Here is a 57,671-nt window from a genome sequence, read left to right on the forward strand (position 1 = left end):
CTTGGCCAGCGGGAAGGCGAAGTCCGGCGGGAGGTTGACCACGTCGGGCAGGCCGCCGGACGCGGCCTGGCTGAGCACCTTGTCGGAGTAGCCCTCGCCGGGCTGGTCGAGCCACTCGACCTCGACGCCCGGGTACTTCTTCTTGAAGCCGTCGAGGACGCCCTGCATGTAGTCGGTGAACTTCGGCTTGAGCGCCCAGGTCTGGATCGAGACCTTGCCCTTGACCTCGCCGGTGGCGGCCGCACTCGCCACGCTGTCGCTGTTCTTGCTTTCGCTGGAGCCGAGTCCGCAGCCGGTGAGTGCGGCCGCGGTGATCGCCGTCGTGGTCAGTGCCGCCCAGATTCTTCGCATGAGGGTCTCCCGGTCCTGGGGGTGGGTGGGGGATCGTGCCGAGCTCGGGGGGTGGTTTTGGGTCACGGGGGTGGTGCCGAGTTCCAGAACCTGTCTTACTAAACCGGTCTAGCTATGCCAGGGACTATGCTCCCGCCTAAACTTGGATGTCAAGAGAGGAGTCGGGTTCTGTGCCCAGACCGACGATCGCCGACATCGCGCGCCAGGCCGGTGTCTCCAAGGGCGCGGTGTCCTTCGCGCTCAACGGCCGCCCCGGCGTGAGCGAGGCGACCAGGGCCCGGATCCTGCGGGTCGCCGAGGAGATGAACTGGCGCCCGCACAGCGCCGCCCGGGCCCTCGGCGGAGCCAGGGCCGACGCCGTCGGGCTGGTGATCGCCCGCCCCGCCCGCACCATCGGCGTCGAGCCGTTCTTCAGCCAACTGCTGTCCGGCCTCCAGGCGGTGCTCTCGGCCAGCTCCGTCGCGCTGCACCTGATGGTGGTCGAGGACACCGCCGCCGAGATCGAGGTCTACCGGCGCTGGGCCTCCGAGCACCGGGTCGACGGCTTCATCGTCGTCGACCTCCAGGTCCGCGACCCGCGGCTGCCGGTGCTGGACGAACTCGGCCTGCCCGCCGTCGTCCTGGGCGGGCCCGGCAAGGGCGCCGGTCCGCTGCGGATCTGGGCCGACGACCGGGAGGCGATGCTCTCCATCGTCGACTACCTGGCCGCCATCGGGCACCGCCGGATCGCCCACCTGGCCGGGCTGCCGCACTTCCAGCACACCCAGCGCCGGATCCGCGCGCTGCGCGACGCCTCCCGCCGGCTCGGGCTGGAGGAGGCCGTGTCGGTGCCCACCGACTTCAGCGACGCCGAGGGCGCCGCCGCCACCCGCGCCCTGCTCTCCCGGCCCCGGCGGCCCACCGCGATCGTCTACGACAGCGACGTGATGGCCGTCGCCGGGCTCGGCGTGGCCGGGGAGATGGGCGTCGCGGTGCCCGCCGAACTGTCCATCGTGTCCTTCGACGACTCCGTGCTGGCCCGGATCGTCCACCCGCCGCTGACCGCGCTCAGCCGGGACACCTTCGCGCTCGGCGAGCAGGTCGCCCGCAGCCTGCTGGCGGCCCTCGACGAGGCCGGCTCCGGGCGCGACCTGCAGATGCCCACACCGCGGCTGACCGTGCGCGAGTCCACCTCGCCGCCGGGGGCCGAGCCGCCCGACGGGGTGGTTGCTGCGCGAGTCGTTGACAGCGCTCCTGAACCGGTTTAGGTTCGCTGCGCCGAGCGGCCTCCGCCCGGCGCGCACCCAGGCCCGCACCCTCCGCAGGCCCGCACCCCCGGCGGGCCCGCCGCGCCGCGGCTGCGGCCGGCCGCAGCCGCGGCGCGGTCACCCCGCGTCCTCGCGCACCGCCACGCCCACATGCACCCGGCCCGTCCACGCCGACGGCCCGCCCCCACCCACCTCCGCTCGATCGGAGCCACCGCATGTCACGACGGATACCCCTGCTGCTCAGCGCCGCCCTCGCGGCCGCCGTGCTGGGCGCCGCCCCCGCCGCCCACGCCGGGCCGCAGACGCCCACCACCCCGGCCGCCGGCACCCCCGGCACCCAGCCCTACGCCTCGTACTGGTACCCCTCCACCATCCTCAACTGGGACCCGGCCACCGACCCGGACGCCCGCTTCAACCGCTCCCGCGTCCCGCTCCAGCCGCGCACCAGCGACCCCGCCCTCAAAGCCAACCCCAACGCCCGCACCGGCGAGGGGAAGATCGCCTCCCTGGTCTCCTTCGGGCCCACCTCCAACAACCCCTCCCAGGGCTCCGCCGACCCCAACTACTACGCCTTCGGCTACTGGCAGTACGTCGACAAGCTGGTCTTCTGGGGCGGCTCGGCCGGCGAGGGCCTGATCCTCGCCCCCAACCCGACCGTCATCGACGCCGCCCACCGCAACGGCGTCAAGGTCTACGGCACCGTCTTCTTCCCGCCCGCCGCCTACGGCGGCCAGCTCCAGTGGCTCCGCGACTTCGTCCAGAAGTCCGGCAGCACGTACCCCGTCGCCGACAAGCTCGCCCAGGCCGCCCAGTACTACGGCTTCGACGGCTGGTTCATCAACCAGGAGACCGGCGGCGGCGATTCGGCCCTCGCCACCGAGGTGCGCAACCTCATGCAGTACAGCAAGGCCAAGAGCGGCACCGAGTTCATGTGGTACGACGCCATGACCACCTCCGGCTCGGTCAACTGGCAGAACGCCCTCACCTCCGCCAACTCCCCGTTCCTCCAGGACGGTTCGAAGCGCACCTCGGACTCGATGTTCCTGAACTTCAACTGGAGCTCCGGCGGCCTGAACTCCTCCCGCGCGCTGGCCCGGCAACTCGGCCGCAGCGAGTACGACCTCTACTCCGGCATCGACACCGAGGCCAACGGCTACAACACCGGCGTCGACTGGAAGTCCCTCTTCCCGACCGGCCAGCCGCACACCACCTCGCTCGGCCTCTACCGGCCCGAATGGACCTGGAAGTCCGCCACCGACCGGGCCGACTTCTACGCCAAGGACGCCCGCTACTGGGTCGGCGCCAACAACGACCCGTCCAAGGCCAACCCCTCCGACAGCTGGCCCGGCCTGGCCGGCTACGTCGCCGAGTCCTCGCCGATCACCGCCAAGCCCTTCGTCACCAACTTCAACACCGGGCAGGGGGACTTCTACAACTCCGCCGGCACCCGGGTCGCCACCGGCGGCTGGAACAACCTGTCCCTCCAGGACGTCCCGCCGACCTACCGGTGGATGGTCGACTCCGGCGGCAGCAAGCTCACCCCGTCCGTCGACTTCACCGACGCCTACCAGGGCGGCTCCTCGCTGCGCCTCACCGGCACCCTGGACGCCGCCAACACCGTGCGGCTGTACGAGACCAAACTGCCCGTCGCCGCGAACACCAAGCTGGACCTGGTCGTCAAGACCCCGGCCGCCGGGCCCACCAAGCTCAAGGCCGCGATCTCCTTCACCGACGCGCCGAACAGCTTCACCACGATCGACGTCGGCGCCAACTCCGGCACCGGCTGGGAGCGGCACACCCTCGACCTCGCCCCGTACGCGGGCCGCACCATCGCCCAGCTCGCCCTCCGGGCCGACGGCTCCGACCCCGCCTACGACGTGCGGATCGGCCAGATCTCCGTCCACGACGGCGAAGCGGGCGCCCCGGCGGCGCCCAGCGGCCTCACCGTCCTCGGCGCGAGCGACGTGACGGCGGGCTCCAGCCAGTCGCTGCGGCTCTCCTGGACGGCCGCGCCCGGCGGCGACGTCCACCACTACGAGGTGTACCGGCGCAACGCCGACGGCAGCCGGACCTTCCTCGGCGCGACCCCCAACGACGCGTACTACGTCGGGCGGCTCGACCGGGCCGGCACCGAGGACGCCACCACCCTCGACGTCGAGGCCGTCTCCACCACCTACGGCCGCTCCACCGCCGCCTCCACCACCGTCGGCTGGACGGGCACGCCGCCCGCGACCGGCGGCAACCTGGCGCTCAACCGCCCGGCCACCGCCTCCGGCCAGTGCAACGCCGACGAAGGCCCGGCCAAGGCCGTCAACGGCAGCGTCAACGGCGGCACCGGCGACAAGTGGTGCAGCCTGAACAGCTCCAAGTGGCTTGAGGTGGACCTCGGTTCGGCCAAGCAGCTGTCGAAGTTCGTGGTCAAGCACGCGGGCGCGGGCGGCGAGAGCGCGGCCTTCAACACCCGCGACTTCTCGATCCAGGTCCGCTCGAACACCAGCGACCCCTGGACGACGGTCGCCGACGTCACCGGCAACACCGCGGGCACCACCACCCACCCGGTGACCACCACCGCCCGCTACGTCCGGCTGGTCGTCACCAAGCCCACCCAGAACACCGACCCGGCCGCCCGCATCTACGAGTTCGAGGCCTGGGGCCAGTAACCGGGCACGTCAGCAACTCCCGCCGGGCGCGCGGCACCCGACCCCGCGCCCGGCCCCCGTACCTGCACCGAAAGGACCCTCCCCGTGCCGGTCACCATCACCGCCGTCGAGAACACCGACCTCTTCACCGGCCCCGAGGAAGCCCCGCGCCAACTGCTGCGGGTCACCCTCGACGGCCCGGCCGCCCGGATCACCGTCAGCGGTCCGGGCGTGCGCGGCGAGGCGACCGGCACGGGGCTGGTCGAAGTCCCGTTGGAGCTCACCGGGGCCCCCGAGCCGGGCACCGAACTCCCCGTCACCGTCGAGGCGGAGGGCGCCTCCGTGGAGGCCCTGGTGGAGGTCGCCGAGCCCGGCTGGACGATGTTCCTGGTCTCGCACTTCCACTACGACCCGGTCTGGTGGAACACCCAGGCCGCCTACACCTCCCCCTGGGAACTGCTCTCCGCCGACGCCACCACCCGGCCGCTCTGGGAGCGCAACGGCTTCGCGCTCGTCGACGCGCACATGGACCTCGCGCTGCGGGACCCGGTGTACAAGTTCGTCCTCGCCGAAGTCGACTACCTCAAGCCGTACTTCGACCAGCACCCCGAGCGCCGCGAGACCCTGCGCACGCTGCTGGAGCGCGGCCAGGTCGAACTCGTCGGCGGCACCTACAACGAGCCCAACACCAACCTCACCGGCGCCGAGACCACCATCCGCAACCTCGTCTACGGCATCGGCTACCAGCGCGACATCCTCGGCGGAGACCCGCAGACCGCCTGGCAGCTCGACGTGTTCGGGCACGACCCGCAGTTCCCCGGCCACCTCGCCGCGGCCGGCCTCACCGGCAGCGCCTGGGCCCGCGGCCCCTTCCACCAGTGGGGCCCGATCCAGAAGAACTTCCGCGAGGCCAAGGACGACGCCCGGGTGATGCAGTTCCCGAGCGAGTTCGAGTGGATCGCCCCCTCCGGCGAGGGCGTGCTCACCCACTACATGCCGCACCACTACTCGGCCGGCTGGTGGATGGACTCCTCCCCGGACCTCGCCACCGCCGAACAGGCCGTCTACGAGCTGTACCGCAAGCTCAAGCCCGTCGGTGCGACCAGAAACCTGCTGCTGCCCGTCGGCACCGACTACACCCCGCCCAACAAGTGGGTCACCGAGATCCACCGCTCCTGGGCCGCCAAGTACCTCTGGCCGCGTTTCGTCTGCGCCACCCCGCGCGACTTCCTCGACGCCGTCCGGGCCGAACTCGCCGCCACCGGCCGCCGGCCCAGCCCGCAGACCCGCGACATGAACCCGGTCTACACCGGCAAGGACGTCTCGTACATCGACACCAAGCAGGCCCAGCGGGCCGGCGAGGTCGCCGCCGCCGACGCCGAGAAGCTCGCCACCCTCGCCGCCGTCCACGGCCTGGGGCAGTACCCCACCGCCGCCCTCGACAAGGTCTGGCGCCAACTCGCCTACGGCGCCCACCACGACGCCATCACCGGCTCCGAGTCCGACCAGGTCTACCTCGACCTGCTCGGCGGCTGGCGCGAGGCGCACGACCTCGCGGCCGCCGTCCGGGACGAGGCGCTGGACGCGCTGACCGCGCGGATCTCCACCGCCGGGGACGGCTCGGCCGCCGGCGCAGGGTCGGCCGTGGTCGTCACCAACACGCTCTCCTTCGACCGGACCGACCTGGTCGTCGTCCAACTGCCCCCGCAGACCGGGGCGGTACGGGTGCTCGACGACCGGGGCGAGCCCGTGCCGAGCACCGTCGACCGGGGAGCCCTGCGCTTCCTCGCCGCCGACGTCCCCGCGCTCGGCTGGCGCACCTGGCGGCTGGTGGAGGGCCCGGCGGCGGAGCCCTGGACGGCGGCCGAGGGCGTGGTGATCACCAACGACCGCTACCGGGTGAGCGCCGACCCGGTCCGTGGCGGCGGCCTGTCCTCCGTCCACGACCTCCTGCACGACCGGGAGTTGATCCAGGGCGGCCGGATCGGCAACGAGTTGCGGGTCTACGAGGAGTACCCGCAGCACCCCGACTTCGGCGAGGGCCCCTGGCACCTGGTGCCCAGCGGACCGGTGCGCGGCTCCGGCACGGCCCCGGCCGACGTGCGCCGCGAGACCGGCCCGCTCGGTGAGCGGCTGGTGATCGGCGGCACCGTCGACGGGATCCGCTACGAGCAGACCGTCACCCTGTGGCGCGGCCTCGACCGGGTCGACTGCCGGACCCGGGTCGTCGACTACTCCGGCGCCGACCGGCTGCTGCGGCTGCGCTTCCCCGTCGACCTGCCCGGCGCGCTGCCGGTCAGCGAGGTCGCCGGCGCCGTCGTCGGGCGCGGCTTCGCCCTGCCCGACGTCGACTGCGCCGAGGCGCCGTGGACCTTGGACAACCCGGCCAACACCTGGTTCGGCCTCGGTGCCACCGCGCGCGCCGTGCTGTCCGATCCCGCCGGATCGCCGCTGGGGGAGCGGGCGTTGGGCGTCGCCGAGGTGGTCGTGCCGAGCCTGGACGACGCCGCCGACGCCCGCCCGCTGGTGGTCGCCCTCGCCCGGGTCGGCGTCACCGCCACCACCTCCGGCGCCGACTGGGCCCGGTACGGCTGGCTGGACGTCGACTCCAACCTGCCCGACTTCCGGATCGTCCTCGGCGGGCCGGAGGAGAACGACGCCGCCCGGGAGTTGATCGAGCGGGCCGGCGAGGAGTACGCGAGCGTCCTCAAGACGCACGGCGCGGTCTGGGTGCCCGCGCTCACCCCGCTCGCCGAGGTCTGGCAGCCCGGCGCCGACCTGCGGGACCTGCGGGCACTGCCCGCGCTGGTCGTCACGGACGCCGCCGCGCTGGTCGCCGACCTCGCCGACGCCCGGATCGGCGCCGTCTGCCCGTCCGAGGTCGTGGACCAACTCGCCGACCACACCGTCGCGTTGCTCAGCTTCGGTCTGCCCGGCTTCGCGGTCGACAGCACCGGAGCCCTGCACCTCTCGCTGATGCGCTCCTGCACCGGCTGGCCCTCCGGCGTCTGGATCGACCCGCCCCGGCGCACCCTGCCCGACGGCGCCTCCTTCCAACTCCAGCACTGGACCCACGAGTTCAGTTACGCACTGGTCGGCGGCCCCGGCGACTGGCGGAGCCAGACCTTGCCCGCCCAGGGCCAGGAGTTCAACCACCCGCTCCACGCCCGGATCGCGCCGCTCCAGGACGGCCCGCTGCCGGCCACCCTCTCCTGGCTGCGGATCGAACCGCAGCGCGAAGTCCTGCTCGGCGCGCTCAAGCCCGCCGGCAACCCCATCGCGCACGGCTCGGCGGCACCGGTCGGCAGTGAACTCGCCGTCCGGCTGGTCGAGTCGACCGGTCTCGGGCGCACGGCAGAACTCGGCGGCGCACTCGGGCTGAGCCACCTGCGGCCCGCCGACCTGCTGGAACGCCCCCTCGGTGAGGCCACCGAACGCGTCGACCTCGCCGGCTCGCAGATCGCCACCCTGCTCGCCGCCCCCGGCGTCTCCGCCGAACCCGGTGGCCCGGTCCTCGGCCCGGTCGCCGAACCCGCGCAGCCCGTCCACGCCCGCTACTGGCTGCACAACCGGGGCCCGGCGCCGCTCGGCTACCTGCCGGTCTCCGTCGGCGTCTCGCCCGGCCTGCTGCGGACGGACGGCGAGGCGGTCGAACTCTCCGTCGCCCTGTCCTCGCAGCTGCGCGACGCGGCGGTCGAGGGCACGGCCGTCGTCCTGCCGCCCGAGGGCTGGCAGACCAGCCTCGGCAGCCGCCCCTACCGGCTGGAGCCCGGCGGTCACCTGCGCTTCCCGGTCACCCTCACCCCGCCCGCCGAAGCGCTGCCCGGCCTGCACTTCGCCGCCGTCCGGATCGCGCACGACGGCCAGGAGATCGAGGACGTCGTGACCATCGCCGTCGGCGACCTCCCCGACCTGCTGCCCGTCCCCGGCGACACCCCCGAGGACTGGACGATCGCCCAGGGCACCAAGGCCGCCGCCGGCCGCGACACCGGCCTGGACGTCGCCGTCTCCGAGGAGGCCCTGCGCGTCACCCCGGGCGGCCGCACCACCCTCGGCCTCACCCTCACCAACCGCACCCGCGGCGAGATCCGCGGCGAACTCCAACTCGTCTCCCCCTGGGGCACCTGGGAGGCCATCGCCGACCCGGTCCGCGGCTTCACCGTCCCGGCCGGATCGTCCTCGACCGTGGACTTCGAGATCGCCGCCCCCGAATCCACCGACCCCGGCGCGTACTGGGCGCTGGCCAAGGTCATGTGGTTCGGCCGCTGCCAGTACGCCCCGACCGTCGCCCTGGAGGTGGAGGCATGACCCTCGGTCTGCTCGACGGCCGGCCGCTCCCGCGTACCGCCCTCGACCACCGCCTGGCCGCCCTCCGCACCGGCCCGCGCTCCACCGCCCTGCCCCAGCCCGGAAGTTCGGAGGACCGCCAGCTCACCCGCTGGGTCGCCCAGGTGCTGCTGACCGAGGCGCTGTGCGAGGCGGTCGCCACCGAGCGCGACCTGCCCGTACGGTCCACCGGCCCGGCCCGGCTGGACCAGCAGGCCGCCGTCGAACTCGGCTCCATCACCGCCGCCGCCTACGAGGGCAGCGCGGCCGTCCGGGCCGTCTACGCGTCGGTCACCGCCGCCGTCGAACCCTCCGCCGACGACCTCGCCCACTACCGCACCCTGACCGCCCGCCCGCCGTCGGCCGTCTGGCACCTCGCCCTCCCCGACGGCGAACTCGACGCCGACCCCGACACCCTCCCGAGCGCCCTCGCCGAAGCCCTCCGCGAGGCCCCGCCCGGCACCTGGGTCACCGCCGGCCCCTGGACGGCCGCCCTCCGCTCCGTGCACACCGTCACCGAGGAGCACGACCCCGCCGCCGACCTCACCGAGGCCGCCCGACGCGCCGCCTTCGTCCGCTGGCTCGACCACGAGCGCGCCCGACGCCTCACCCTCGTCGAGGGATTGGAACACCCCGGCGATCCGGCCCAGCCCGACAACCACCACCGCCACTGAGGCACCACCGCTGCCGACCTCGCCGGGATCACCGGCGAGGTCGGCGGCGGCGCGGGCGGTCAGACGATCTTGCAGGGCGCGTACGCGGAGCCCAGCTCGACGGCCGCGCCCAGGCGGTGGTTTCCGTCCTGGATGCTGATGCCGCCCCCGTCGACCCGGATCTTGATCGGTTCGAGCGCGGCGCTGTTCCTCATGCCGGTGACGGCGGCGCTGAGCCGCTTCTCGTCGAGCCCGCCCGCCACGGTCTGCGCCCGACCGCTGGCCTGCTGCAGCAACGCGACGCTCACCTCGACCAGCTGGCCGGGACGCACGCCCTGCGCGGCGAAGTCCTGCAACTGGTTGATCTGCCCGCCCTCGAAGGTCCCGGCACCGGCCCGGACGTGGTAGCTGGAGTCCCGTTGCCGGTTGACGTGGCCGCTCAGGTCCGCCTGCGCCTGCTCGGGGCCGACCTCCATGTTGACGAGCTTGTAGTAGGTCTCCAGGCCGTCGTCGACCTTGATGTACCCGTAGCTGCCGTCCTCGTCGAAGATCACGCGTTCCTCGGAGCCCGCGAGCTGGTAGATCTTCTCGTAGTGCTCGTCGGTCAGCTTCTGGTCCAGGATGAGCCGCAGGCCCGGGTAGTCGGCGTCGACGTGGGTGTGCTCGCCCTCCTCCCCGGCGGGTTTCGCCGTGGGGCGCCGCTGCACCGAGGGCTCGGCGGCCTGCGTGCCGTGCGCGTGGGCCGCGTGCTCCGCTTCGGACTCCCGGGCGAGCGGCCGGGACAGCACCCGGGAGGCGTTCGCCTCGGCCTCGCGCTCGAACCGGTCCGAGGGGTCGCTGACCCGCAGCCCACTCCCGTTGTCGGTGCCCGCGACGGGGCCGCTGCGCTGCTGGATGACGTGGGTCAACTCGTGCGCGAGCGTGTGCTTGTCGCCCCCTCCGGCACCGAGCACGATGTGGCTGCCCGAGGTGTACGCGCGGGCGCCGATCCCCGCCGCCGACTCCCGGGCGGTCGCACCCGTGTGCAGCCGGACATCGGAGAAGTCCGCGCCCAGCCGCGTCTCCATCTCGGCCCGGAGCCCGTCGGCCATCGGCGTGCCGGGGCTCCGCAGCACCTCGTGGACGGCGGAGCGCTGCACGTCGGCCGCGGCGTGCTGTTCCTGTTCCTGCTCCAGCATCCGGCTCACCACGGTATTGCCCACGGCCCGCTGCATGGCGGTGAGCGCCGCCGGCGTCACCGCCCGGGCACCGGACGGCAGCCGGGCGGGAGCGGTGGGCCGACTGGTACGGCCCGGTCGTCGGTCGGCGGTAAACGCACTACCGGAGTCATGGGCACGCACAGGAAGGGCCCCTTCGAGGGATCGGCGACAGTCACTCCCAGTCTGTTCGACCCCGTACCTCCAGCGGAAGGTACGTCAGGGCAACGTCCGATGTCCCCCGGGGCCACATCCCTCGTCAGCGGCCCGGGCGCGGCCCGATGGCCCCGCTAGTGCTGCCGAAGGCCGGGGTCGTTGGGGTGGGGGGAGAGCGGGGTGACGGTGTCCTGGCGCCATACCCGCAGGGGCATGGTGGCGAGCGCTTGTTCCAACCGCTCCTCGTCGGGGGCGCTGAACAGGCCCCAGGTGCGCCATTCGCCGGGGGCGAGCGGCGGGCGCCAGAGCCGCAACAGGACGCCCTGGGCGGCGAGTTCGCCCGACCGCCGCGCCTCGCGGGCCCGCAGGTCGGCGATCGCCTCGTCGGTGGTTTTGTCCGGGACGGTGGTCACCATGTCGACCAGGAATTCCATCGGCGTCCTCTCGTACGGGTCTACCGGAGTATCGAGGGGCGCAGGCGCCGGGGGTGCGGAGCCACGCCGGTCACGGCCGGGCGTCGTGGCCGGCGCGCAGGCTGAGGACGGAGCCGGCCAGCAGCAGGCCGACCATGGTCAGCAGCGGGGCCGTCCAGGAGCCGGTGGCGCTGTGGAGGGCGGCGGTGAGGGCGGGGCCGGTGGCGGCGAGGAGGTAGCCGCAGGTCTGGGTCATGGTGGAGAGCGCGGCGACGTGGTCGTGGTCGGTGCCCCGGCGGGCGAAGAGCACGGCGGCCAGGGCCTGGCCGCCGCCCATGCCGATGCCGAGGATGCCGGCCCAGAGCGGAGCGCCGGTCGCGGGGGCGAGCACGACGCCGAGCAGGCCGAGGACGCAGACGGCCACCACGGCGAGCAGGTGCGGCCGCTGGTCGGCGCGGGCGGCGGCGAGGACGGGCGCGAGGAAGCCGCCGACGGCGAGGCCGAGGATGAGGACGGCCTGGTCGGTGCCGGCGGCGGTGCGGCTGAGGCCCGCGTCGACCAGGATCGAGGGCAGCCAGGCGAGGGTGGCGTAGAAGACCAGGGTCTGGATGCCGAAGAAGGCGGTGAGGCTCCAGGCGAGCGCGGTGCGGCCGACGGGCCGGCGGCGCACCGGCGCGGCGGCGGCCGGTATCCGCCGCTCCACCCGCAGCTGCGGCGCCATGCCCGCCGCCGCGAGGACGGCCGGGAGGACGGCGAGGCCGATCGCGGCCCGCCAGGACCACGCGTCGGCGACCGGCGCGACGAGGGCGGCGACCACGGCCGACCCGGCGCCCATCGCGAGGGCGTAGACGCCCATCATGGTGCCGATCCGCCGGGGCGCGAAGCGGGCCCGGACGAACACCGGGATCAGCACGTTGACGACCGCCACCGCGATGCCCACCAGCACCGTCCCCGCGTAGAGCCCGGGCAGGCCCGCCGTGCGCAGCAGCGCGCCCACGACGAGCAGCACGCTCGCCCAGAACAGCCCGCGCTCCTCGCCGATCCGCCGCCGGGCGAGGGCGCCTAGCGGTGCGAACAGGCCCATGCAGAGCGGGGGCAGCAGCCCGAGCACGGTGACGGTGCCCTGGCCCCAGCCGGCGACCGGCGCGAGCGGTCCGACCTGCCCGAACGCGACCCGGGTGTTGAGGCTGAGCAGGACGAAGCCGACGACGAGCAGCGCGCCGGAGGCGGGGGCGGCGCGGCCGGGTGAGGCTTGGTCGGGGGCGGAGCTGGGGGCGGAGGCGGTGCTGAGCGGCATGAGCGGCGAACCCTTCGCTGCGGCAGGAAGTTAGGCTTGCCTAAGCTTCCGCGCTCAAGTGTGCTTGAGCGCAACCCGCCGGCCGTGAACCGTGAAGGAGACGACACGTGGAGCAGCTCCACTCGATCACCGAGGTGGCGAAGGCCTTCGGCCTCTCCGTTGCCGCCCTGCGCTACTACGAGGACTGCGGCCTGATCACCCCCGCCGCCCGCCGCGGCCGGGTGCGCCAGTACGACCGGGCGGCCCTGGAACGCCTCGCCCTGGTCCAGCTCTGGCACGTGGACGGCATGATCCCGCTCGCCGGGACGGCCGCCGTGATGGCGAGCGAGCAGGCGGGGGAGCGGAAGGCACTGCTGGCGGCGCAGCGGGACGAGATGGCGGCCCGCGCCCGCCGCCTGGAGCGCGCCGCGGCCGTCCTGACCCACATGCTCGACTGCCACCGCGACCGCCCGCTGGACTGCCCGGTCACCCACGCGCACATCGACGCCCGCGTCGCCGCCGCCCTCGCCGGCGAGGAGCTGGCCGACGACTTCCTCCCGCCCGCGACCGGGATCGGTTGAACAGGACCTACCCCAGCACCGCCGGCGTCGGCCCGTCGGGCCGGACGGTGATGCTGTAGGCGGAGCCGGTCGGGACGGAGCGGAACCGCACGGTGTGGGCGGGCAGCAGGAGTTCGAGCAGCGCGGTGGTCTCGCGGAGGGCGAACTGGGTCCCGAGGCAGGCGCGGGCGCCGAGGCCGAAGGGGAGATACGCGCCGAGCTGGGTGGGGCGGGTGCCGGTGGCGGTGAAGCGGGCGGGGTCGAAGCGTTCGGGGTCGGGCCACAGGGCCGGGTCGCGGTGGGTGAGGTAGGGGCAGACCAGGACGTCGGTGCCGGCGGCGATGCGGTGGCCGTCGATCACGTCGTCCTCGACGGCGTGCCGGGGGAGCAGCCAGGCCGGGGGGTAGAGCCGCAGGGCCTCGCCGACCAGGGCCTGCGGGTCCGCGCCGCGCGCCTCGGGGTGGCGGTCGAGGAGGAGGAAGAGCCAGGTCAGGGTGGTGGCGGTGGTCTCGTGCCCGGCGACGAGCAGGGTGACGAGTTCGTCGCGGATCAACCGGTCGGTGTACTCGGGGTGTTGGGCCGCGGCGTCGAGCAGGACCCGCAGCACGCCGGGCTCCTCGGCGTCGGTCGCCGAGCGTGCCGCGTCGATGGCGGCCAGCGCGACGGCGTCGATCCGGGCGAGGTCGGCGGCGACGGCGTCCCGGGCGTCCCCGGCGTCCGTGGGCAGGGTCGGCATGGCTGCCACCACCCGTTCCACGGAACGGAGTTCACGGTCGGTACGGTCGTCCAGCGGCAGCCCGGTGAGGGACCGCCAGACGGTGTCGAGGGCGAATCCGCGCATCTCCTCGCCGAGGTCGAAGGTCTCGCCGGTGCGCGCGTACCCCTCCCAGCGGTCGGCCGTCCGGCGGGCGGCGGCGGCGATCCGCTGCTCGTAGCGGCGCATCCCGGTGCCGGTGAACTGGGACTGCAGCAGCCGCCGTTGGCGTTTCCAGGCGGCTCCGGTGGCGGAGAGCACGCCGTCGCCGACCAGCATCCGCGCGCGGTGCGAGCGCTTGACGTAGCGGTCGGGGTGGCGGCCGAGCACGTGCTGTACGGCGGCCGGGTCGGTGACCAGCACGGTGGGCGTGGGGCCGAGCCGGAAGGCGGCGATGCCGCCGAGGCCGCGCTGCGCCCGGGCGAGCAGGTCGACGAGGTCGGCCTCCTCGCTGCGCCACTGCTCGACGGCCTCGGCGGCCAGCTCCGGTACGGGGCGGGTGTCGGTGGTCACCGGGAGTCTCCTCGGGGGTCGGCCGTCGTGGGCGGGCGGCCCGCCCCGCGGCAGACTGTACGGCAGTCGGGTGGCGGTCCGGTTACGCCCGGTGACCCGGGGGGTGCGTCCGGCACACAGCTGCGCCGCGATCCGTCCCCCTCGACGGACCGCGGCGCAGCGGCTTACGGGGTGTCAGGCGGGTGCCCTACGGGTCACACGGCCTGCCACAGGGCGGGGACGATGGGCGGCTCCCAGCCGACCTGGGCGGTGTGGCCCTGGAGGCAGCGGTAGCTGACCCCGTTGTAGGTCACGACGTCGCCCGCCTGGTAGGTGGTGCCGGGCGTCCAGGTGCCGCCGGGGTTGGTCGGGCCGTTGCCCACGACCAGCGAGAAGCTGGTGCTGTGGGTGGCGGAGCCGGTGCCGGTGAGCGTGATGCTGTAGGTGCCGGCCGCCGTGTTCGCGGCGGTCGCGATGGTCAGTGAGGCCGAGGCGCCGGACTGCACCGAGGACGGGCTGAAGGAGACCGTCACACCCGCCGGGGCGCCGGAGGCGGTCAGGTTGACCGTCTGGGCGGAGCCGGAGGTGGTGGCGGTGGAGACCGTCGCGGTGGCCGAGTCGCCGGGGTTGACGGTGGCGGTGGCCGGGTTCACCGCGAGGGAGAAGTCGTTGGCGGGGGTGGTGCCGCCGACGGAGGTCTTCCAGATGGTGTAGGCCACGCCGTCGGCGCTGCGGTTCAGCGCGGTCGGGTCGATGTTGCTGGTGGTGTCGCAGGACTGGTGGTAGCAGGAGTCGTACGAACGGCCCGCGCTGCCGCCCCACTTGGCCGCCTGGCCGGAGGTCTTGACGGCGTCGGCGCCGGCCGCGTAGCCGGAGGTGGGGATGCCGGCCTGCTGGAAGGAGTAGTCGTCCGAGCGGCCCTGGCCCTCGACGTTCTCCTCCGGCTGGAGGTTGAGGGAGTCCCAGTAGGCCTTCATCGGGGCGGAGGCGGCGGAGGTGATGTTGTTGATGAAGTAGCCGGCGTTGGGCGAGCCGACCATGTCGAAGTTGTAGTAGGACTTGATCGCGGAGCGCTGGGTGGAGCTGAGCTGGCCGACGTAGGACTGCGAGCCCTGGAGGCCCTGCTCCTCACCGGTCCACCAGGCGAACCGGACGTGCCGGGTCAGGGTGGGGTTCTGCTGGGCGAGGACGAGGGCGTTCTCCAGCAGGGTGGCCGAGCCGGAGCCGTTGTCGTTGATGCCGGGACCGGCCGAGACGCTGTCCAGGTGGGCGCCGAACATGGTGACCTGGTCGGCGGGGCCGCCGGGCCAGTCGGCGATCAGGTTGTTGGACTGGTAGGTGCAGGAGGTGCAGGTCTGCTCGGTCACGGTGTAGCCGGCGGCCTGCAGCTTGCCCTTGATGTACGCCACGGACTGGCTGTGCCCGGCGCTGCCGGCCCGGCGGTTGCCGCCGTTCTGGCTGGCGATGGTGTTCAGCTGGGTCAGGTGGGCCTGGACCTTGGCGACGTCGATGTCGGGCGCGGGCCCGCCGGGGGTGCCCCCACCGCCGACGGTCAGGGTGTACTGGGCGGTGTGGGTGGCCGCGCCGGCGGTGCCGGTGACGGTGATCACGTACGTCCCGGCCGGGGCGCCCGAGGAGGCCGACAGGGTCAGCGTCGCGGACGAACCCGTCTGCACGGAGGAGGGGTTGAGCGTCGCGGTGACCCCGGTCGGGGCGCCCGAGGCGGTCAGGTTGACGGTCTGCGCGGTGCCCGAGGTGACGGCGGTGGAGACCGTCGCCGTGGTCGAGGCGCCGGGCTGGACCGAGCCGGAGGCCGGGCCGAGCGCGAGCGAGAAGTCGTTGTTGCCGGACGGCGTGCAGGTCGGGTCGCCGCTCTGCGCGGGCAGGCTGATCGCGTCCCAGGCGGCCTTGGTCCGGTTGAAGTAGTTGCAGGTCGGGTCGAGGTTCTTGGCGGCGGTCAGGGTGGTGGTGCGGTACCGCTTGTAGGTCATGCCGCTGGTCTTGAGCAGCATGCCGCCGTAGAAGATCTGGCCGGCCTGCTTGACGCCGATACCGGTGACCGAGGAGTTGTTGCAGGTCGGGCTGGAGGGCTTGCCGCCACCCGGGTTGGAGCCCATCGCCAGGAGGTAGAACCAGTGGTTCAGCGGGCCGGCCGCCGCGTGCACCTCGGTGCTGGGGATGGAGGAGGAGTAGCAGTTCGGGTCGTTGTTGACCAGGGAGGGCTGGTAGAGGCTGCGGATCGGCCCCTGGCCGACCAGGTTGACCTGCCGGCCGACCTGGTAGTCGGGGTAGTCGTAGGGCGCGGGCTGGTTGACGTACTCCTTGGTGAGCGCGCCGAAGATGTCGCCGGTGCCCTCGCCCAGGCCGTTCTCGTTGTTGGCGCCGCCGGGCGTGTACTGGTCGATGCCGTGGCCGAACTCGTGGCCGACGACGTCCTGGGCGGCGATCCACTCGTTGTTCTGGTTGTGGCCGATGGAGACGGAGCTGCCGTCCCAGTAGGCGTTGACGTCGTTGAGGCCGACCTTGACCGGCCAGCTGCCGCCGTTGCCGTTGTGGCCGTTGCGACCGAGCCAGTCGCGGAGCATGTCCCATTCCTTCTGGGCCGCCCACATGGCGTCGGCGCAACCGGTCTCCTTGCTGGAGGGGTTGCCGGTGCCCCAGGAGTCGGAGGACTTGCTGAACACCTGGCCGCTGCTGTAGTCGGAGCAGGTCAGGCCGGGCCGGTTCGGGTCGCGCAGCGAGTACGAGCCGCCGGAGTTGGTGGTGCTGATGGTCAGCGGGCCGGGGCCGTTCCACTTGCTGTTGATGGTGCCGGCGCGGACATCGTCGTAGCTGTCGATCACCTCGCCGCTGGCGGCGTCCACGAAGACGTGCAACGTGCTCGGCGCGCTCTCGGTGCGGCCCTTGAGGACGGTCTCCCAGGCGAGCCGGCTCGCGCCGTCCTTGACCCGGACGACCAGGCGGCGCTCGGCCACCGAGTCCACCGCGGCCAGCTTGGTGCGCGCGGTCTTCTCCGCGTTCGCCGCGCTGACCTGCGGGGTTATCGAGCCGCCGACCGGCCCGGTGGCGGCCGACTGGAGGCCGCGGACCTTGCCCTGGCTGTCGGCGAGCACCACGGCGTCGCCGCCGACCACCGGCAGGCCGCGGTAGCTGCGGTCGTAGGCGACGGAGTAGAGGCCGCCGAGCCAGGGGGTGACGGCCCGGCGCTCGTAGGTCTCGCCGGGGCCCTTGGCCAGTGCGTCCAGACCGGCGGCCGCGGCCGCGTCGGCGGCGTTGACGGCTGCCGCGAGGGCGCTGGGTGGTGCGGGAGAGGGGGTGGGCGCGGCGGTGGCCGGCCCGGCCGTGGCGGCGATCATGCCGGCCAGCACGGTCAGGGTGGTCGCCGTGGTCAGCAACCGTCCTGTGGAAACTCTGCGTTGCATCGAGGCTCCTAGCATGTGGGGGTCCTCGACCGCGGACGGCATGGCTGGTGGCGCACCGCAGGGCCGTGTCTGGGGGACGGCCGTGCGGGCCGTCCGCGTTCGGGTGCCGGAACCCTCACACGGCGTCATGCTCTGGTCAATGGCTGGTGCACGCGATGCATAGGGTTGGCAAATTCCGTCAAGCTGGGCTTTTGCCCGAGTGGTTGAGACCACCTCATGTACGGACCGGGTGTCATCGAGTACCGTCCTGATGGTCGGAAGGTTGGCGAGGGGCCCGGGGGAAGCGACCGGAGGAGGCAGCCGTGCACCGCAACCGCGTGGCCGTGGCACCGGCGTCCGCACCTCCGTCCCCGTCCGGCGCCCCACCCGCCGCACCGCCGGCCCAGGAGCTCGGCGCCTGGCGGGACTTCGGCGCCCGGCTGCGCCACTGGCGGCGCCGGGCCGGCCTCACCCAGGCCCAACTCGGCGCCGGCATCGGCTACGACCACACCGCGGTGAGCAAGATCGAGCACGGCGCCCGCCGGGTCACCCCCCGGATCGCCGACCGGATCGACGAACTCCTCGGCGCGGGCGGCGAGTTGCGGGCCGCCTGCCAGCGGGCCGAGACCGCCGAACTGCCCTCCCTGGCGCCCCTCGCACCCGCCCTGCTGCGGCCCCCGCTGCCCACCGCGGCCGTGAACGGGCCCGGCGGCCCGGCCCGCTGGAGCGCCCCCGCCCAGCCGCCGCCCCGGCTGCCCGACTACGGGCTGCTCTGCCCGCTGCACGGCGCCGACGGCTGCGACGTCCCCGGACCGGTCGAACTCGCCGTGCTGCACGCCGAGTTCTGCGCCGCGAACCCGGCCGCCGCGCCGCCCCTGGACGCCGCCACCGCACACGCCCTCACCGGGCTGCTCGCCGCCCACCTGCGCTCCGGCGAGGCCGGCGGCCTGCCGGGCCTGGCCGCCGCCGTCGAGCGCACCTTGCAGGCCGTGCTCGCCCGGCTCGCCGCCGCCCCCGCCGCGCAGCGCCGCCCGCTCGCCCGGCTGGCCGCCGAGCACGCGCACGCCGCGGGCGCGCTGCGGATGCAGGACGGCCGCAACGCCACCGCGATGGCCTGCTTCGACCGCGCGCTCGCCTGGGCGGAGCTCGCCGGGGACCAGGCCACCCAGGTCGCCGCACTGAGCGACATGAGCACCCTCGCCCGGATGGACGGCGACCCGGCCGCCGCCCTCGGCTACGCCCGGGAGACCGGCCGCGCCGCCCCCGGCCGGCACTGGGCCGGCGCGATGGGCCAGATCGGCCAGGCCCGTGCGCACGCCCTCACCGGCGACGTCCGGGCCACCATCCGGCACCTCGGCCGCGCCCGGCTGCACCTGGACCACATCGGCGCCCGGGACGAGGACGACGCGCCCTGGCTCTCCATCGCCTCGATGCGGCTGCGGGTGGAGTCCGGCGCGGCCGCCGCGCTGCGCGACCTCGCCGCGGTCGTCGACGACCCCCGGCTGGCCCGCCGGGCGCTGACCGCGGCCGAGACCGCGCTCGGCCTGCTCGGCCCGGCCCAGCTCCCTTCCAGCCGGCTCCTCTTCACCGTCCGGGTGGCGGACTGCCATGCCTGCGCGCACGACCCGCAGACGGCCGTCCAACTGCTCGGGCCCGCCCTGGAGACCGCCCCGGCGGCGGCCCTGCCGGCTCTGGTCGGGTACGAGCTGCGCGGCCTGCGCGACCGCCTCGCGGCGTACCGGCCGGACGAGGCGTGGCGGCTGGCGGAGCTGGCGGGATCCTGACGGGCGGCGCCACCCGCACGGCCCGCGCCCTCACGCCCGGCTCGCGCTCGCCCGGTGCCACCCGCGCCGCCCTCGTCGGACCGGGCTCCGGATCCGGGTCCGGATCGGCCCTCTGCGCCAGGGGGGGCGTGCGACCTCGCCCGGCGTGTGCCCGACCCCGCTGCGCTCCGGTTTCTCCAGCGCCTGCGAACAAACGCGCCCCTTTCGCGCCGGTCTTGTGTCAACTTCGTGCGCGGATCTTCCTCCGATCGGGTTATTTATGGCGTTAACACGTCGAATGACTGCCGTAGCTGACCGCTCCCGCTAGAGTCTCTGACGTTTCCAGTCATTAGTTCGCGAATAACCAAGGGGGCGCGTGCTGTCCGCCATTGCACGCAGGCTCGCTCATCCGCTTCTGCTCCTGGGGGTGCTGTGCACGGCCGTCGCCACACTGCACTTCCACTGGGAGCCCGACCGGGTCTCCCCGCTCGTGCTGGTCGGCGTCCTCGGGTACCTGGCCGTACTGGAGCGGGTGATCCCGTACCGGACCGACTGGCATCCGAGCGGGCGTGAACTGCGCTGGTACTCCGTGTACTTCATGCTGAGCATGGCCGGCGGCGCGATCGCCCAGGGGCTGGTGACGGCTCTGGTGCAGGTGCTCGGGGCGGCCCATCCGGTGCTCCCGTTCGCCGTGGAGATCCCGCTCGCGCTGCTGGTCGGCTCGCTCGGCGACTACCTCGTCCACCGCTGGTCCCACCACAACCGGTGGCTCTGGCGCCTGCACGGCGTTCACCACGTGCCGGACAAGGTGAATGTCGCGAACAACGGCGTGAACCATTTTCTCGACGTGTTCGTCGCGCAGTCCGTGGTGCAACTCCTGCTGTCGCTGATCGGCTTCTCGGCGGAATCCGTGTTCGTGGTCGGAATATTCATTCTTGCGCAGGGGTATTTCGTTCACGCGAACATCGACGTCCGCCTCGGGCTCCTCGGCCACCTGCTGGCCGGCCCCGAGCTCCACCGACTGCACCACAGCACCGACCTCGCTGAGGCCGGGCACTACGCCTCCGACCTCTCGCTGTGGGACCACGTGTTCGGCAGCTTCACCTGGCGCCCCGGCCGGGTGCCCACCGCCGTCGGCCTCGCCGATCCGGCCGCCTTCCCGGCCACCGGCGAGCTGGGCGCCACCCTGCTGCACCCCTGGCGCCAGGTGAAGACCACCGAGCCGTCCGTCTGACCCGCCCGCGAGGCCGCTCTTCCTCCGCCCGTGTCCGCGCCGCCACGCCATCACCCTCGGATTGGATCATGACCACCTCGCCCTTCGCCGTGCCCTGCGACCGGATCGCGATCACCGGCATCGGCTGCCGCCTGCCGGGACACGCCAACGACCACCGGACCTACTGGCGCAACCTCGTCGAGGGCCGGGACTGTCTCACCGCGACACCCGCCGACCGCTACGACACCGGCACGCTCGGCAGCCGCGACCGCTCCAAACCGGGCCGCCTGATCGGCGGCCGGGGCGGCTACATCGACGGCTTCGACACCTTCGACCCGGACTTCTTCGGCATCAGTCCGCGCGAGGCCGAGCACATGGACCCGCAGCAGCGCAAGCTCCTGGAGGTCAGCTGGGAGGCCCTGGAGGACGGCGGCCTGCGCCCCGGCGAACTGGCCGGCCGCGACGTCGGCGTCTACATGGGGGCCTTCACCCTCGACTACAAGATCCTCCAGTTCGCCGACCTCGACTTCCGCACGCTCGCCGCGCACACCGCCACCGGCACCATGATGACGATGGTGTCCAACCGGATCTCGCACTGCTTCGACTTCCGCGGCCCCAGCGTCTCGATCGACACCGCCTGCAGCTCCTCCCTGGTCGCGGTGCACCTCGCCTGCCAGAGCCTGCTCCGCGGCGAGACCGAACTCGCCCTGGCGGGCGGCGCGTTGCTGCACATGGCGCCGCAGTACACGATCGCCGAGACCAAGGGCGGCTTCCTGTCCGCCGACGGCCGCTCACGCGCCTTCGACGCCTCCGCCGACGGCTACGTCCGGGCCGAGGGGGTCGGTGTGGTCGTCCTCAAGCGGCTGTCGGACGCGCTGCGCGACGGCGACCCGGTGCACGCCGTCATCCTCGGCAGCGGCGTCAACCAGGACGGGCGCACCAACGGCATCACCGTCCCCAGCGCGGACGCCCAGGTCACCCTGATCGAACGGGTCTGCGCCGAGGCCGGGGTGGTGCCCGGCAGCCTCCAGTACGTCGAGGCGCACGGCACCTCCACCCCGGTCGGCGACCCGATCGAGGCGGCCGCGCTCGGCCGGGTGCTGGGCATCGGCCGCCGCCCGGGCGACCGCTGCTACGTCGGCTCGGTGAAGACCAACATCGGGCACACCGAGGCCGCCGCCGGCGTCGCCGGGCTGATCAAGACCGCCCTCGCCCTCGAACACCGGCGGATCCCGCCGCACCTCAACCTGGAACGGCCCAACCCCGGCATCGACCTGGACGCGCTGCCCTTCGACATCCCGACCGCCCCGATCGACTGGCCCGAGCACGACGGACCGGCCCGGGCCGGCGTCAACTCCTTCGGCTTCGGCGGCACCAACGCGCACGTCCTGCTGGAGGAGCCGCCGAGCACCGGGCCCGCCGCCCCGGCCCCGCAGCCGGCCTGCACCGTGCTGCCGCTGAGCGCCAAGGACGCCGCCGGGCTGCCCGAACTCGCCGCCGGACTCCGCCGGGAGCTCGCCGCCGGGGTGCCGCTCGACGACCTCGGCCACACCCTGGCGCACCGGCGCCAGCACCTGCCCGAGCGGCTCGCGGTGGTCTACTCCACTCGGGACGACCTGGACGAGGCGCTGGCCGCCCACGAGCGCGGCGAGGCGCACCCCCGGGTGCTCCAGGGCCGCGCCAGGGAGCGTCAACAGCGCCGCCTCGCCTGGGTGTTCACCGGCATGGGCCCACAGTGGTGGGGCATGGGCCGGGGCCTGTACGAGAACGAACCGGTCTACCGGGCGGCCGTCCAGGCCTGCGACCGGGAGATCCGCGAGCAGGCCGGCTGGTCCCTCCTCGACGAACTGCACCGCGACGAGGCCGACTCCCGGATGGCCGAGACCTGGCTCGCCCAGCCCGCCAACTTCGCCGTCCAGCTGGGCCTGTCCGCGCTCTGGCGCAGCCACGGCCTGTGCCCCGACGCGGTGGTCGGGCACAGCACCGGCGAGGTCGCCGCGTTCCACGAGGCCGGGGTGTACGACCTGGCCGACGCCGTCCGGGTGGTGCTCGCCCGCAGCCGCCTCCAGCAGCGGCTGGCCGGCACCGGCACCATGCTCGCCGTCGGCCTCGCGGAGGCCGAGGCGGAGCGCCGGATCCGCCCGTACCGCGCCCGGGTCTCGCTGGCGGCCGTCAACAGCCCCTCCACCGTGACCCTGGCCGGCGACACCGACGCGCTGCGCGAACTCGCCGAGGAACTGCGCGGCCAGGAGGTGTTCACCCGCTTCCTGGACGTCGAAGTCCCGTACCACAGCGTGCGGATGGACCCGATCCGGGACGAGCTGACCGCCGCGCTCGCCGCGCTCAAGCCCAACGAGGCCCGGCTGCCGCTCTACCTCACCGCCCGCGAGGGCCTCGCCCGCGGCCCCGAACTCGACGCCGGGTACTGGTGGCACAACGTCCGCAACCCGGTGCGCTTCCGCGCCGCCGTCGAACGGATGGCCCAGGACGGGCACGGCCTGTTCCTGGAGATCGGCCCGCACCCGGTGCTCGGCCACGCGATCCGCGAGTGCGTCGACGGCGCGCAGGCCCTGCCGTCCATCCGCCGGCACGCCGACGAGCCCGCCTGCTTCACCCGGTCGCTCGCCGAACTGCACACCCTGGGCGTCGAACCGGACTGGCGCGCACTGCACCCGGCCGGCCGCCCGGTGCCGCTGCCCGGCTACCCGTGGCGGCGCGACCGGTACTGGGTCGAGCCGAGCGCCGTCCGGCAGGTCCGGCTCGGCGAGGTCGACCACCCGCTGCTCGGCCGCCGCACCGCGAGCGCCCAGCCCGCCTGGACCACCGCACTCGACCCCGAGCGGTTGCCCTACCTGGCCGACCACCGGATCGAGGGCCAGATCGTCTTCCCGGCGGCCGGGTACCTGGAGATGGCCGCCCAGGCCGTCCGCGCCCTGACCGGCGGCACCGAGGTGGTGCTCGCCGAGATCGAGCTGAACCGGGCCCTGTTCCTCTCCGACACCGAGCCCACCCCCGTCCAGCTCGGCTACGCCCCGGAGGACGCCCGCTTCACCATCGCCTCCACCCCGGCCGGCGGCGAACCGGTGGTGCACGCCGGCGGCCGGGTCCGCACCGGCCAGCGCCGCGCCCACGGCCCGGCGCTGGACGCCGAGGCGATCCGCGCCCGCGGACAGCGCTTCGGCGGCCCCGACTGCTACCGGCTCCTCGCCGCCCGCGGCTACGACTACGGGCCCGCCTTCCAGGCCGTCCAGGAGGTGTGGGCGAGCCCCGGCGAGGCACTGGCCCGGATCAGCCCGACCGACCGGCTCGGCCCCGAGGCGGCCGACCACCAGCTGCACCCGGTGCTGCTCGACGCCTGCTTCCAGACCCTGCTGGCCACCCGGCTGCTCACCCCCGAGGACGGCGGCGTCCGGCTGCCGGTGTCCATCGAGGAGGTCCGGCTCGACCAGGCCGGCGACCGGCCGCTGTGGGCGCACGCCACCGTCACCCGCGAGGGCGGCGGCGAACTCGTCGGCGACCTCGCCCTGTACACCGAGGACGGCACCCCGGTCGGCCGGATCACCGGCTTCCGGGTCGCCGACGTCGCGCAGGCCCCCGCCTCGGTCGGCCTCGCCACCATCGACGGCTGGCTCACCGAACTCGCCTGGACGGACGCCCCGGCCGCGCCCGCCGACCAGGACCTCGGCGACCTGCTGCTGTTCGCCGACGCCGGCGGCCTCGCCGAACGCCTCGCCGCGCTGGCCGCCGGACGCGGCGCCCGCTGCCACCTCGTCCGGCCCGGCACCGGCTACCGGACCGGCGACGGGCACTCGACCGTCCGCCCGGACTCCGCCGAGGACCTCACCCGGCTCCTCACCGACCTCGGCCCCGGCTACCGCACCGTCGTCCAGCTGTGGAACCTCGACCAGCCCGCCCTCGACACCACCACGGCCGACCGGCTCGACCAGCTCGCCACCCTCGGCGGCTACGCGCTGATCGCCCTCGCCCAGGCCCTGCCCGCCGCCCTCCCGGACGCCCGGCTGCACATCGTCACCCGGGGTACCCAGGCCGCCGACCCCGGCGACCGGGTCGAACCGCTCGGCGCACCCGCCTGGGGCATCGGACGGGTGCTCTGGCAGCAGGAACTCGTCGCCCAGCGCGGCACCCTGATCGACCTCGACCCCGCCGCCGACCCGCTCGACCAGGCCGAGGCGCTGCTCGCCGAACTCGCCTCCCGGGACGAGCAGGAGATCGCCCTGCGGGCCGGCCACCGCCGCACCAGCCGGCTCCGCCAGGCCGAGGGCCTCACCCGTCCGCTGCCGCCGGTCCTGCGCCCCGACGGCAGCTACCTGGTCACCGGCGCGTTCGGCGCGCTCGGCCGGCTGCTCTGCCGCACCCTGGTCCGGCGCGGCGCCCGGCGGCTGATCCTGGTCGGCCGCACCGCCCTGCCCGAGCGCGACCAGTGGTACCGGACCGACCCCGCCAGCCCGGCCGGGGAACGGATCGCCTTCCTGCGCGAACTCCAGGCGCTCGGCGCCGAACCGCTGCTCGCCCCCGTCGACGTCACCGACGAGACCGCCCTCGCCGCCTGGCTCGCCGACTACCGGCAACGCCAACGCCCGCCCATCCGCGGGGTGTTCCACCTCGCCGGGCAGGTCAAGGACGTGCTGGTGCCGCAGATGGACCGGGCCGCCTTCGACGCCGGATACGCCCCCAAGGTGGTCGGCGGCCACCTGCTGCACCGGCTGCTGCGCGACGAACCGCTCGACCACTTCGTGCTGTTCGCCTCCGTCGCCGCGCTGCTCACCACCGCCGGGCAGACCAACTACGCGGCCGGCAACGCCTTCCTGGACGCCCTCGCCCACCACCGCCGGGCCGCCGGCCTGCCCGCGCTCAGCCTCGACTGGGGCCCCTGGGCCACGGGCATGATCGAGGAACTGGGCCTGGTCGCCCACTACCGCGACGCCCGCGGCATGAGTTCGCTCCCGCCGGACGCCGGCACGGCCGTGCTGGAACGCGTCCTCGGCCAGGACCGCGCCCAGCTGCTGGTCGCCACCGTGGTCGACTGGCCGACCTTCCTCGCCTGGTACCCCGCGCCGCCGCCGCTGGTCGCCGAGCTGGCCGCCAGCGCCGCCGAGCAGGCCCCGGCCGAGACCGGCGGCTTCCTGGACGCCTACCGCACCGCGGATCCACCGACCCGGCACCGGCTCGTCACCGAGCGTTTCACCGCCGCCGCCGCGGCCGTGCTGCGGATCGGCGCCGAGCGGATCGCGTCGGACACCAGGCTCGGCGCGCACGGCCTGGACTCGCTGCTCGCGATGGAACTGCGCGCCCGGGTGCACGGCGAACTGGGCGTCGCCCTACCGGTGGTGGCGCTGCTCAGCAACGGCACCGTCGGCGACCTGGTCGACCTGCTCGTCGCCGGCCTGGCCGAGCGGCTCGACGCCGAGGGCGGCCCCGAGCAGGCCGAGGTCGAGCTGCACACCGACGAGGCCCGCTACCCGCTCACCCACAACCAGCAGGCGCTGTGGTTCCTGCGCCAGCTGCACCCGGACGGCTTCGCCTACAACATCGGCGGCGCGGTGGAGGTGCGCGCCGAGCTCGACCCCGAGCTGGTCTTCGCGGCCTTCCGCGCGCTGGTCGCCCGGCACCCCGGGCTGCGGGCCGCCTTCACCGCCGAGGAGGGCCGGCCGGTCCAGCGGATCCGCCCGGAGGCGGTGGCCGACACCGGACTGTTCGACGTCGAGGGCCGCCCCTGGGAGGAGATCCACGCGCTGATCGTCGCCGAGTACCGGCGGCCGTACGACCTCGCGAACGACCCGCTGGTCAGGCTGCGGCTGTTCCGGCGCGGACCGGACCGCTGGGTCCTGATGAAGGCCGTCCACCACATCGTGTCGGACGCGATCTCCACTTTCACCTTCATCGAGGAGCTGTTCGAGGTCTACGAGGCGCTGCGCCACGGCCGTACCCCCGAACTCCCCGCCGTGGCCGCCCGCTACCTCGACTTCCTCAACCACCAGAACCGCTTCCTGGCCGGCCCCGACGCCCGGCGGATGCTCGACTACTGGCGCGGCCACCTGCCGGCCGAGATGCCCGTCCTCGCGCTGCCCACCGACCGGCCCCGGCCGGCCGTGCAGACCCACAACGGCGCCTCGGCGTTCTTCCGGCTCGACGCCGACCTGACCGCCCGCGTCCACGAGCTGGCCCGGGCGCACCACGCCACCCCGTTCATGGTGCTGCTCAGCGCCTACTACCTGCTGCTGCACCGCTGGTCGGGCCAGCAGGACATCGTGGTCGGCAGCCCCGTCACCGGCCGCACCCAGGAGGAGTTCGCCTCCGTCTACGGCTACTTCGTCAACCCGCTGCCGCTGCACGTCAGCCTGGCCGGGGAGCCGACCGTGGCCGAGCTGCTGGCCCGGGTGCGGGAGAGCGTGCTCGGCGGCCTGGACAACCAGGAGTACCCGTTCCCGCTGCTGGTCGAGCAGTTGGGGCTCCAGCACGACCCCAGCCGCTCGGCGGTGTTCCAGGCGATGTTCATCCTGCTCACCCACAAGGTCGCCGTGGAGCGCTTCGGCTACCGCCTGGAGTACATCGAACTCCCCGAGGAGGAAGGGCAGTTCGACCTGACGCTGTCCGCCTACGAGGACCGCGCGGACGGCTGCTTCCACTGCGTGTTCAAGTACAACTCCGACCTCTTCGACGCCGCCACCGTCGAGCGGCTGGCCGCGCACTACCGCAACCTGCTGGACGCCATGACCAGCGCCGGCGCCGACCGCCCGGTCGGCCGGCTGCGGATGCTCGACGAGGCCGAACGCCGCCGCATCCTCACCGGCTTCAGCGGCGCCGACCGGCGGGTGGACCACGACACCCCGGTGCCCGAACTCGTCGCCAAGGCCGCGGCCGAACACCCCGAGGCCGTCGCCGTCACCGCCCCCCGCCCGGACGGCGCCCGCCGCCTCACCTACGGCGAACTCGACCGGCGGGCCCAGCGAACGGCCCTGCGGCTGCGCGAACTCGGCGTCGGCGAAGGCTCGGTGGTCGCAGTCTGCCTGGACAAGTCACCCGAGCTGGTCGTCGTCCTGCTGGCGATCTGGCGGGCCGGCGCGGCCTACCTGCCGCTCGACCCCGGCCACCCGGCCGACCGGCTCGCCTACCAGGTGAGCGACGCCGGAGCCGCCCTCGTCGTGGTCGCCGAACGGAACCCGTTCGGCACCGAACCGCCCGTCCGCCCCGTCACCCTGGACGAGCTCGACCGGCCGGCCGCCGAGAGCGGCCCGCTGCCCGCCGCCGACCCGGACCGCCCCGCCTACGTCATCCACACCTCCGGCTCCACCGGCCGCCCGAAGGCCGTGCGGGTCGACCACCGCAACCTCGCCGCCGTCACCGCGGGCTGGCGCGCCGAGTACCGCCTCGACACCGAGGCCCGGGTGCACCTCCAGATGGCCGGGACCGCCTTCGACGTGTTCTCCGGCGACCTCGCCCGGGCGCTGAGCACCGGCGGCACCCTCGTCCTGGTCGACCGCGACCTGCTGTTCGACACCGCCCGGCTGTACCGCACCATGCGCGAGGAGTCGGTCGACTGCGGCGAGTTCGTGCCCGCCGTCGCCCGCGGCCTGCTGGCCTGCTGCGAACGCGAGGGCCTGCGGCTGGACTTCCTGCGGCTACTGGTCGTCGGCTCCGACTCCTGGAAGGCCGCCGAGCACCGGCGGCTGCGCGCCCTGTGCGGGCCGGACACCCGGCTGGTCAACTCCTACGGCCTGACCGAGGCCACCATCGACACCAGCTACTACGAGGGCGGCGCGGACACCCTGGAACCCGGCCGGATGGTGCCGATCGGCCGGCCCTTCCCCAACAGCGCGCTGTACATCCTCGACCACTACGGAGAGCCGGTACCGCCCGGCGTGCCCGGCGAGCTGTGGATCGGCGGCGCCGGTGTCGCCGCCGGCTACCCGAACGACCCGGAGCAGACCACCCGGCGCTTCACCACCCTGGAGCTCGACGGCCCGCCCGTCCGGCTCTACCGCACCGGCGACCTCGGCCACTGGGACGCCCACGGCACCGCCCACCTGCTCGGGCGGATCGACAACCAGGTCAAGGTGCGCGGCCACCGGATCGAGATCGGCGAGATCGAGGCCCACCTCACCGCCCGCCCCGAACTCGCCCAGGCCTGCGTGACGGTCCGTGAGGACTCCACCGGTGAAGCCGTGCTGGCCGCCTACCTGGTCCCCGCCGAGGGAACCACCCTGGACCGCCGGGAACTGCGCCGCCACCTGGCCGAGCACCTGCCCACCGTGATGATCCCCTCCCACCTCACCGAACTGCCCGCCCTGCCGCTCACCCCCAACGGCAAGGTCGACCTGGCCGCCCTGCCCGAGCCCCGGATCGACACCGGCGGCGCGCAGCACGAACCGCCCGTCACCCTCTACGAGATCCGCACCGCCGAGCACTGGAGCAACCTGCTCGGCGTGGCGGAGGTCGGCCTCCAGCACGACTTCTTCGAGCTCGGCGGCAGCTCCATCCGGCTGATCGAGCTGATCCACCACCTGCAGACCGAGTTCAACATCAGCATCCCGGTCGGCCTGCTGTTCAAGGTCACCACCCTGCACGGGATGGCCCGCACGCTGGAGCAGATCATCACCGGCGAAGTCGCCGGCGGGCAGCCGTACCTCTGGTTCAACCCCGGGGCGCCCGAGGCGAGGACGGTGTTCTGCTTCCCGCCGGCCGGCGGCCACGGCCTGGTCTACCGCCAGCTCGCCGCCCACCTGCCCGACCACCGGCTCGCCGCCTTCAACTACCTCACCGGCGACGACAAGACCGCCCGCTACGCCGACCTGGTCGAGGAACTGGAGGAGGCGGGGCCGTACGTCCTGCTCGGCTACTCGCTCGGCGGCAACCTCGCCTTCGAGGTGGCCCGGGAGCTCGAACGCCGGGGCCGTACGGTCAGTTCGGTCCTGGTGGTGGACTCCTACCGGATCCCCGAGCCCTTCGAGCTCGGCGAGGAGCACCTGGCCGTCTTCGAGCGCGAACTCCACGAGCACCTGCACCGGCACACCGGCTCCCGGATCGTCGCCCAGGAGACCCTCGAACAGGCCCGGGACTACCTGTCCTTCTGCAGTCGCACCCCGAACCAGGGCGTCCTGAAGGCCCCGCTCAACGTGGTCTGCGAACGGGACCGGCTGGCGCTGCACGCGGGCGGCGAGCACGGCTCCTGGCACGGCGCCTCCAGCGCCGGGACGGCCGTCCACGCCGGGCACGGCAGCCACGCCGAGATGCTCGACGCCGAGTTCGCCGCCCGCAACGCCGAACTGGCGGGCGCCATCCTGGCCGGAGGCACCGCCGATGGCCGGGCCTGAGCGCGGACCGGACTGGTCGAGCCGGGAGCGGGCCCCCGGCGGCCCGCCCCGGGTCATCGTGATCGGCGCGGGCATCGGCGGACTCTCCACCGGCTGCTACGCGCAGATGAGCGGGATGGAGACCCGGATCTTCGAGAAGCACGTGCTGCCCGGCGGCTGCTGCACCGCGTGGTCCCGGCACGGCTACCTGTTCGACTACTGCATCGACTGGCTGATCGGCACCGCCGAGGGCACCGGGGCGAACCAGGTGTGGCGCGAACTCGGCGCCCTCGACGGCAAGTCGGTCACCCGCTTCGACGTCTTCAACCGCGTCGTCGACGAACACGGCCGCGCCGTCACCTTCTACGGGGACCCGGACCGGCTGGAACGGCACCTGCTGGCCACCGCCCCCGGCGACGCCAAGCCGATCCGCGCCTTCTGCCGGGACCTGCGCCGCTTCGCCGCCATCGACCTGCCCTGGGACCTCACCCCGCCGCCGCTGCGCGGCCCGGCCGAGCGGCTGCGCACCCTGCGCACCGTGCTGCCCGCGTTCCGGCTCTTCTGGCGGACCGCGACGACCCCGATGAGCGGCTTCGCCGAGCGCTTCCAGGACCCGCTGCTGCGGCGGGCGCTGCCCAACATGTTCCTCCAGGAGCCGGCCGGCTTCCCGCTGCTGCCGTACCTGTACACCCTGGCCGCCGCGCACAACGGCAACGCGGGCTTCCCGCAGGGCGGTTCGCTCGGCCTGGCCCGCTCGGTGGAGGAGCGCTACACCTCGCTCGGCGGGGTGATCGGCTACCGCTGCCGGGTGGAGCGGATCCTGGTCGAGGGGGACCGCGCCGTCGGCGTCCAACTCCGCGACGGATCCCAGCACTTCGCCGACCACGTGGTGGCCGCCTGCGACGGGCCGACGGTGCTCGACCGGCTGCTCGAAGGCCGCTGGTCCAGCCCCGCCACCGACCGGCTGTACGGCGAGCTGCTGGACAAGCCCGGCAACCTGTACCCGGCCGTGGTCTCGGCCTTCGTCGGCGTGGACGGCCCGCTGCCCGAGGGCGAACCGCACAGCACCACCTACCTGCTGTCGCCCGAGCAGGGCGCCCGGCTGCCCGGCTCGCTCCAGCACAGCCTGGTCGTCCAGATGCGCTCGGACTACGCGGAGGGCTTCGCGCCGCCCGGCAAGTCGGTGCTGCACTGCACCTACTTCAGCGACTACCGCTCCTGGAAGGACCTGCGGGTCCGCGACCGCCGCGCCTACCGCGCCCGCAAGCAGGAAGTCGCCGCGTTCGTCCGGGAGTTCCTGGAGCGGACGTACCCGGGGCTCGGCCGCCGGATCGAACTCGTCGACGTCGCCTCCCCGGTGACCACCGAGCGGTTCACCGGCAACACCTACGGCAGCATCCTCGCCTGGCAGGCCTTCTCCGAGGCCGAGGACGCCGCCAACCGGCTGGTCAACCGGGACCGGATGCGGCTGCCCGGTCTGCGCGGCTTCTCGATGGCCGGGCAGTGGGCCGGCCTCGGCGGACTGATCCGCGCCGCCACCAGCGGCCGGTACGCCGCGCAGTACCTCTGCCGGGAGCTCGGCCGGCCGTTCCGGGCCTGGCCCAGTGACAACCAGGAACCTTGGCACGCGGGAAAGTTGGGCAAACTGCCGCAACTCGACCGGGCCACCGTGGGAGTGCCGGAATGACCGGGATGAGTACCAGCAGGCAGACCATGGTGATCGTCGGCGGCGGGCTGGGCGGCCTGTCGACCGGCTGCTACGCGCAGATGAACGGCTACCGCACCACCGTCCTGGAGATGCACGAACTCCCCGGCGGCTGCTGCACGGCCTGGGACCGCGGCGAGTTCACCTTCGACTGCTGCGTGAGCTGGCTGCTCGGCAGCGGCCCCGGCAACGAGATGCACCAGATCTGGCTCGAACTCGGCGCGCTGCAGGGCAAGGTGATGCGCAACTTCGACGTCTTCAACGTGGTGCGCACCAGGGACGGCCGCGCCGTCTACTTCTACTCTGACCCCGACCGCCTCGAAGCGCACCTGCTCGACCTCGCCCCGGAGGACGCCCGGCGGATCCGGCAGTTCTGCGAAGGGCTGCGCAAGTTCCGCCGCGCCCTGGTCCGTTACCCCTTCCTCAAGCCGGTCGGACTGATGGGCCGGGCCGAACGCTGGCGGATGCTCGCCTCGTTCCTGCCGTACTTCAACGTCATCCGGCGCTCGATCACGGTGCTGATGAGCGACTACTCGGCGCGCTTCCGGAGCCCGCTGCTGCGCGAGGCGTTCAACTTCATCCTCTACGAGAAGCACCCCAACTTCCCGGTGCTGCCCACCTACTTCCAACTCGCCTCGCACGCCGGGCAGTCGGCCGGAGTGCCGGAGGGCGGCTCGCTCGGGCTGGCCCGGTCGATCGAGCAGCGCTACCGGCGGCTCGGCGGCGAGATCAGCTACAACACCAAGGTGGCCGAGATCCTGGTCGAGCAGGACCGGGCCGTCGGGGTGCGGCTGAGCGACGGCCGGGAGATCCGGGCGGACATCGTGGTCGCCGCCTGCGACGGACGCACCACCATGCTGGACCTGCTCAAGGGCCGCTACCTGAACGACACCTACCGCCGGCTGTACACCCGGACCATCACCGAGCCCGGCATGGTCTTCCCCGGCTACCTCACCGTCTTCCTCGGCCTGCGCCGCCCCTTCCCGGCCGGGGACCCGTGCACCACCTACCTGCTGGAGGACGAGGTAGCCGACCGGCTCACCGGCATCCGCCACCCCAGCATCAACGTCCAGTTCCGCAGCCGCCACTACCCCGAGCTGTCGCCCGCCGCGACGACCGTCGTCTACGCCAGCTACTTCTGCGACATCGCCCCCTGGCGGGAGTTGAGCACCGGCCCGGAGCAGGCGCCGCGGCTGCGGCGGGGCGAGGAACTGCACACCCTGCCGGTGGGCCGCGGGCGCGAGTACCAGCGCGAGAAGCGGCGGGTGCGGGACGCCATCGTGGAGTTCCTGGACGGGCACCACCCCGGTCTGAGGGACGCCGTCGCGGTCAAAGACGTGTCCACCCCGCTCACCCAGGTCCGCTACACCGGCAACTACGACGGCACGGTGCTCGGCTGGCAGCCGTTCGTGGAGAGCGGCGAGACGCTGGAGGAGGAGATCAAGCGCAACGGGCCCGGGCTTCCCGGCCTGGCGAACTTCTACCTCTCCGGCGTGTGGGCGACCACCGGGGGACTGATCCGGGCGGCCGCCGCCGGCCGGCACGTCGTCCAGTTCATCTGCCGCGACGACGGCCGGCCGTTCACCGCCGCCGTGGACGACAGCGCGCCGCCGCCCACCCTGGTCATCGAACCGGTCGGGCCCGCCGACCGGCGGTTTGGAGTCACCTCATGAGGGTCGAGAAGTGGGTCGTCCGCGAGCACGTGGACGGTGTGCCGGACGTCGATCGGATGTACCGGAAGGTGGTCGAGGAGGTGGACGTCCGCCTCGCCGCGGACCAGATGCTGCTGCGGACCAGGTACGTCTCGGTCGACCCGTACCTCCAGGGGATCGCCCTGGACACCCCGATCGGCGACCACATGGGCGCGGACTCCATCATGGAGGTGGTGGAGGCCGGGCCGGGCGCCGCCTTCGCCGTCGGCGACCTCGTGCAGGGCTTCGGCGGCTGGCGCAGCCACGTGATCAGCAACGGCGCCCCGGCGCTCTGGCAGACCGGCACCTTCCCGATGGTCTTCCCCGCCTACCGGCGGCTGGACCGGAGCGACTACGACGACGCCCTGCCGATCTCCACCGCCCTCGGCGTCCTCGGCGGCCCGGGGATGACCGCCTGGGGCACGGTCGAGAAGTTCCTGAAGGTCCGGCCGGGGGACACCGTGCTGGTCAGCGGGGCGTCCGGGGCGGTCGGCTCGGTGGTCGGACAGCTGGCCCGGCACCGGGGAGCCCGGGTCATCGGCACCACGGCCACCCCGGGCAAGGCCGACCGGCTGCGCGCCCTGGGCTTCGACGCGGTCCTGCTCTACCGCGACGGAGACGACCCCGAGCGACTGCGGGAGGAACTCGCCAAGCTCGCCCCGGCCGGCATCGACCGCTACTTCGACAGCCTCGGCGGGGCGCTCACCGACGCGGTCTTCTCCCTGCTCGCCGTGGACAGCCGGGTCGCGGTCTGCTGGCAGTGGGGCAGCCAGGTCGGCGGCGACTGGGCGGGCCCGCGACTGCTGCCGATGATCATGTTCCCGCGCACCACCATCCGCGGCATCTTCTCGCTGGAGTGGTTCACCGAGGAGAACTGGTCGGCCCTGCGGCAGGAACTGGGCGCCCTCGTCCGCAGCGGGGACCTCGGCTACCAGCAGACCGTCCACCGGGGCTTCGACAACATCCCGGCCGCCTACCGCAGCCTGTACGTGGACCGCTCCGCGAGCCGGGGCAAGGTACTCGTCGAACTCTGAGCCGGGGCGGGCGGTTCGTGCGCCCGCCCCGGTCGCGCGCAGGTCAGTTCAGGGTGAACCAGGTGGAGCGGGACTTCTTCCACTCCGGCTGGGCGAGGTCCTTGGCGGCGGTGCCGTCGCCGTACAGGTCGGCGGAGCCGTCGTCGGTGATCAGCTGGGCCCGGGCGCCGGGGGCGTCCAGGTTCGGCACGTCCGGGACGGCCTCCCAGGCGCCGGCGTCGGTGGTCGGCAGGTCGACCAGCTTGACCGGCTGGGAGCCCGGCTGCCCGTTCCAGCGGTAGAGGGCGTACGGGGCGGAGTTGTCCTCGGCGGACCAGGAGCCGGCCACGATCAGGTACTGGCCGAGGTCGTTGCGGCGCAGGTCGCGGATGGAGAGCCCGCCGAGGTCCAGCTCGACCGGCTCGCCGAAGGTCGCGTGCGAGGCCGAACCGGACAGCAGCGACGGGAGGTTGGTGACCGGGACGAGCAGCGCGCGGCCGCCGGTGACCGCCGGGGTCAGCGGCGCGCGGAAGCCGATGTACGCGGTGGTGGTGCTGCCCGGGGCGAACTCCAGCCCCTCGACGTTGAATCCGTCGATCTGCTTGGGCGCCTGCCCGTCCGCCGCGCCCGCCGCGAAGCCGTAGCGGTCGCCGTGGGCGCCGTCCCAGGCGATCAGGTCGTCGCGCAGGCCGTGGTACGAACCGGCCAGCGACAGCTGGGTGTCGGCGCCCGAACCGGTGACCTTCGTGGTGAACACGGTGTGCCGGTCCGGCTTGACCTTGCCGTCCTTGTTGTTGCCGAGCGAGCCCGTCCAGTAGATCGTGTCGCCGACCCGGGCCGCGGCCTCGATGTCGATCTCCTTGGAGACGCCGAGCGCGGAGCTGAAGTCCCAGGTGCGGACCGGCGCGCCGGAGGCGTTGCGGTCGTACAGCCGCAGCACGTTGGACTCGTCGTCGCCGACCAGGATGTAGCCGCCGCCCGCGTCCACCGCGGCGGAGGCGTCGCTGGAGCCGGTGAGGTAGCGGCTGGCGGCCGGGAACCGGACGGCGGGGGAGGCCGCGTAGTGCAGAGTGCGGGTCGCGGTCTTGCCGCCCAGGCCGGTCACCTTGATGGTGAGGTCGGTGTAGCCGACGCCCTGCGCGGCGACCGCCAGGGTGCGGGTGCCGCCGGTGCCCGTCACCGCCACGTCGCCGGTCCGCGCGACGGCGCTGCGGGTGCTCGCCGAGGCGGCGACGGTCAGCGCCGAGGCCGCGGCCCCGCTCTGCGCCACCGCCACGGACACCGTCGGATCGCCGGTGGCGCCGACCGCGCCGGACAGGTAGCCGGCCGAGAAGGTGATCGTCGGAGTGCCGTACGAGGCCGCGGCGGCCGGGACGACCGGCAGGGCGAGTACGGGCAGCGCCGCGACGGCGACGGCCAGCGGGAGCAGACGGCGGGGGGAACGGGACACGGTGACAGCCCTTCGACGCACGGAGAGGAGCGGGGGCGGTGCGGATCCGGACCAGCCTGGGCGGCCGCGGCGAACGCCAACCCTACGCGGGCGGACCGGATGGCGAACAGCAGGCCTCCAACGCCGGACGGGAGTCGGCGTGGATACTGCTAGCCGCGGATTCCGGCCGTGTGCAGGCGGCGGCGGACCTCCGCCCACTCCGGGGCGACCGGCGCGGTCGTCCGCGCGCCGACGCCCCGGTCCTTGAACCCGCTGGACGTCGACACGCACACCACCGGACCCTCGGCCTCCCCGAGGCCCTCGACGCCGCCGAGGCTGCGCAGCCCGGCGAGCCCGGCCGCCGCGGACAGCTCGGTCCAGAGCCCGGCGCGGGCCAGTTCGGCCTGGGCGGCGGCGAGTCGGCCGTCGTCCAGGGCCAGCACCCGGCCGCCGCTCTCGCGGACCGCGACCACGCCCCGGTAGCCGCAGACCGGGGAGGCGATCGAGTACGCCTCGCTCGGCCCCACCGTCACCCGGGCCGCCGGCAGGCCCTGGCGGACGGCAAGGGCGAGCGGCGCGCCGGACGCGGACTCGCAGGCGACGATGCGCGGCACCCGGTCGGCCAGGCCGAGCCGGTGCAGTTCGCTGAAGCCCTTCCAGACGCCGAAGAGCAGTTCCCCGTAGCCGGTGGGCACGAACACCGCGGCCGGCACGCCGATGTCCCGGAAGATCTCGTACGCCACCGTCTTGTAGCCCTCGGGGCCGTACGCGTGGCCGGTGTGGGTGGTGGTGAGGTTGCTGACCGGGTGCAGGCCCAGCCGGTCCACGACCTGCCGCAGCAGCGGCCAGCGGGCCTCCCACGGCACCGGCAGCACGACGGCGCCGTAGGCGTTGAGGAACGCGTCGACGGCCGGCGGCAGGCCGGGCCCGGTGATCACCACGCAGCGCAGCCCGGCCCGGGCGGCGTAGGCGGCGGCGGACGCGCCGTGGTTGCCGGAGGAGGCCACCGCGATCCCGGGCGCGCCGACGCCCACGGCGGCGCTGGTGGTGCAGCGGTTCAGCCGGTCCTTGTGGCTCCAGGTCGGGTTGCGGGCCTCGTCTTTGACGTACACCCCGGGTTCGAGCTCGACCAGCGGCGTGCCGCCCTCGCCCAGGCCCGGCGCGAGCAGCGGCGGCAGCAGGGGGGCCCACCGCTCCAGCCCGCCGCGCGGCGCCCCGGCGTCCGCGCCCGGGGCGAACAGGGCGGCGGCGTCGGCCTCGTGGTAGGCGTAGTCGACCTCGACGGGGTAGGAGACGTCCTCGGTCCCGGTGCGGGGACAGCCCGTGGTGAGCGGGGGCCACAACGGGTAGTCGAGGGCGGGATCGCCGAGGGAGCGCTGGCCGGTTGCGAGGGAGCCGTCTGTCGCCATGTCAGGAGCCTAACCGGGCCTGCGCCGCCCGGTCCGGCGGATTCCGGGGCCCGGTGGGCCGCTCCTGGCTCCCGCGGCCGCTACTGAGCCTGTCGGACGGCCGAGACGTCGAACTCCAGGACGACCTTGTCGCCGACCAGGACGCCGCCGCCCTCCAGGGCCGCGTTCCAGGTCACCCCGAAGTCCTTGCGGCTGATCGCCACCGAACCCTCCAGGCCCACCCGCAGGTTGCCGTAGGGGTCGACGGCGTTGCCCGTGTACTCGACGTCGATGGTGACCGGGCGGGTGACGTCCTTGACGGTGAGGTCGCCCGTCACCCGGAACTCGCCGTCCCCGCGCGGCTCGACCGCCGTCGTGGCGAAGGCGATGGTCGGGAAGTTCGGCACGTCCAGGAAGTCGTTGGTGCGCAGGTGCTGGTCGCGCTGCTCGACGCCGGTGTCGATGCTCTCCGTCCGGATCGTCACCCGGGCGGTGGAACGGCCCGGGTCGGCGCCGTCCAGATGGGCACTGCCCTCGAAGGCGGTGAAGGAGCCGCGGACCTTGGTCACCATGGCGTGGCGCGCCACGAAGCCGATCCGGGTGTGGGCGGGGTCGAGGACGTAGTCCCCGGTGAGCTCGGACAGGGAGACGGTCATGGTCGGCTTACCTCCTGGGCGTGTGTGGGGCCTCTCCGGGGAATCGCGGGGGGTCGGGTCCTCGGGGGTAGCCGACCCCGGCGGCGGTGCCGCCCCGGTCGCCCCGGACCACGCTAGGTGCTGCGCCCCGTCCCCGCCCGTCGGGCCCGGGCCGCTGTCTTCCACGCGGGTGCCCCCGCCCGGGGCGGGCGGGGGCACCGGCGGGCGTCCGCGAGGTTCAGCGGTGGCTCGGGAACTGCACCACCTGCTGGTAGGTCGGACGGTTCTGCCAGGTGGTCTTGTCGTCCGTGACACCGCCGAGCGGGCGCTGGATGATCGTGTCGGCGCACCACTGGTCGCCGGCGGAGCAGTCCGCGTCGCCCGGGTAGACCTGGGCCGGGGTCTGGGCGGCCGCCCGCTTCAGGGTGTCCAGCAGCACGCCCCGGCAGGCCGCCAGATCGCCCCCGCCGCAGTACGGGCGGGCCAGCGGGCCGGCCACCTGGTCGCCCAGGACGGACCGCAGGTCCTTGTCCAGGTAGCTCCACCAGCCGTACTGGAAGGCCGAACCCTTGTGCGGGATCGCCTCGTTGGCGCTCACGGGGCCGCCGCCGCCCGGTCCGGTCTGGCCGCCGGAGGGCGACTCGTTGATCTGGAGGGCGCCGGTCAGGGCCGCGAACAGCTGGTCCCCGAGGCCGGGTCGCATGACGCCCTCCGCGAGCAGCGGCCACCAGGCGTCCAGGACGCGGATCGCGGTGGCGTCCGCGTAGCCGTGGCTTCCGGGCGACGTCTCCTTCCGCTGGGCGCCGTCCGCCAGCCAGGCCTCCAACTGCTGGAGCGCGGTGGCGGCGGCCGGATCGGTGACGGGGGCGCCGCGCAGCACCCGGATCAGGTCCGGCAGGACGTCCTCGGCGCGCAGGTCGGCCAGGGCGGCGCTCGCCATGGCCTGGGTGAGCGAGACCCGGCTCGCCTTGCCGCCGTTGCGCAGCAGCGCCTTGACCCGGTCGTCGAGCAGGTTGCCGCGGTGCACCGAGCCGTTGCCGAACCCGGCCGAGGTGAAGCCGTCGGCCTGCTTGTTGTTCCAGGAGATGTAGTAGTCCTGGTTGACGGACTGCGGGTGCTCGGCCGCCGGGGTGTACCGGGCGGTGTTGGTCGCGGGGTCGAAGTCGGCCCACTCGTAGGCCGGTTCGGCGCGCAGCGGCAGGCCGGCGTCGACCCCGGGGGCGCGCACCGGGTTGCTGCCGGAGTTGTAGTACGCGATGTCGCGCGAGTCGGCGTAGAACCAGTTGAAGGTGTAGTTGATGTCCTGCGCCGCCTGCTGGAAGCTCGTCGCGTCGTGCACCGCGCCGGGGTCGTTGAGCTCCTGGAAGCCGATGATGGAGTCCGCCTCGTGCCGGTAGGTGGAGCGCAGCGAGGTGAAGGCCACGGGGGCGCCGCCGACCGTGCCGCGGGCGGTCACCAGGCCGTACCTGCTGCGGTACATCACCAGGGTGTAGGAGCCGGCGGCGGTGGAGTCGGCGGTGGTCGGGTTCCAGGTGTTCTTGCGTTCCAGCCGGTCGAAGGGGACGCACTGGCCGTGCCAGAGGTAGGAGCCGGCGGCGGTGGTGGCCGGGGAGCCGTCGGTGGTGCAGAGCGGGACGGCGTAGGTGTCGGTGATGTCCTGCCCGGCGGAGGTGGCGCTCCAGGCGTAGTCCTGGCCGCGGCCGAGCTGCACGTAGAAGCTCAGGCCGGCGAAGGCCGCGCCGCGCGCGCTGATGCCGGGGCCCTGGATCTCCTCCAGCATCAGCAGCTGCGGGGCGAAGTAGCCGGTCTGCGGGCCGAACACGGCGACCGGGTGGCCGTCGTCGGTGTGGGCGCCGGAGACCAGCAGGGCGTTGGACATGCCGTGCTTGGCGGTGAGCAGGTTGCCGGGCAGCACGCCCGGGGCGGCGGTCCGCGCGGCGCCGGTGCCCGTGCCGGTGGCGTCGTAGATCATCCGCTCGGGCACCACCGAGCCGGGGTCGGGCAGCGCCTCGCCCTGCGGGGCGTCGGGGACCGGGGCGTAGGGGAAGCGCTGGCCGTCGTGCAGGGTCTGGACGGCCTCCGGGTCGTCGGCCTCGCGCAGCGACTTCCAGACCGCGTCCCCGGCGTCCTTGCCGTAGCGGGCCTCGGCGGCCGACTTGACCTGGGCGGAGGCGAGTTCACCGCCGCCGCCGGAGCCGAACAGGGCGCCGACCACGGAGGCCAGGGCGACCAGGTCGGTCAGCTTGAACGGCTCGATCGACCCGGCGTTGGTGATCGGGTCGATGTGTCCGGTCAGGTCGTACTCGCCGGGGAAGGTGCGGGCGTTGTAGGACTCCTTGGCGTACTGGTTGATGCCGTCCAGGTAGGCGTTCGCGTCGGTGAGGGCCTGGGCGGCCCGGCCGCCGCGGGCCGCCAGGGCGTCGATCTGCTGTTGCAGTTCCGCCTCGGTGTACGGCGCGGCCTGCCAGAAGCTCTGCTCCAGCTGGCGGTTGGCGGCGGCGCCGCCGGCGAAGCCGGACAGCTGGCCGCGGCCCACGTGCCGGAACAGGTCCATCACCCACAGGCGGTCCTGGGCGGCGGCGTAGCCCGCGCCGTACTCGGTGCCGTAGCGGGTGGTGCCGGTGATGTGCGGGACGCCGGTGGCCTTGTCGCGGACGATGGTGACGTCGGCGCGCGGGCTGATGGTGCTGGCCACCTGGTCGGCGGGGACGCCGAAGGAGGCGTCGTTGAAGAAGTCGCGCAGCTTGGCCTCGGTCAGGCCCGGGTAGCCGGAGGCGAGGGCGGCGTACGGGCCGAGCTGGTCGTCGGTGTGGGCGGGGCGGCTGCCGAACATCCGGTTGAGCAGGATCTCGGCGAGCGTGGCGTTGCCGTTCTCGCCGGGCGGCAGGATGTCCCGGCAGTGGCCGCCGCAGTAGTCGGCCGCGGTGGCGGTCGGGGCTGCGGGGGCGGCGGCGGTGGGGGTGGTGGTCAGGGCGGCGGTGATGAGCAGGGCCGACGCGACGGCGGCGGCCGGGAAGCGCGGGGGGTGGGGGCGTAGGCGCAAGGGGAGCTCCTCCGTCGAAGCCACGGGAGCTCGACGGTAGGGGCGTTACTGACCGGTTGGCTAGTGGCGTGCATGCCATTTCCGGTGGGGCGCGGCCGGGTTGGCGATCCGGCGGGGCCGTCTGCCGTCCGGCGGCGAGGCGGGCGGCGGCGGGTGGCCGGGGTGGTGGTGAGCGGCGTCAGGTCGGCGGCCCTCGGGGCCCGGAGGGGGCGCCCGGGGGCCCGACCGGTCCTCAGTGCAGGGGGATCGCGGCGGCAGGGTGGGCCGTCGTCGCCGTGACGGCCGCGTGTGCGGCCGTGACCAGCGCGGGGAGGTGCTGTTCCTCGGTGAGCCAGGCCAGGTGCCCGTCGGGCCGGACCAGGGCGGCGGTGACGCCGCGCCAGGCGGGCCGCGACGCGGCGAGCGGCCCGCCGGCAACGGTGACGCCCGGGTGGGTGGCGTGGGCGAGGGCGGCGAACTCGGGTCCGGCCCGACCGGTGAGGTCGAGCAGGACGTGGCGGCCCGCTCGCAGCAGCGTGAACAGGCCGGGGCCGCCCGCCGCCCCGGCCGGTCGCAGGTCGGGCGCCCGGGAGCCGGTCAGCGGGTGCGCCCCGTCGGCGGGGTCGGCCGGGTAGGCGGCCGCGAGGCCGGCCGCGCGACCGGCCAGTTCGTCCGAGAACTCGTCGACGCCGGTGATGAGTTCGGCGAGCAGGTCGCGCAGGGCCAGCGTCATCGGCGAGTGGTCGATCATCAGCCCGGACTGGGCGTGGGTGGAGCGCAGCAGCTCCACTCCGACCGGGTGGCGCTCGGCGTGGTAACTGTCGAGCAGGCCGTCGGGGGCGGAGCCGGTGATGGTGCGGGCGAGCTTCCAACCGAGGTTGGCGGCGTCCTGCATGCCGACGTTGAGTCCGGGCCCGCCGGCCGGGAAGTGCGAGTGCGCGGCGTCGCCCGCCACCAGGACCCGCCCGTGCCGGTACCGGTCGGCCTGGCGGGAGGCGTTGCCGAAGGTGGAGATCCAGCCGGCCTCGCGCATCCCGAAGTCCGTCCCGGTGATCCCGAGGACCTTGGCGCGCAGCTGCTCGAAGGTCAACGGGCCGGGCTTGGTGCGGACGGTCGCCGTGTCGTTGCCGACCACTCGGTGCACCCCGTCGGGCAGTGGGAAGATCATCACGGTGCCGTGCTCGTTGGAGACGGAGCGCCAGGGCGGCGGCGCGTCGAGCACGGTGTCCGCCATCCAGGCCCAGGCGCTGGCCGGGGTGCCGGGGAAGCCGATGCCCGCCGCCTCGCGCACGGTGCTGCGGGTGCCGTCGCAGCCGACCAGGTAGGCGGTGCGCAGCTGGTAGGGCCCGTCCGGGCCGAGGACGTGGACGGTGACCGCGTCGTCGTCCTGCTCCAGCCCGGTGACGCGGTGTCCGCGCAGCAGCCGGGCGCCGGTCGAGCGGAGGTGTTCGGCGAGCAGCTCCTCGGTGCGCACCTGGGGGAGCGAGAGCGTGAACGGGTACGGCGTGTCCAGCCGGCTGAAGTCCAGCCGGGGCGGCAGGGCGGCGAAGTGCCCGCCGGGGATGCGCACGCCCTCGGCGAGGAAGGGCTCCACCAGGCCGCGGGAGGCCAGCAGTTCCAGGGTGCGCGGGTGCACGGTGGTGGCCCGCGAGTGCGGGTCGGGTTCGGTGCGGCTCTCCAGCACGGTGACCTCGATGCCCTGCAGCCGGAGTTCGGCGGCGAGCCAGAGCCCGACCGGGCCCCCGCCGGCGATGACGACCTGTTCCATGGTCCATTCCCCTCTTGGTCAGTGACCAACGACTTGGCTCCAGTAGACTAGGTCAGTGACCAAGAAGCAAGCCCAGGACACCCCCCGGACCCGACTCGACGCCGACACGGTGGTTCGCGCCGCCCTCGACCTGCTGGACGACAAGGGCGCCGCCGCCGTCTCCGTGCGCGGCGTCGCCGAACGGCTCGGCGTCCGGATGAACACCGTGCTCTGGCACGCCAAGACCAAGGGCCGCCTGCTGGAGCTCATGGCGGACGCGATCGTCGGCGAGATCCCGCTCGACGACCTGCCCGCGCCCTGGCACGAACGGGCCCGCGAACTCGCCCACCGCTACCGCCGGTGCCTGCTGGCCCACCGCGACGGCGCGGTCATCGTCGCCGGCACCTACGCCGCCGAGCCCGGCACCCTGCGCTTCGCCGACGCCATGATCGCCGCGCTCCTCGACAGCGGACTGGACGAGCGCCGCGCGTCCTGGGTGTTCTGGAGCATCCAGTACCTGACCCTCGGCCTGGTCCAGGAGGAGCAGGCCCTGGCCGCGCAGGACGGCGTGCACACCCTCGTCCCGGCCCTCGCCGGCGGCGACTACCCGGCGCTCGCCCGGGTCGTCCCGCACATGGAGGATGTCGCCTTCACCGAGCGCTTCGAGTTCGGCCTCTCGCGGATCCTCTCCCCGTCCGGCCCCACCGCCCCCTGAATTCCCAGCAGCCGCCTCCTCGTTGCCCCGGCCGCTCCACACGCCCCCCCTCGGAACCGCCTTTGCCGGTGCGCGGCGAGCGGCGGGTGGGGCGGCCGATCGGCTCTGTGGCGGCAGGTGTTCCGCCGACCGGCGGCGATTTTCGGCCCTCCTCCCACATCGGGCGATCCCGGCGGCGCCACCCCGCCGGATCGACGCCCGCCGTTCCCCGGCCCGGGAACCCGCTGGGCAGGCGCGAGATCACCGTTTGTGAGGCTTGCCTAACCTGCGCCCCGCCGCGACCGGAGGGCCCTGTCCGCTTCGCGGTGTTGGCCGGATCGGGCGGCACGCGGACTTCTTGACAGGCGGGAGCCCGTACGCCGAAGCTCATCGCAGTTGGCGAATTTCTCACCGAACTCCCGCTCCGCTTCGGCCTCTTCGCGAGGCGGTTTTCTCAGCAGTGGCTTCGTCATGAGGGAAAGTGAGATCCGCTTGACGTTCGTGACCGCGGAAACCCGCGCGGAACCGGCCCGCCCGGTGAAAGCGAGACACCGGGACAGTGGCGTTCCGGACCACGGGCGGATGTACGGGCGGATGTACGGGCGGGCCGATGTCGAATTCCACACCACAGTGCGGGAATTCGGGTTTCCCGACCGCGCCGCCCCGGCGCGCCCCGCCCCGGCGCGCCCCGCCCCGGCGCGCCCCGCCCCGGCGCGCCCCGCCCCGGCGCGCCCCGCCCCGGCGCGCCCCGCCCCGGCGTGCCCCGCGCACGTGACCGCACCTCCTCCGGCGACGGCCTGATCCGGAGGGCCCCGCCCGGTGCGGACGACCGCGCCGGGCCGTCCGGGATCCACCTGTCCGGCCCCGATTCGTCCGGCCCCGATCCGTCGCCTCCGTACCACCGCCGCCGTACCACCGTGTCCGTACCACCGCACGGAAGGAACAGCCATGTCGCAGAACACCTGGGACAAGGAACCACGCCCCGCCAGGCTGGAGGAACGCCTGGACGACGGTGTGGTCCGATGTCATCTCAGCCCCCGGAACTGCCGGATCCGCCCCGGCCAGCACGGATTCTGCATGGTCCGGGCCAACCGGGACGGCCGCCTGGTGACCCTGAACTACGGGCGCTCGGTCCACGCCACCGAGGAGACCATCGAGACCGAGGCGGTGTTCCACTACGCGCCCGGCGCCCGGATCCTCTCGATGGGGAACGTCGGCTGCATGCTCAACTGCGACTACTGCCACAACTGGAAGACGTCGCAGGCGCGCCACGTGGAGGACAAGGACGTCTACCACTACACGCCCGAGGAGGTCGTGGACATCGCCGTCCGGCACGGCGTGAAGGTGATCTCCTGGACCTACAACGACCCGGTGGTGTGGCACGAGTTCGTGGTGGAGACGGCCGCCCTCGCCAAGGCGGCGGGAATCGTCAACCTCTACAAGTCCGCGTTCTTCATCAGCGGTGAGGCGATCGAGGAACTGATCCCGGTGATCGACATCTTCTCGGTGTCGATCAAGTCCCTGGACCCGAAGTACTACCGGAAGATCACCAAGGGCTGGCTGGAACCGGTCCTGGAGGGCACCGAGCAGGTGTTCCGGGCCGGGAAGCACGTCGAGGTCTCCACGCTGATGGTCACCGACCTCAGCGACGACGAGGCGACCGCCCGGGACATGGCGAGGTTCGTCGGCGAGCGGCTCAGCCCCGACGTGCCCACGCACTTCGTGCGCTTCCACCCGGACTACAAGATGACCAACACCATCCGCACCCCCGTCGACCGGCTGGAACGGGCCCGCAAGGTCGCCATGGACATGGGGCTCAACCACGTCTACCTGGGGAACGTGTACGACACGGAGTCGACCAACACCTGGTGCCACCGGTGCGGGCAGCTCCAGATCACCCGCTACGGCCTGAACGCCGACCTGGTCGGGCTGGACGCGGCCGGCGCCTGCGTCGGCTGCGGCGCCCGCTCGTCGATCGTCCAACTGCCCGACGCCCACCCGCGCGCCCGGGTGCCCGAACTCCCCGCCGCCGAGGGCCTGGATCTGGCCCGCTTCGACTGGCACGGCGACGTCCGCGCCCTGCACGTCCAGGTGCGCAACACCTCCGCCGCGCCGGTGCGGGCCTACCACCGCCGCTACGGCGATCCGGCCGCGGACCAGGGCTGGCAGGTCATCGACCTGGCCCCGCAGGAGAGCTTCCGGTACATCGCGGCCAAGAGCACGTCGGGCGAGGTCGGCGTCCAGGTGGCCGTACCGCCGCAGTGCACCTCCAGCCTCCACCAGGTCTTCGACCGCGCGCACTTCCCGACCGTGGAGGCCTCCGCCGGGACGCTGAACGAGGACGTCTCGCCGCTGCCGCTCTTCCAGCCCCGCGCCAGGTCATGACCGGGCCCGCGAGCACGACGGAGCAGGCGGGCCCGATGCGGCACGGGACCGACTACCGCGTCCTGCCGTTCAGTGACGACCTGTCGGCCGTCCTCATCACCGGGAGCCACCGGTTGCTGCTCGCCCCGGCGGACACCGCCGAGCGGCTGGCCTCCGGCGTCGGCCACCTGCGGCCGGACGAGCGGCGGGCCTGGGAGCGGTTGCAGGCCGGCGCCGCCACCGGCCGGGAGGCCAACCGCCTCCGGCTCCGGGAGAGCGCGCTGTCCGACGGCGCCGACTTCGCGGTCAACGTCAACCTGACGAACGTGTGCAACCTCGCCTGCACGTACTGCTTCGCCGAGGGCGGCGACTACGGCCGGATCACCGAGGCGATGGGCGAGCACTCGATCGCCTGGATCTTCGACTTCATCCACCGCTACGCCGCGCCCGGGCAGCGGGTCCGCTTCGAGTTCTTCGGCGGGGAGCCACTGGCGAACTTCACGGTGATCCGCAAGATCTGCGAACGCGCCCGCGACCTCACCGGGCGCTCGGGCACCGAGTTCGTCCACCGGATCTCGACCAACCTCACCCTGATGCCCCAGGGCGTCGAGGAGCTGTTCCGCGACCACCGGTTCATCGTCTCGGTCTCGATCGACGGCGGCCGCGAGGTCCAGGACGCCAACCGCCCGTCCAAGCACGGGAAGGGCTCCTACGACCGGATCGTCCGCAACCTGTTCCGGCTGCGCGAGGCGTGCGGCGACGACGTCACCCTGGTGGCCCGGATGACCATCGCGACGGCGCGGCCCAGCCTCACCGAGAGCGTGCTCGACCTGTGGGGGCTCGACCTCTTCGACTACTTCCAGATCTATCCGGGCGTCTACCCGGTGGAGCAGGGCACGACGGTGCCCATCGCCCTCACGCTGGGGGACCGGAAGCTGTCCGAGCCCAAGGGCATCCAGTACATCAACCACTTCCTCCAGCCCGGCATCGTGGAGCAGTTCAAGGACTTCCTGGTCCACTACCCGCGGCTGTTCGCCCCCGACAACCGGTTCAAGGGCGTGCTGGAGTACGAGCGCGCCGTGCAGATGGTCACCGAGGGCGCGGCGGCGCTGGCGTTCTGCTCGGGCGGCCGGACGTACTACACGCACTCCCCGGACGGCAGCGTCAGCCCCTGCCACCGCCTGGTCGGCGACCAGGGCTTCGACGTGGGCACCGGGGCCGAGGGCCTCACCCGGGACCACCCCGAGTGGCGGCGCACCGTCGACGAGCACCGGGTGTGCGGGTCCTGCTGGGCCCGCTACCTGTGCGGCGGGGGCTGCCGGCAGGAGAACCACGTGGCCTCGGGTGACGTGAACGTCCTCAACACCGAGTCCTGCCAGTACCAGTTGATGCTCGCGGAGGAGGTCGTCAAGATGCTGGCCCGCTCCGCCGCCGACTACCGCGAGCGGTCGCGGGCGCGCTACGACGACCTCTTCGTCTCGTGCGGGCGCCCGGTGGTCCCCAACGACCGGCCGGCCCTCGACACGGCCGCCGACGTCCGCCCGTTCCAGGTCCTCTGCTGACGGCCTCCGCCCCCGGACCCGTCCACCACCACGCCAGGCCGGCCCCGACGAAGGAGCGACAGCAGATGGCCGAGAAGATCATCCGACGGAACATCCACACGTATCCGTTCAAATACCGGCACCACGAGTACGACGAGTACTTCCGCCCCGAGAACGCTGTGCTCTACCTGCACGTCCCGTTCTGCATCACCAAGTGCGGATTCTGCGACTACACCGTCTACATCAACCGGAACGAGCAGCACTTCGCCCAGTACGTCGACGCGCTCGAACGCGAGATCCGCGCCTTCGCCGCCAATCGGGCCTTCCCCGCGTTCCGGGTCGACGCGGTGTATTTCGGCGGCGGTACGCCGGGCATCCTCACCGGCGACCAGACGGCCCGGCTGCTGGACGCCTGCCGGGAATCGTTCGAATTCAACGAGGGCGCGGAGATCGGCCTGGAATTCGACCCCTCGACGGTCGACGAGGCCAAGATCGCGCGGATGCGGGAGGCCGGATTCACCCGGCTCAGCGTCGGGGTCCAGGCCTTCGACGACCGGCTGCTGGAGATCTGCAACCGCTCGCACGACCTCGCCACCGCCGAACGCGCCTTCCGCACCGTCGTCGACGGCGGTTTCACGCACACCAACATCGACCTGATCTTCCCGCTGCCCGGCCAGTCCGTGGACGACTGGAAGCGCAGCGTCGACCGGGCCATCGAACTCGAACCGGCCTGCATCACGGCCTACGGCCTGGAGATCTGGCCCAAGACGGCGTTCCACTCGCTCATCACGTCCGGGAAGATGGCGCTCCCCTCGGCGCAGGACGAGCGCCGGATGTACGAGTACGCCATCGACGCGCTGGAGGCGGCGGGCTTCGCCCGGCGCAGCTCGACGGGGTACTACCACCCCGACCGCTGCGCCGACTACTCGCGCTTCCTGGAGTACTACTGGCGGACCTGGCCGATGATCGGATTCGGCGTCTCGTCGAAGAGCGTGATCCACGACCGGCTGTTCGTCAACGTCAAGCCGCTCAAGAAGTACTACGAGATGGTCGGAAGTGGTCAAATCCCGCTGGATTTCGCCACGTACCTCACCAAGGAACAGGAAATGCGCCGCGTCATGATCCGCGGCCTCAAGATGTGCGAGGTCAACCGGCCGGACTTCCGCGACCGGTTCGGCGTCACCATGGAGGCCGTCTTCGGGGCGGAGATCGAGCAGCTCGTCGACAAGGGCTGGCTGGAGGAACGGGGCACGGACGTGTATGCGCTGACCAGGCTCGGTCAGTTGTTGTCGACCAATGTGTACGAGCTGTTCTACGCGCCGGAAGATCTCAGTCCCGCCGAAGGGGATGAGGTACGGTTCGGCATATCGGAGCTCGTCGAGTGACCTGATCGGCGGGTGTTGTGACGAGGGGCAGAGCGAATTGTCGCGCACGTGCTCGCACCAGGCCTTCCGCCGGGGCTTTCGCCGGGACTTCCACCGGACCGGAATGATCGCGGTGACCTGCGGGGGACCGCGGTGAACATCCTCCCCGCGTGGTTCGCCGGACTCAGCCTCGGCTTCCTGGTCGCCCTGCCCCTCGGCCCCATCGGCCTGCTGTGCGTGCGCAGCGTCCTGCGCGACGGCTTCCCGACCGGCTGGGCGATCGGTCTGGGCGCGGCCCTGGTGGACATCGCCTACGCCGGCCTGGGCCTCGCCGGGGTCGGCAGGCTGCTGGACGTCCCCGCGCTGCGCACGGCCCTGGGGCTGGCCGGGGCCGCCGTGCTGGTGTACATCGGCGCTCGCTCGCTGCGCTCCGCCTTCCGGGTCCAGGCGGCCGCCGAGGACGAGCGCAACCCCGAAGTGGTCCGCCCGCTGGCGGCGTTCCGCACGGCGCTGGCGGCCACCGCCTCCAACCCGGCGACGATCGGCTACTGGGCCGCCGCCTTCGCCGCGGCCACGGCGGCGAACGTCACCGGGACGCTGCCCGCCTCGGTGTCCATGCTGGTCGGCGTCGGCTGCGGCACGCTCCTGTGGTTCACGCTGCTGAGCACGGGCGTGGTGGTGTTCCGCCGGCGCTTCAGCGCCCGGCTGCTGAAGGGCGTCGACCTGGTCGCCGGGATCGGGGTCATCCTCTTCGGCGGCTTCCTGGCCTACCAGTCGCTCGCCTGAACCGGCCGCGGTGACGGCGTCGGGCGGCGGCTGACCGAGGCCCTTCGTCGAACTCCCGGCTGTGCGGCGGGAGTTCGGTGGCGGGCCCCGGCTTCCGAACAGCCCGGTGTCCGCGCCGCCGCCCGCCTCCGCGCCTCGGGGGCGGCGGGCCGGACGCCCGTCCCCTTGGAGGAACCGATGGCGTCCCACCGTCCCCCTGGCGTCGATCCGAGCGGAAAACTCTGGCGGCTGGGCGAGTTACTGCCCAGGGCGCTGGTGTACCTGGCCGGCTGCGTGGTCTTCTCGACGGGCGCCCACTTCTTCATCCAGTCCGATCTGGGCACCGACCCGCTCGACGTCTTCTCGCTGGGCGTGCTCAAGCACCTGCCGCTCACCATCGGCCTGTGCCAGGCGGCCGTCGCGGTGGTGTGCATCGGGGCGTGGGCGGCGTGGAACCGCAAGCGCCCGGTGGTCTCGCCCTTCGTGACCTTCTTCCTGTGCGGCAGCCTGATCGACCTCTTCCAATGGCTGCGGCCGGCGGCCTGGTTGGGGCTGAGCAGCTACCCGCTGATGCTGCTCGGCGCGCTGCTGTGCGCCTACGCCTCGGCGCTGATCATCATGAGCGGTTTCGGCATCCGGGCCATCGACCTGCTGGCGATCACCATCCGGCACCGCTGGACCTGGCCGTTCTGGTGCGCGAAGGGGCTGATCGAAGGAGTGCTGCTGCTCTGCGGCTGGCTGCTGGGGGGCCCGGTGGGCATCGGTACGGTGGCTTTCCTGGTCTTCGTGGACCTGCTGATCGAGCCCTTCGTCCGGTTCAACCGGCGGTTCCTCGACATCCCGGACCACGGCTTCGCGGTCGCCCTGGCGGTGCCCTGACCGGAGGCGGTGCGGCCGGCCCTGGTGCCGGTCCGGCCCGCTCCGGCGGCGGCCGGTGGCGGACCGGATGCCGGAGTACCGTGGAAGGGGTCGAGGCACTGCCGCCGTCGGCGGTTGCCGCAGGTGTGGTGCGACGTGGGGACCGGAGGCGCCGGTGGCGCGAGAGAGCATGCCCGCGGTCGACGACTCCCGGCAGAGCCCGGTCGGAGCCGTCGGCAAGGTGACGGTGCCCATTCCGGCGGGCGGCCCGGGCGAGGTCCTGGTCGCCCTCCGGGGTGGTTCGGAGGTGTTCGCGGCCTGGTGCTCGGAGCCGGTCGGCCGGGACGTCCGGGTGGTCGTGGTGGACGCGATCTCGGCCCGCTCGGTGATCGTCGAGCTGCTGCCGCCCTAGCCGCGGTTTCGTATCCCAGCTGGTCAGGTGGTCGGTCATGTTCTTCTGGCACGTTCCCGCACCCAACGAGGCGATGCTCGTCTCCGGGTCCAAGCACCAGGCGCAGGACACCCAGTTCCGCATCGTCACCGGGCACGGCAGCCTCGTCCTGCCGGTCAAGCAGAAGGTCCGCATGCTCTCCCTGGCCCTGCGGGAGGCGGAGATCGCCGAGGACTGCGTGACCCAGCAGGGGATCCGGCTCACCGTGCGCGCGGTCTGCGTGTTCAAGGTCGGCGACGACGCGGTGTCGATCGCCAACGCGGCCCGCCGCTTCCTCTCGGAACAGGACCAGATGGAGGAGCTCGTCGGCCGGATCTTCGCCGGCCACCTGCGCTCGATCATCGGCGGGCTGACCGTCGAGCAGATCATCCGGGAGCGCAGCCGGGTCGCCCAGGAGGTGATGGCGGGCAGCCACGGCGAGATGGAGAAGCTCGGCATCGTGGTCGACGCGCTGCAGATCCAGGAGATCGAGGACTCGACCGGGTACATCGACAACCTGGCCGCGCCGCACGCGGCGGCGGTCGCCAGCCAGGCCCGGATCGCGCAGGCCAAGGCGGACCAGGAGGCCACCGAGCGGGAGCAGCAGGCGGCCGCGCTGAAGGCCGAGTACGAGCGCGACACCGCGATCAAACGGGCCGGGTTCCTCGCCGAGACCGAGCAGTCCAGGGCCCGGGCCGCCCAGGCCGGGCCGCTCGCCGAGGCCCGGGCCTCCCAGGACGTCATCGAGGAGCAGACCGCGCTCGCCCAGCGCCGGGCCGCGCTGGCCGCCCAGCAACTGGAGGCCGACGTGCGGCGCCCGGCGGACGCCGAGGCCTACCGGCAGCGGACGCTGGCCGAGGCCGCGCGCGACCGGGTGAAGTTCGAGGCGGACGGCAGCGCCTACAGCGAGCGGGCGCTCGCCCAGGCGCAGGCGGACGCCAACACCGCCCGGGCCGACTCCCTGCGCGGCGGCAACCAGGAGCTCATCGCGGCCAACCGGATCGTGGAGAACCTGCCGGCCCTCGCCGACGCGGCGGCCCGGGGCATGTCCGGAGCGGAGCTCACCGTCCTCAACGGCAGCGACGGGGTCAACCAGATGGCGGCGGGCATCGTCAGCCAGGGCCTCGCCATCCTGCACTCGCTCCAGCACTCGACCGGCCCGTTCGGCGACGGCAAGTCCAAGCCCCGCTTCCCGGAACGGACTTGAGGCACGTCGGGGCCCGCGGGCCGAGGCGTCAACGGGCGGCGAGGAGGCCGTCGACCAGGGCCCGCAGGCCGTCCAGGTAGGTGTCGTCGGTGGTCAGCGCGGCCCAGCGGTCCGCGACCTGGGCGAGGCGGGGGAGTTCGTCCGGGTCGAGGCCGCCGAACACCTGCTCCCGGTAGGTGGCGCGCTCGTCGTCCGCGCGCCGCCGGGCCGCCGCCGCCCGGACCACCAGCTCGCCGGCGGTGTAGTACCAGATCGTGCGGTACCCCTGGACGGCCCGTTCCGGGGTGAGGCCGCACGCGGTGAGGCCGTCGACGATCTGCTCGACGAACCACAGCGCGGACGCGGACATCAGGTCGTCGGCGGTCAGCACTTCGACGATCCAGGGGCAGCCGGCCAGCGCCTCGTGGATCGCGGCGGCGGAGTCGACGACCCGGTCGCGAGGGTCGGCGGGCAGCTCGGGCCGGCGCAGCGTCCGGGCCGCGTAGTCGTCCAGCAGGAGGACGAGCAGTTCCTCCTTGTCGCGCACGTGGTGGTAGAGCGCCATCGGCGTACTGCCGACCTCGGAGGCGAGGCGGCGCATGGTCAGCCGGTCCGCGCCCTCCTCGGTCACGATCCGGCGGGCCGCTTCGACGAGCTGCTCACGGGAGATGCGGGGCGGTCGGCCCGAGGTCCTGCGCGGTGGGGTCGGCATGGGGCCATCATCGCTCAGGGGTCGACAGCGGCGGCCGTGCGGGGTTAGTTTTCTTACGCGTATAGAAATTGCTGACCGGAAGGAACACCGCCATGACGCCCACCGCCGTCGACCTGTTCGCCTCGGCCCTGCACTTCCACCCCGACGGCGAAGTCCGAGCCGCCGAGCGGCAGATGGGCGGTGGCGCGCCGGGCACCTGGCACCTCGGCGCCTTCCACGTGGAGACCGACGCCGACGTCCACGCCGACCACTGGGAGATGCACCCGGAGGCCGACGAGGCGGTGTGCTGCCTCACCGGCGGCGCGCGGCTCTACCTCCGCCCCGCGGGCGGGGACGGGCACGGGGACGGGGACGGCGCGGGGGGAGGTGCCGACGAGATGGTGCCGCTGCCCGCCGGCAGCGCCGTGGTCGTCCCCCGCGGCCGCTGGCACCGCCTCGAACTGGACGGCCCCAGCGACCTGATGTCGCTCACCCTGCGCCACGGCACCCGGCTCGAAAAGCGCACCGACACCCCCTGACCGCAGGCGCCCCCGGGCGGCTCGCTCGGCGGCGGCCGGTCAGGACTCCCCGCTCCACGACCGCCAGAGCGCCGCGTACCGCCCGCCGGCGGCGACCAGCTCGTCGTGGGTGCCCAGCTCGACGATGCGGCCCGCCTCCATGACGGCGACCCGGTCGGCGTCGTGCGCGGTCTGGAGCCGGTGGGCGATGGAGATGACCGTGCGGTCGGAGCGCACGGCCGCCATCGCCCGCTCCGCCTGCCGGGCCGTGGTCGGGTCGAGCAGGGAGGTCGCCTCGTCCAGGATCAGGGTGTGGGGATCGGCCAGCTGGACCCTGGCCAGGGTGAGCTGCTGGGCCTGCGCGGCGCCGAGTTCGGTCCCGCCGGTGCCCAGGAGCGAGTCCAGCCCGTCCGGGAGGTCGCGGACCCAGTCCGCCTCCACCAGGGCGAGCGCGGCCAGGACCGCCGCGTCCTCGGCGTCCGGGGCGGCCAGCGTCATGTTCTCTCGGAGCGTGCCCATGAAGACGTGGTGCTGCTGGGTGATGAGGACGACGCGGTTGCCCAGCTCGCCCGCCGCGGCGAGGTCCGCGACCGGCACGCCGCCGACCAGGATCCGCCCCGCGTCCGGGGCGTCGACGCCGGCGAGCAGCTTGCCGAGGGTCGACTTGCCGGCGCCGGACGGGCCGACCACGGCCAGCCGCTCGCCCGGCCGGACCACCAGGTCGACGTCCGTCAGCACGTCGTGCGAGTCGGTGTAGGCGTACCGCACGCCGACGGCCTCGATCCGGTCGTCGGCGGGGCGCAGCCCGGTGGCCGACGGCTCCTGCGACACCAGGCCGACGCCCTTGATGCGGGCGAACGACGCACCGCTGCTCTGCAGTTGCTCGACCCAGTTGAGCGCCCGGTCGAGCGGGTCGACGAGCTGCCACATGTAGAGGCCGCCCGCCACCACCGCGCCCAGCGTCACCGAGCCGTGGAGGTAGCCGAAGCCGCCCACCAGCAGGATGAGCGCCGTCGGCAGCGCGTGCGCGAACTCGGTGACCGGGAACAGCACGGTCCGCAGGAACAGGGTGCGCACCCGGGCCCGGTAGGCGGTGTCGACGGCCCGGTCGACCACGCCGTCCTGGCGCGCCCCGACCCCGTACGCCTCGATGGTCCGGGCGCCGCGGGCGGTGGAGTCGAGGACCTCGGCGACCCAGCCCGCCGCGGCCCCCTCGGCGAGGTAGGCCTCCCGGGCCCGGGACAGGTACCAGCGGCTCACCGCCCCGACGATCGGCAGGCCCACCAGGGCGCAGAGCCCGATCAGCGGGTCGAGCAGGAACGTCGCGGTGAGGATGACCAGCACCTGGACGACGGCGATGAAGACGTCCGGGGCCGCGTTGCGCAGGGTGGCGGCCACGGTGCCCACGTCCAGCGAGGAGCGGGTCACCAGGTCGCCGGCGCCGACCCGTTCCGCGTACCGCCCGGGCAGCGCGAGCGTCCGCTCGACGACCTCCTCGCGGAGCCGGGCCAGGGCGCGTTCGCCGAACCGGTGGGAGAGGTGGCGGGCGTAGCGGGTGAGCACCAGCTGGGCGAGGGCGAACCCCAGGACCGCGGCGGCGAAGCCGTCCACCTGGCCGACCGTCAGCTCGCCGTTCTCGACCCGGGTGACGATGCGGCCCAGCAGCCACGGCCCGGCGACGCCCGCGAGGGCGGCGAGGCAGGTGAGGGCGACGATCACGCCCATCGCCCGGCCATCGTCCGCCAGCAAGCGCCAACTGGCCCGGCGCACCGTCGCGGCGTCGGCGACCGGGAGGCGGTGGGGGGCGTGGCGGTCGTGGGGGCGGTCGGGGCCGTCGGGGCCGTCGAGGTCGCTCATCGGGCCGGTCCTTCCTCGGTGTCGGTCGTGCCGCTCGCCGGAACGCTCTGCGGGCGGTCGTCGGTGCTGCCGCGGAACACCAGCGCCGCGTAGCCGGGGTCGCGGGCGAGCAACTCGCCGTGGGTGCCGGTGGCCCGGACCTTGCCGTCCACCAGGTGGACCACCTCGTCGGCGCGGCCGAGCACCAGGGGGGAGGTGCTGACGACCAGGGTGGTCCGGCCGCCGCGCACGGCGCCGATCCGGGCCGCCACGGCCGCCTCGGTGAGCGCGTCCAGCGCCGAGGTGGGCTCGACCAGCAGCAGCACCTCGGGGTCGGCCAGCAGCGCGCGGGCCAGCCGCAGCCGCTGGCGCTGCCCGCCCGAGACGTTGCCGGCGCGGTCGTGGATCGGCGCGTCCAGGCCGCCCGGCAGGGCGTCGACGACGTCCTCGGCCGCGGCGGCGTGCAGGGCGCGCCGCAGTTCCTCCTCGGTGTGGTCGCCGCGGATCGACACCGCGGAGCGGAGCGTGCCGCCGAACACGTACGCGTCGTCGTCCGACACCAGGACGTGGCGCCGCAGCTCGGCGGGCACCCAGTCGGACAGCCTGGTGTCCCCCCAGGTGGCGTCCGAGTCGGTGTAGCCGCCCAGCCGCTCGACGACGGCCCGGCCGGGCGGCGGCCAGCGCGGTGAGCCGCCCCGGCCGCAGCAGCAGGCCGGAGTCGGGGTCGCTCAGCACCGCCGGAGCCTCCGGCGGGTTCGTCAGTGTCCGGCTGCGCGTCGAATCCGGCCGCAGCGCCAGGATGTCGGTGACCCGGCGGGCGGAGACCAGCCCGCGCGGCAGGTCGTCCGCGCCCTCGACGAAGGCGGAGACGGGCACCAGCAGGGCCGCCACGTAGCCGTAGACGGAGACCAGTTCACCGACCGTGATCGAACCGGCGGCCGCCATCCGGGCGCTGAGCCAGGTCACCACGGCCAGGAAGACCACCGGCAGGCAGGCGCCGAGCGCCTGCACCCAACTGGTGAACGAGGCCACCCGGTAGCCGAGCGGGACGAGGGCCTGTGAGCGCTCCCGGTAGCGCCGGGCGAACATCGGCTTGCCGCCGATGCCGTTCAGCACGCCCAGCCCGGCGACCAGGTCGCCGGCCAGGGCGGTCAGCGCCCCCTGCTGCTCGCGGTAGTTTCCCTCGGCGCCGTGCAGCTTCCCCAGCAACGGGCCGACGGTGAGGGCCAGCAGGGGTACCCCGAGGAGGATCACCGCCGCGAGCAGGACGGAGATCCGGACCAGCAGGACGGCGGTGGCGAGGTAGGCGATGACCGCACCGACGCCGGGCCCGGTGATGGTCAGTGTCTGCGCGATCCGGCCGATGTCGCCGGCCTGGAGGTGGGTCAGCTCACCGGCCGACACCTGGCGCGGCAGCGTCGTCCCCAGCCGGTTGACGTGCCGGGCGATGACCTGGACGGTGCGGTACGCGGCGTCCACCCGGATGAAGGTCATGGTGCGGTGCCGCAGGATCCCGAGGACGGCGATGAGCGCGCCGACCGCGAGGACGGCCGACACCCAGAAGACCAGCGCGCCGCTGTCGCGCGCCCGGAGCCCCTCGTCGATCGTCCTGGACATCAGGTAGGGCGGCAGCATCAGGGCGCACATCCACAGGCTGCCCCAGGTCGCGCCGAGCAGGACGCGGCCGCGCTGCCTGCGCACCAGCCACCAGAGGAAGCGCAGCGGACTCCGGTGGTCCGGCACCCCGGGATCGCGGTAGGGGACCCGGTGCGCACCAGGGGGCAGGTCCGGTCCGGCGCCGGTCATCCCGCCTGCCCCCGGGCGGGCCCCCGAGCGGTGAACTGGTCCGGTATCCGTTGGTGTCTCATTCCCGGAGTCTGGCAGACCGCCCCGCCGCGGAACTGACGCACCCCCAGGTCGGACGGCGGGCCGGCCGCCCCCACCGGGTCACCGCTGCGGCGCGCCGTCCGCGCCCACCGCCAGCCAGTGGGACGGAAGGTCGATACGGCTGCCGTCGGGCGCGAACTCGGTGAGGAACAAGGGCAGTTCGCCGGAGGCGAGGACGGTGAGCCCGGCGGTGCGGAACAGCTCGCCGAAGGCCGAGTCGACGACCTCGGCGGGGGCGAGGCCGTGCTCGAAGACGGGACGCAGCTTCGGGGGAGGGCCCTGCGGGCTCTGGGCGAGGCCGGCCAGGACGGCCTTCGCCGACGCGGACAGCTCGACGACGAACGCCCGGCCGCGATCCCCGACCAGGGTGGCGACGGCGTCGGCAACCGGCTGGCGGTCGGCCGGTTCGGACTGGTGGATCAGGGCGCGGACATACACGTTGGCATCGCCGAGACGGGCGTGCAGCTCCCGGACGCCCTGCCCGTCGGTGGCGTCGAGCCGGGCGAACTCGGGCCGCCCGTCCGGATGCTGGGCGCGGGCGAGCTCCACGGCGGCGGCGGACAGGTCGACCCCGAGGACGCGGCCGAAGCGTTCGGCGAGGAAGCGGGTCTGGGTGCCGTTGCCGCAGCCGACGTCGACGAGGGGCAGCGCCGGGTCGGCGAGGTAGGGGGCGAACAGCGCGAGGTGCACGCTCGCGGTGAGCGCCGGCTCCGCGTCCCAGATCACCGCGCCGGCCTCCGCCGGTGCGTCGCGCCAGAAGCCCTCCCAGGCTTTCAGGTACCGACTCGACACGGGCATGGCGGAGAACCTCCCAGCTGGTGAAGCACGGTGTCGGGATCACCCCCGGACGGCGAGCGGCGCGTGGAGGCGCATGGGGAATCCCGCGAAGGCCTGCGCCCCTCGGCTTTCCCCGACCCCCGACCCCCGACCCCCGAGCCGCGCGCAGCTCCGCCCGACCGGACGGCCGATGACGGTCAGCCACGCTAACGGCCCCGGCGGGCGAGGCCGGCCGCGAGTCACCCGAACGCGGTAATTCCGAGGGAAGTTCATCCGAACGGCCGCCCGCCGTGCGGGCGCTCCACCATGACTCCGCCGGGCGGGGCCCAGCCGGCCGCCCTGCTGCGGCTCGTTGTTTCTGGTGATGGAAACGCTACGT

General features: G+C 73.6%; 34 protein-coding genes and 1 pseudogene (1 of these 35 running past the window's edge). 20 read left to right on the top strand and 15 right to left on the bottom strand.

Annotated features, from left to right (window positions below; translation table 11 throughout):
* Nucleotides 1-351: the 5' portion of an ABC transporter substrate-binding protein gene (locus ACIQVZ_RS11270; RefSeq protein WP_402448904.1), read on the bottom strand. Its footprint begins 939 nt before the window's first position; the window shows 351 of its 1,290 coding nt (coding positions 1-351); the start codon lies at nucleotides 349-351; its stop codon lies beyond the left edge, outside the window.
* Nucleotides 352-521: 170 nt separating this feature from the next.
* Here ACIQVZ_RS11270 and ACIQVZ_RS11275 point away from each other — a divergent pair, with 170 nt between their 5' ends.
* The 4 genes from ACIQVZ_RS11275 to ACIQVZ_RS11290 all read left to right on the top strand — a co-directional run bounded on the left by ACIQVZ_RS11275 (nucleotide 522) and on the right by ACIQVZ_RS11290 (nucleotide 9,237).
* Nucleotides 522-1,598 (top strand): LacI family DNA-binding transcriptional regulator, encoded by a 1,077-nt coding sequence (locus tag ACIQVZ_RS11275; RefSeq protein ID WP_350880760.1) that lies wholly within the window; start codon nucleotides 522-524, stop codon nucleotides 1,596-1,598.
* A 215-nt stretch (nucleotides 1,599-1,813) separates the two neighbouring features.
* A complete protein-coding gene (locus ACIQVZ_RS11280) occupies nucleotides 1,814-4,258 on the top strand; it encodes a discoidin domain-containing protein (RefSeq protein WP_402448906.1) in 2,445 nt (814 codons plus the stop codon).
* 84 nt (nucleotides 4,259-4,342) lie between these two features.
* A complete protein-coding gene (locus tag ACIQVZ_RS11285; RefSeq protein ID WP_402448910.1) occupies nucleotides 4,343-8,545 on the top strand; it encodes an NEW3 domain-containing protein in 4,203 nt (1,400 codons plus the stop codon).
* Entirely contained in the window at nucleotides 8,542-9,237 is a 696-nt protein-coding gene (locus ACIQVZ_RS11290) for a hypothetical protein (protein WP_402448912.1), read from the top strand. Before ACIQVZ_RS11285 ends, ACIQVZ_RS11290 begins: the two co-directional genes overlap by 4 nt.
* Nucleotides 9,238-9,296: 59 nt before the next feature.
* On the opposite strand, the gene ACIQVZ_RS11295 is transcribed toward ACIQVZ_RS11290, so the two are convergent.
* From ACIQVZ_RS11295 to ACIQVZ_RS11305, 3 genes are all read right to left on the bottom strand, one after another.
* Complete coding sequence (locus tag ACIQVZ_RS11295) at nucleotides 9,297-10,418, bottom strand: DUF4157 domain-containing protein (RefSeq protein WP_402448914.1); 1,122 nt, start codon at nucleotides 10,416-10,418, stop codon at nucleotides 9,297-9,299.
* 284 nt (nucleotides 10,419-10,702) lie between these two features.
* Complete coding sequence (locus ACIQVZ_RS11300; protein WP_350880770.1) at nucleotides 10,703-11,002, bottom strand: muconolactone Delta-isomerase family protein; 300 nt, start codon at nucleotides 11,000-11,002, stop codon at nucleotides 10,703-10,705.
* A gap of 70 nt (nucleotides 11,003-11,072) precedes the next feature.
* Entirely contained in the window at nucleotides 11,073-12,278 is a 1,206-nt protein-coding gene (locus ACIQVZ_RS11305; protein ID WP_402448917.1) for an MFS transporter, read from the bottom strand.
* Nucleotides 12,279-12,385: 107 nt separating this feature from the next.
* On the opposite strand from ACIQVZ_RS11305, the gene ACIQVZ_RS11310 reads away from it, so the two are divergent.
* Nucleotides 12,386-12,838: a MerR family transcriptional regulator gene (locus ACIQVZ_RS11310; protein ID WP_402448919.1), complete on the top strand. Its 453-nt coding sequence runs from the start codon at nucleotides 12,386-12,388 to the stop codon at nucleotides 12,836-12,838.
* A gap of 7 nt (nucleotides 12,839-12,845) precedes the next feature.
* On the opposite strand, the gene ACIQVZ_RS11315 is transcribed toward ACIQVZ_RS11310, so the two are convergent.
* Both ACIQVZ_RS11315 and ACIQVZ_RS11320 read right to left on the bottom strand, forming a co-directional pair.
* Nucleotides 12,846-14,084 carry a cytochrome P450 gene (locus ACIQVZ_RS11315; protein ID WP_350880776.1) on the bottom strand — a complete coding sequence of 413 codons (1,239 nt, stop codon included), beginning with the start codon at nucleotides 14,082-14,084 and terminating at the stop codon, nucleotides 12,846-12,848.
* Nucleotides 14,085-14,278: 194 nt separating this feature from the next.
* Nucleotides 14,279-17,485 (bottom strand): M28 family peptidase, encoded by a 3,207-nt coding sequence (locus ACIQVZ_RS11320; protein WP_402448921.1) that lies wholly within the window; start codon nucleotides 17,483-17,485, stop codon nucleotides 14,279-14,281.
* Nucleotides 17,486-17,787: 302 nt separating this feature from the next.
* Here ACIQVZ_RS11320 and ACIQVZ_RS11325 point away from each other — a divergent pair, with 302 nt between their 5' ends.
* The 6 genes from ACIQVZ_RS11325 to ACIQVZ_RS11350 all read left to right on the top strand — a co-directional run bounded on the left by ACIQVZ_RS11325 (nucleotide 17,788) and on the right by ACIQVZ_RS11350 (nucleotide 34,181).
* Nucleotides 17,788-19,248, top strand: coding sequence for a helix-turn-helix transcriptional regulator (locus ACIQVZ_RS11325; RefSeq protein WP_350880778.1), 1,461 nt, complete (start codon nucleotides 17,788-17,790; stop codon nucleotides 19,246-19,248).
* A gap of 355 nt (nucleotides 19,249-19,603) precedes the next feature.
* Entirely contained in the window at nucleotides 19,604-20,461 is an 858-nt protein-coding gene (locus ACIQVZ_RS11330; RefSeq protein ID WP_402448923.1) for a sterol desaturase family protein, read from the top strand.
* A 68-nt stretch (nucleotides 20,462-20,529) separates the two neighbouring features.
* Entirely contained in the window at nucleotides 20,530-29,772 is a 9,243-nt protein-coding gene (locus ACIQVZ_RS11335; protein ID WP_402448925.1) for an amino acid adenylation domain-containing protein, read from the top strand.
* Complete coding sequence (locus tag ACIQVZ_RS11340) at nucleotides 29,759-31,438, top strand: phytoene desaturase family protein (protein ID WP_402448927.1); 1,680 nt, start codon at nucleotides 29,759-29,761, stop codon at nucleotides 31,436-31,438. The genes ACIQVZ_RS11335 and ACIQVZ_RS11340 overlap by 14 nt, the downstream gene beginning before the upstream one ends.
* A gap of 5 nt (nucleotides 31,439-31,443) precedes the next feature.
* Nucleotides 31,444-33,129 (top strand): phytoene desaturase family protein, encoded by a 1,686-nt coding sequence (locus tag ACIQVZ_RS11345; protein WP_402448929.1) that lies wholly within the window; start codon nucleotides 31,444-31,446, stop codon nucleotides 33,127-33,129.
* On the top strand, nucleotides 33,126-34,181 hold the full coding sequence (locus tag ACIQVZ_RS11350; protein ID WP_350880784.1) for an NADP-dependent oxidoreductase: 1,056 nt from the start codon (nucleotides 33,126-33,128) through the stop codon (nucleotides 34,179-34,181). Before ACIQVZ_RS11345 ends, ACIQVZ_RS11350 begins: the two co-directional genes overlap by 4 nt.
* Before the next feature lie 43 nt (nucleotides 34,182-34,224).
* Here ACIQVZ_RS11350 and ACIQVZ_RS11355 read toward each other — a convergent pair whose 3' ends face one another.
* The 5 genes from ACIQVZ_RS11355 to ACIQVZ_RS11375 all read right to left on the bottom strand — a co-directional run bounded on the left by ACIQVZ_RS11355 (nucleotide 34,225) and on the right by ACIQVZ_RS11375 (nucleotide 42,402).
* A complete protein-coding gene (locus ACIQVZ_RS11355) occupies nucleotides 34,225-35,610 on the bottom strand; it encodes a hypothetical protein (RefSeq protein ID WP_402448932.1) in 1,386 nt (461 codons plus the stop codon).
* Nucleotides 35,611-35,759: 149 nt separating this feature from the next.
* Nucleotides 35,760-36,998, bottom strand: a complete 1,239-nt coding sequence (locus ACIQVZ_RS11360; protein WP_402448935.1) for a pyridoxal-phosphate dependent enzyme — start codon at nucleotides 36,996-36,998, stop codon at nucleotides 35,760-35,762.
* An 80-nt stretch (nucleotides 36,999-37,078) separates the two neighbouring features.
* Nucleotides 37,079-37,633 carry a YceI family protein gene (locus ACIQVZ_RS11365; protein WP_402448937.1) on the bottom strand — a complete coding sequence of 185 codons (555 nt, stop codon included), beginning with the start codon at nucleotides 37,631-37,633 and terminating at the stop codon, nucleotides 37,079-37,081.
* Between the two features lie 217 nt (nucleotides 37,634-37,850).
* Nucleotides 37,851-40,655, bottom strand: a complete 2,805-nt coding sequence (locus ACIQVZ_RS11370) for a penicillin acylase family protein (protein ID WP_402448940.1) — start codon at nucleotides 40,653-40,655, stop codon at nucleotides 37,851-37,853.
* A 232-nt stretch (nucleotides 40,656-40,887) separates the two neighbouring features.
* A complete protein-coding gene (locus tag ACIQVZ_RS11375; protein WP_402448942.1) occupies nucleotides 40,888-42,402 on the bottom strand; it encodes an FAD-dependent monooxygenase in 1,515 nt (504 codons plus the stop codon).
* A 55-nt stretch (nucleotides 42,403-42,457) separates the two neighbouring features.
* On the opposite strand from ACIQVZ_RS11375, the gene ACIQVZ_RS11380 reads away from it, so the two are divergent.
* From ACIQVZ_RS11380 to ACIQVZ_RS11415, 8 genes are all read left to right on the top strand, one after another.
* On the top strand, nucleotides 42,458-43,096 hold the full coding sequence (locus ACIQVZ_RS11380; protein ID WP_350880792.1) for a TetR/AcrR family transcriptional regulator C-terminal domain-containing protein: 639 nt from the start codon (nucleotides 42,458-42,460) through the stop codon (nucleotides 43,094-43,096).
* Between the two features lie 927 nt (nucleotides 43,097-44,023).
* A complete protein-coding gene (amrS, locus tag ACIQVZ_RS11385; protein WP_350880794.1) occupies nucleotides 44,024-45,460 on the top strand; it encodes an AmmeMemoRadiSam system radical SAM enzyme in 1,437 nt (478 codons plus the stop codon).
* A gap of 35 nt (nucleotides 45,461-45,495) precedes the next feature.
* Nucleotides 45,496-47,001 carry a radical SAM protein gene (locus ACIQVZ_RS11390; RefSeq protein WP_402448944.1) on the top strand — a complete coding sequence of 502 codons (1,506 nt, stop codon included), beginning with the start codon at nucleotides 45,496-45,498 and terminating at the stop codon, nucleotides 46,999-47,001.
* A 65-nt stretch (nucleotides 47,002-47,066) separates the two neighbouring features.
* On the top strand, nucleotides 47,067-48,365 hold the full coding sequence (locus ACIQVZ_RS11395) for a coproporphyrinogen-III oxidase family protein (RefSeq protein ID WP_402448946.1): 1,299 nt from the start codon (nucleotides 47,067-47,069) through the stop codon (nucleotides 48,363-48,365).
* Nucleotides 48,366-48,497: 132 nt separating this feature from the next.
* The gene (locus ACIQVZ_RS11400) at nucleotides 48,498-49,130 is read left to right on the top strand and encodes a LysE family transporter (protein WP_350880800.1); all 633 of its coding nucleotides are present in this window, start codon (nucleotides 48,498-48,500) and stop codon (nucleotides 49,128-49,130) included.
* A gap of 177 nt (nucleotides 49,131-49,307) precedes the next feature.
* A complete protein-coding gene (locus tag ACIQVZ_RS11405) occupies nucleotides 49,308-49,988 on the top strand; it encodes a YitT family protein (protein WP_402448948.1) in 681 nt (226 codons plus the stop codon).
* Nucleotides 49,989-50,142: 154 nt separating this feature from the next.
* Entirely contained in the window at nucleotides 50,143-50,379 is a 237-nt protein-coding gene (locus ACIQVZ_RS11410; RefSeq protein WP_350880803.1) for a hypothetical protein, read from the top strand.
* Between the two features lie 37 nt (nucleotides 50,380-50,416).
* Nucleotides 50,417-51,604 (top strand): SPFH domain-containing protein, encoded by a 1,188-nt coding sequence (locus ACIQVZ_RS11415; RefSeq protein WP_350880805.1) that lies wholly within the window; start codon nucleotides 50,417-50,419, stop codon nucleotides 51,602-51,604.
* Nucleotides 51,605-51,632: 28 nt separating this feature from the next.
* Here the strand turns inward: ACIQVZ_RS11415 and ACIQVZ_RS11420 are convergent, their stop codons facing one another.
* Entirely contained in the window at nucleotides 51,633-52,295 is a 663-nt protein-coding gene (locus ACIQVZ_RS11420) for a TetR/AcrR family transcriptional regulator (protein ID WP_402448951.1), read from the bottom strand.
* Nucleotides 52,296-52,387: 92 nt separating this feature from the next.
* Between ACIQVZ_RS11420 and ACIQVZ_RS11425 the strand changes: the two genes are divergently transcribed.
* A complete protein-coding gene (locus ACIQVZ_RS11425; protein WP_350880810.1) occupies nucleotides 52,388-52,813 on the top strand; it encodes a cupin in 426 nt (141 codons plus the stop codon).
* A gap of 39 nt (nucleotides 52,814-52,852) precedes the next feature.
* Here the strand turns inward: ACIQVZ_RS11425 and ACIQVZ_RS11430 are convergent, their stop codons facing one another.
* The 3 genes and pseudogenes from ACIQVZ_RS11430 to ACIQVZ_RS11440 form a co-directional block, all read right to left on the bottom strand.
* On the bottom strand, nucleotides 52,853-54,649 hold the full coding sequence (locus ACIQVZ_RS11430; protein WP_402448954.1) for an ABC transporter ATP-binding protein: 1,797 nt from the start codon (nucleotides 54,647-54,649) through the stop codon (nucleotides 52,853-52,855).
* A pseudogene (locus tag ACIQVZ_RS11435) lies at nucleotides 54,646-56,263 on the bottom strand (ABC transporter transmembrane domain-containing protein). Before ACIQVZ_RS11435 ends, ACIQVZ_RS11430 begins: the two are co-directional and overlap by 4 nt.
* 312 nt (nucleotides 56,264-56,575) lie before the next feature.
* On the bottom strand, nucleotides 56,576-57,313 hold the full coding sequence (locus ACIQVZ_RS11440; protein ID WP_402448956.1) for a class I SAM-dependent methyltransferase: 738 nt from the start codon (nucleotides 57,311-57,313) through the stop codon (nucleotides 56,576-56,578).
* Between the last annotated feature and the right edge of the window lie 358 nt (nucleotides 57,314-57,671).

Origin of the sequence: Kitasatospora sp. NPDC098663, assembly GCF_044760075.1 — a bacterium.
GTDB lineage: Bacteria > Actinomycetota > Actinomycetes > Streptomycetales > Streptomycetaceae > Kitasatospora.

Coding starts and splice junctions, on each gene's coding strand:
- ACIQVZ_RS11345 (WP_402448929.1), top strand. CDS start 31,444: ATGAGTACCAGCAGGCAGACCATGGTGATCGTCGGCGGCGGGCTGGGC.
- ACIQVZ_RS11420 (WP_402448951.1), bottom strand. CDS start 52,295: ATGCCGACCCCACCGCGCAGGACCTCGGGCCGACCGCCCCGCATCTCC.
- ACIQVZ_RS11320 (WP_402448921.1), bottom strand. CDS start 17,485: ATGCAACGCAGAGTTTCCACAGGACGGTTGCTGACCACGGCGACCACC.
- ACIQVZ_RS11405 (WP_402448948.1), top strand. CDS start 49,308: ATGGCGTCCCACCGTCCCCCTGGCGTCGATCCGAGCGGAAAACTCTGG.
- ACIQVZ_RS11300 (WP_350880770.1), bottom strand. CDS start 11,002: ATGGAATTCCTGGTCGACATGGTGACCACCGTCCCGGACAAAACCACC.
- ACIQVZ_RS11430 (WP_402448954.1), bottom strand. CDS start 54,649: ATGAGCGACCTCGACGGCCCCGACGGCCCCGACCGCCCCCACGACCGC.
- ACIQVZ_RS11335 (WP_402448925.1), top strand. CDS start 20,530: ATGACCACCTCGCCCTTCGCCGTGCCCTGCGACCGGATCGCGATCACC.
- amrS (WP_350880794.1), top strand. CDS start 44,024: ATGTCGCAGAACACCTGGGACAAGGAACCACGCCCCGCCAGGCTGGAG.
- ACIQVZ_RS11425 (WP_350880810.1), top strand. CDS start 52,388: ATGACGCCCACCGCCGTCGACCTGTTCGCCTCGGCCCTGCACTTCCAC.
- ACIQVZ_RS11350 (WP_350880784.1), top strand. CDS start 33,126: ATGAGGGTCGAGAAGTGGGTCGTCCGCGAGCACGTGGACGGTGTGCCG.
- ACIQVZ_RS11360 (WP_402448935.1), bottom strand. CDS start 36,998: ATGGCGACAGACGGCTCCCTCGCAACCGGCCAGCGCTCCCTCGGCGAT.
- ACIQVZ_RS11390 (WP_402448944.1), top strand. CDS start 45,496: ATGCGGCACGGGACCGACTACCGCGTCCTGCCGTTCAGTGACGACCTG.
- ACIQVZ_RS11340 (WP_402448927.1), top strand. CDS start 29,759: ATGGCCGGGCCTGAGCGCGGACCGGACTGGTCGAGCCGGGAGCGGGCC.
- ACIQVZ_RS11280 (WP_402448906.1), top strand. CDS start 1,814: ATGTCACGACGGATACCCCTGCTGCTCAGCGCCGCCCTCGCGGCCGCC.
- ACIQVZ_RS11290 (WP_402448912.1), top strand. CDS start 8,542: ATGACCCTCGGTCTGCTCGACGGCCGGCCGCTCCCGCGTACCGCCCTC.
- ACIQVZ_RS11440 (WP_402448956.1), bottom strand. CDS start 57,313: ATGCCCGTGTCGAGTCGGTACCTGAAAGCCTGGGAGGGCTTCTGGCGC.
- ACIQVZ_RS11415 (WP_350880805.1), top strand. CDS start 50,417: ATGTTCTTCTGGCACGTTCCCGCACCCAACGAGGCGATGCTCGTCTCC.
- ACIQVZ_RS11375 (WP_402448942.1), bottom strand. CDS start 42,402: ATGGAACAGGTCGTCATCGCCGGCGGGGGCCCGGTCGGGCTCTGGCTC.
- ACIQVZ_RS11395 (WP_402448946.1), top strand. CDS start 47,067: ATGGCCGAGAAGATCATCCGACGGAACATCCACACGTATCCGTTCAAA.
- ACIQVZ_RS11365 (WP_402448937.1), bottom strand. CDS start 37,633: ATGACCGTCTCCCTGTCCGAGCTCACCGGGGACTACGTCCTCGACCCC.
- ACIQVZ_RS11305 (WP_402448917.1), bottom strand. CDS start 12,278: ATGCCGCTCAGCACCGCCTCCGCCCCCAGCTCCGCCCCCGACCAAGCC.